Origin of the sequence: Robertmurraya dakarensis (genome assembly GCF_900156875.1) — a bacterium.
GTDB lineage: Bacteria > Bacillota > Bacilli > Bacillales > Cytobacillaceae > Robertmurraya > Robertmurraya dakarensis.
Window position 1 is genome coordinate 268,008 of record NZ_LT707409.1, and the last position, 57,671, is coordinate 325,678.

Genomic DNA, 57,671 nt, shown 5'->3' on the forward strand with positions numbered 1-57,671 from the left:
AAGCCCAGTGGTAATATGTCAAGCACTAAAATTCAATGAATTGGAAATTAATATTGTCTTTCATTGAAAAGTGTTTAAAAAAGAGTATACCTAATAAACCTCACACTATTTTCAATTTTTTACCAATACTTTCAAGTGTGAAGCTGGGTGTTTGAAAGGGTGTGAATGAGAAGTTTTAATCTCTCCTTTCGGGTGGTGTGTACAACTGATTGGTGCGTAGTAGCGAAAACACCAATCGTACCAGTTTTCTTGCGGTTAAGACGAGAGCGCGTTTGTGTTTATGTTTTGGAACTTCATCGTACTTCTTTGTGTAAAAAGCTTTATATTCAGAGTCGTACTTTCGGATCTTATCGGCAGCTTGAATAAGGTAGTAACGCAGGTATTTATTACCTGTCCTCATTCTAGCCGTTTCCTGGGATTCGAATTCGCCTGATTGGTTCTGGTTCCATACCAAACCTGCATATTTCGCTAAGGCATGATGATCTTTAAATCGCTTTATATCGCTAATTTCAGCTATCAACCCTGCCGCATAAACGTCTCCAATTCCTTTTACAGACGTTAGGGTTTGCGGTATGCCTTTCATTAACTTGGCAATTTCTTTATCCAGACGCTTTACCTGTGACTCGATATGTTGAATGGTACTTAAAGTAACAGACATCGAAATATTTACGGGGTCCTGCATAGCCTTATTCAGCCGGTAAGATGATCTAGCCAACTTTTGAAGGTATTTTGCGATTTCCTCTGGCTTTTCAAATCGGTTTTTTCCTTTATCTTGCAGGAACTCGACGAGTTCCTCGAGGCTCATTTCAGCGATCGTTTCGGGCTCTAGTTCCTCCATGACAGCCATACTCGTAGCTCCGAATTTATCTGAAAATGGATTATCCTGTCTCAGTCCACTGAACTTTAAAAAGAGCTGGTTAAGGAAATACGTTTTATTTCGGGCAATCTCCCGCATAAAATGAAACCTTGTTCGCGTTAAGCGCTGAAGAGCTTCATATTGTATGGCATCTTTCATTTGGGCTGGCAGTCGGCCAAAGCGCAAGTGGTCAGCGATGACCCAGGCATCTATGCGATCGTTTTTTACAAGAGAATCATACCCTTTTTTGAAACGAGCGACTTTTCTCGCATTTAGTACGTAGATAGAGGCTTGAAACTTAGGTTCATAGCCTTTCATTTGGTCTTGTAGATAATGGGCAAGGTGCCAACTGTAAAGATCAGTGGCTTCCATCCCAATCTTCAATTGGTTGGCCTGACTTTTTTCCGCAGTTTCTAGCATTCGTTTGATCAGGGTTTCGGCCCCGGTTTGATCATTAGAAACAGAAAAGTCGGCGAGTGTGGACCCGTCCTCCTTCATGAAATGGACATGATGGGACTTCAAGCTTACATCTACACCAACAAGCATTTGTGACATACCAATCACCTCCAGTATGTAAGTTAATCAAGAACGTTCAGACCTGGGTGCCCACGGGAATCATCGATGTCTTCCTCGTCATCAGCACTCAAAGAAAAGAAGTCCATCATGAGCGCTACACTCACTTCTTTTACGGCGGCGCAACCAGTGGTTAGACCTTCAATAATGAACCATGGGTAGCAGGCTTATGAAGCAGTACACCAAAGTGTCCGCAAGGGGGAGAAGCAATATCCTGATACGATCCTGTCGGTTCCATTGTCCCATGAGCAGGTCTATGAACGCTATAAAAAAATGACGGAGTAAAACGCTGGAGCTTCCTCCATTCTCCGCCATTTCTCGATATTCAGTTAAAGGCATTTCAAAGAAGCAGTAGGGAAACTATCCCCCTGCGAAATAAGAACAACACATTAATCTATTATTGATAGTTTGAACTTTACCTCGGCTTCCCCATCAGGTGGGTGAAACAAGGGTAAAACTAAAATATTTAAGATGGGGAAGCCGAAAGGCTAACCTTGATAACCTATAGGAATCTAGAGTGAATTTTAGAGGATCCGGATCAACTGGAAATTCTTCTAGAAAGAGCTCTTACTAGTACTATACGAGGGGGAAAAGGATGAAGATGAAACAATCATTTTTCAAAAAATTAGCATTTTTTGCTACTATGTTGGCTTTACTTATGCTTGCCGCATGCAGCGGTGGAGGAGAAAAAGCGAGTACTGGAGGCAATAATGAAGGAAATGATAAAGAACAAACTTTTAAATTGAGAATGAACTCAACTTATACCCCGCCTATAGAAGGATCTCCGACTTATATTGCTCAAGAAGAGTTTGCGGAGCTGGTGAAAGAAAAGACCAATGGCCGAGTAGAAATCGAGATCTTCTATAGTAACCAATTGGCTGGCCAATCAGAATCCTTAGATGCACTTGCACGTGGTACGTTTGATATACAGGTGACAACGCCGGTTGCTTGGGCTGATAGGATCCCGGAAGGAAACTGGTCAGCGATGCCGTATGCATGGAAATCAGAAGAACATCTTAGGCATTTACTCCGAAATACGGAAGTAGGAGAATTGTACTCGGAAGCATTGGGGGATTATGGTGTCAAGCCGTTACACTATTATTTTAGTGCTTCAACAGGCTTTCTTTCCAAGAAACCAATAACAAAGCCCGAGGATGCCAATGGAATGGTCATCGCTTCTGTAGGTTCGCTTTTGGGAGATTATTATAAAGCGATGGGAGCTGGAACGGCAAATATTCCATTTAGTGATTATTATGAGGCGCTGCTTCGCGGAACAATTGATGCGATTGCCTTTCCTTACTATTCTTTAGAATCGATGAAACTAGCGGAGGTAGTCGATTATATCACGATACCGGGCGGGCAGTCTCCTTCTTTTGGGGTGATCGTGATAAGTCAATTGACATGGGATAAACTCCCAAGTGATCTTCAGGATAGCATTATGGAAGCTTCATTAGAAATTGAAGAGAAAATGATTCCGGCATCAAGAGCGTTTACTGACAGAGGGATCGAGTACGCTAAGGAACAAGGGCTAGAGGTAGTGGAAACGACAGATGAGGTTTATCAGGAATTTGTGGAAATCGCCAAGGAAACATACTGGGCAGGCTTTGCAGATATTAATGAGCGTAGTAAAAGAATGATAGAAGTAATCGAGGAAAATTTAGATTATCAAGAGTAAAAGCAAGTGATGCTGATTGAGATGAGAAGTAAATTACATTTTATTCGAGTCTTTAGGGAAAACCAAGGTTGTGTCCGGTAAATTTCTTTTTGATATAAGGAGTTTCGTGCAACAGACACAGATTTAATAAGGAAAGGAGGAAGGAAAAAAATGAATGATATCACCGTCTATACAACCAATACATGACCTTATTGCGACATGATGAAACAATTCCTTGAGGGTCAAGGATTAACCTACAAAGAAGTAAATGTTCAGTCAGACCAGGAAGCGGCTCAAAAGTTAGTAGAAGAAACAGGGCAGATGGGCGTTCCGCAGACGAAAGTCAATGGCCACTGGGTCCTTGGTTTTGATCCGGAAACGCTGATGACATATGTTAAATAAGTTTATGTAAGGATTTTAGGAGACCAGATCGTTAGTGATTTGGTCTTTTTTTATTTTAATAGAGACAAGAGGAGTCCGCTGCAGGATGCTTTGTTTTTTGATATTAGGGGTTTCCTTTAGTAAAAAAGTATATTATAATTTTTATAATTATCTGTATATTTGAAATAATCAAAATTATTATACAGATATAAATGAAGAGATTTTTATAGACTTAGGAAAGGATGGTTCGAGCAGTTCAAGAGGTGATTCTACAGAGGTTGAAGAAATTTTCCTTGAAAACAACTGTTAGGTGGATTATAGCGCAAGGGCCTTTTAGTAAGTAAGAATTACGTGTGAAAAATGAATAACTTTTTGTTGCAGCATGCATATGAACAATTTTTTTTGCAATCAAAATGGGAAGGTAGTGTAAAAAGTTCTATGAAAACTTAACACTAACCCTTTGATTCCTTCCAGTTTTTATGTGGTAAGGCCACGCAATCGCTCTTGACAAACACGCCAATGGTTTAACAAAAGGCTATCAAGGGCGAAGAGGACAAAAAGAAGGCATACCAAATAAGCCCTTGGTTGTTTCCATTTTAAACCATTGGCAAGTTCGGTTTGTCAAGAGTTCGCTCCGCCGATTGCTGAATAGCTTAAGGGCTCTGCTAAACAAAAAGTTAGGCTACCTGTTGCTCGATAATCCATTGTTGGGCTAACTCTATAAGCTTTGTCCAACGTGCTGGCATGGTGGGAAGCCCTTGTAATTGAGGGTTTACCACAGGCACTTTTCCTTCTAAGGATGCATGAGGCCGTAGAAAATTAAAATAGGCCACAAACAAAGTGACAAAGGATACAGATCCTTTTTCCGAACCAAATCCATGAGTCGAGCGATAGTTGCCTTTAAATGTTCGATTGAGCCTCTCTATAATCTGTTTTAAAGGTCTGTATTCCGTTGAGACTGGGTCTTCATTTGTAAGCCCAATCACTTGCTTCACATCAAAAGAAATATCATGCTGAGCGAAAAAGTGTTGTGCTAAAAGATAGATTGGGTTTCCATCCACTACAAAAGTAAGGTCTTTTGGAATCTCTTTCATCTTTACTAACACTTCATCTATCGCACGAATGGCTGACGCTGTATCTCGATTGGCAGACACCGGGTAAGATAGGATGATCTTTTTCACTGCGTCAAAAAAGAAAAACAAATAATGCCAGCGTCCATTCACTCGAATATAAGTTTCATCACCACAAAATTGATCTGAAAGATCATACGGATAGTGATCGACGTAAGGCTTAAGCAAGAGCGCAACACTATTTTCGTAGTTCAATATCGTCTGATGAGAAATCATAACTCCGTGAACATCCTGCATAATCGCGGCTGTTTTACGGGCCGAAAGGCCATAGTTTACATGATAGGTCAATATAAGTCCTAAGGTATGTGGGGATGCATAAATCCTAGATAAATCCACTCTCGGCAACTCTGGTGAATCTTTGGATAAAGGTTGAAATTCAATATGAAACTGACGAAAAATGTATCTCAGTTTAAATGCCTGAGGGTCCTTTCTAAACCTTTTCTTCTCTTTTGAAGACATTGCGTTTATTTTCTTTTGATAGTAAGAACAATCATTGTTTTTACATTTGTACACATCAAAGTCTTTACGTTCCTTGATTTTTTCTAGAGTCTTCGAACAATGAGGGCACTTCAAAATGGCCTCTTTGGAATAACGGCTTTTATCATTGAAAAGACAGGAACAGACTTTGCATAGATACTGTCCTTTATCTCCATTATTGGCATAAAGGTAATCTGATGGAGCACCACACTTTGGACAGTTCATAGATTTAGGGACTGAAATTTTTGCATTCTTACGCCTTTGAACAGGTTTAAGGGGTTTCCCGTTTTTCTCTAAGTATTCAGTAAGGAGAAGTTGATAATCGAGATTTTCTAGTAGTTCTATGATCGGTAGATCATCTACCTGAAGTTTACGATAGGGTTTATTCACCGGCTGTTCTGTTGGCTTATCAAACATACTTTTACCAATTAATAAGGTAAGTAATGTTCGAATCATTTGTTCTTGATAGTTTATAAAAGTTAATAAATAGGTTATAATTTGAGGGTACAAATTGTCACTTCCATTCTAGGTTGTTGGGTGTGTGGTAACCTCAATTATCCTTAGAATTCAGGGGGTGGCAATTTTTTTGCTTATAAAGCCCTCTATCAAGGTATTTAATAGCCTATTTCTTATAAAAGTTTTGACAATACGAATGGGAAGGTAGTGTAAAAAGTTCTATGAAAACTTAACACTAACCCTTTGATTCCTTCCAGTTTTTATGTGGTAAGGCCACGCAATCGCTCTTGACAAACACGCCAATGGTTTAACAAAAGGCTATCAAGGGCGAAGAGGACAAAAAGAAGGCATACCAAATAAGCCCTTGGTTGTTTCCATTTTAAACCATTGGCAAGTTCGGTTTGTCAAGAGTTCGCTCCGCCGATTGCTGAATAGCTTAAGGGCTCTGCTAAACAAAAAGTTAGGCTACCTGTTGCTCGATAATCCATTGTTGGGCTAACTCTATAAGCTTTGTCCAACGTGCTGGCATGGTGGGAAGCCCTTGTAATTGAGGGTTTACCACAGGCACTTTTCCTTCTAAGGATGCATGAGGCCGTAGAAAATTAAAATAGGCCACAAACAAAGTGACAAAGGATACAGATCCTTTTTCCGAACCAAATCCATGAGTCGAGCGATAGTTGCCTTTAAATGTTCGATTGAGCCTCTCTATAATCTGTTTTAAAGGTCTGTATTCCGTTGAGACTGGGTCTTCATTTGTAAGCCCAATCACTTGCTTCACATCAAAAGAAATATCATGCTGAGCGAAAAAGTGTTGTGCTAAAAGATAGATTGGGTTTCCATCCACTACAAAAGTAAGGTCTTTTGGAATCTCTTTCATCTTTACTAACACTTCATCTATCGCACGAATGGCTGACGCTGTATCTCGATTGGCAGACACCGGGTAAGATAGGATGATCTTTTTCACTGCGTCAAAAAAGAAAAACAAATAATGCCAGCGTCCATTCACTCGAATATAAGTTTCATCACCACAAAATTGATCTGAAAGATCATACGGATAGTGATCGACGTAAGGCTTAAGCAAGAGCGCAACACTATTTTCGTAGTTCAATATCGTCTGATGAGAAATCATAACTCCGTGAACATCCTGCATAATCGCGGCTGTTTTACGGGCCGAAAGGCCATAGTTTACATGATAGGTCAATATAAGTCCTAAGGTATGTGGGGATGCATAAATCCTAGATAAATCCACTCTCGGCAACTCTGGTGAATCTTTGGATAAAGGTTGAAATTCAATATGAAACTGACGAAAAATGTATCTCAGTTTAAATGCCTGAGGGTCCTTTCTAAACCTTTTCTTCTCTTTTGAAGACATTGCGTTTATTTTCTTTTGATAGTAAGAACAATCATTGTTTTTACATTTGTACACATCAAAGTCTTTACGTTCCTTGATTTTTTCTAGAGTCTTCGAACAATGAGGGCACTTCAAAATGGCCTCTTTGGAATAACGGCTTTTATCATTGAAAAGACAGGAACAGACTTTGCATAGATACTGTCCTTTATCTCCATTATTGGCATAAAGGTAATCTGATGGAGCACCACACTTTGGACAGTTCATAGATTTAGGGACTGAAATTTTTGCATTCTTACGCCTTTGAACAGGTTTAAGGGGTTTCCCGTTTTTCTCTAAGTATTCAGTAAGGAGAAGTTGATAATCGAGATTTTCTAGTAGTTCTATGATCGGTAGATCATCTACCTGAAGTTTACGATAGGGTTTATTCACCGGCTGTTCTGTTGGCTTATCAAACATACTTTTACCAATTAATAAGGTAAGTAATGTTCGAATCATTTGTTCTTGATAGTTTATAAAAGTTAATAAATAGGTTATAATTTGAGGGTACAAATTGTCACTTCCATTCTAGGTTGTTGGGTGTGTGGTAACCTCAATTATCCTTAGAATTCAGGGGGTGGCAATTTTTTTGCTTATAAAGCCCTCTATCAAGGTATTTAATAGCCTATTTCTTATAAAAGTTTTGACAATACGAATGGGAAATAGGGGGGAAAAAGATGAAATATCGTATGAACTATTTTAAGAAATTACCAGCTTTAACATTCTTTATGCTGCTGGCTGTGCTGATGCTTGCGGCATGCAGCGGAGGGGGAGAAAAGGCAAATTCTGGTGGAGATGGAGAAGGGGCTGGTGAAGAAGAAACATATAAACTCAGATTTAACTCACAAGTTCCTCCTTCTGTTGAAGGGTCTCCTACTTATATTGCACAAGAGGTTTTTGCTGATATGGTAGAAGAAAGAACAAACGGCCGGGTGGAGATTGAGATCTTCTATAATAACCAGTTGGCCGGTCAAGCGGAATCCTTAGATGCATTAGCACGCGGAACGATTGATTTGCAGTTTTCTCCGCCGATTGCATGGGCCGATAAAATCCCTGAAGGAAACTGGTCTTCGATGCCATATGCATGGAAATCTGAGGAGCATGTACTGCACTTGCTTCGCGAAACGGAATTCGGTGAACTGTATGACCAAGCTTTAGAGGAATATGGTGTGAAAACATTACACTACTATTTTAGTGCCGGAGCTGGTTATCTCTCTAATGCACCAATTGCAAAGCCTGAAGATTTAAAAGGAAAGGTAGTGAACTCTTTAGGTCTAGCAAATGAATTTTATAAGGCAACCGGGTCAGGACTAGCAAGTATTCCTTTTGCTGATTATTACGAAGGTTTGCTTCGCGGAACGATTGATGTGGTCATGTTCCCTTATTATTCCCTAGAGACGATGAAACTTTCAGAAGTAGTAGATTATATTTCCGTACCAGGAGTGAATAATCCTTCTATAGGGATCGTCGCGGTTAGCCTTAAAACTTGGGAAAAACTTCCTAAAGACTTACAAGACATTATTCAGGAAGTATCATTAGAAATAGAACAAATGGGAGTACCCGCCTCAAAAGCATTTACAGAGAGAGGAATTGAATACGGAAAAGAACAAGGTGTCGAGGTTATAGAAATGTCTGACGAAGATTATCAAGAATTCGTAGAGATTTCCAAAGAAACATACTGGGCAAAGTTTGCGGAAATGAGTGACCGCACGAAGAAAATGGTAGAAATAGTCGAGGAAAATTTAGACTGGGAATAGTAATTCCATGATGGTCGCACTGACCCTCGGTATCACTACCGAGGGGTTTGAAGCCTTTATGACAAAATGCATGCTGCAACCAAAGGGTATTCAATAAGAACGAATGAAAAGAGGGATGGTTCTATTGCGATAAAACCGGGCAATAGAAACTGTCCCTTTGTGATTTAAAGCAGCTTTCTTTTGAAAAAAAGACCAATGTCCTTTGAGAATAAAAACCTCAATTTTTATCATAACATGGCGAGTGTAAATTGCTTGACAATGGATTTGAAAAATAAGAGTATTACATATGCAAAAGGTAATTTTTTGATAATCACCGTTATTATGCTTTATAAGTTTACTAACAGGAGAGTTTTTGTTAAGTGCAATTGAAATGATGGAGGTATAAGTAAACGAATTTGTGCATTTACTAAATATTGCCTTGAGCATTTTTTGATTAGTTAGATTAAGCAGGGGGAAAACACATGGATATGAACGCACAGGTGAAGGAACAAGATGGATCAGGAAGTGAGTTAAAGACTGCTCCCATCATCATTTCATTTGTAGTAGCCGGGTTTATAGGTTTGTTTAGTGAAACAGCCTTGAATATGGCATTAAATAATTTAATTACAAGCTTCGGTATACATGAAACGACAGCTCAATGGTTAACCACTGGATATTTGCTGACATTAGGGATACTAGTTCCAGTTTCAGGTTTGATACTGCAATGGTTTACGACGAGACAACTATTTATTGCATCATTAATTGCTTCCATCATAGGAACTTTTATTGCGGCGATTGCGCCAACTTTTAGTGTTCTCATGATTGCGAGAGTGGTTCAGGCGATTGGAACGGCGTTACTCCTCCCGCTTATGTTTAATACCATTCTTATGATTATCCCTCCTTATAAAAGAGGACGTGTGATGGGGGTTATTGGTCTTGTCATCATGTTTGCTCCTGCAGTAGGACCAACGATCTCTGGATTAATTCTGAAAAGTTTATCATGGCATTGGATTTTCTGGATCTCACTTCCTTTACTAATTGGAGCGCTTATTTATGGAATTATTTTCATGGGGAATGTCACAACGCCAACAAAGCCGAAAATTGATATTTTGTCGATCATACTATCAACAATCGGATTTGGTGGAGTCGTATTTGGATTTAGTAATGCAGGTGAAGGCGGCGGCTGGGGAAGCCCAACGGTTATTGCTGCAATGGTGGCAGGTGGTGTTGGATTGCTGTTATTTACGATTCGCCAATTAAAGATGAAGCAGCCAATTTTGGACTTGCGCGCTTTCAAATATCCGATGTTTACAATGGGGTTATTAATGGTCGTAGTTTGTATGATGATCATCTTATCTTCCATGATCTTGTTACCACTTTATCTACAAACTTCATTGGCACTCAGCACATTTGCTGCAGGACTGCTGCTATTGCCTGGAGGGATCATTAACGGATTACTTTCACCGGTAATGGGCGGATTATTTGACCGTTTTGGACCAAAGTGGTTAGTAATTTCTGGAATCGTCGTCGTGACAGCGGCTATGTTCGGCTTTTCCACTATTACAATGGAAACAACAGCGCCATTTATTATCGGACTTCATATTGTGACAATGGTGGGAATATCGATGATTATGATGCCAGCACAGACAAATGGATTAAATCAATTACCACCAGAACTATATCCACATGGCACAGCGATTATGAATACCTTACAGCAAGTAGCAGGAGCAATTGGCACAGCGGTTGCCATTTCAATCTTGTCATCTGGTGCAAACAACTTTATGAGTACAGTAGAAGATAAACAAAACCCTCTAAATCAAGTGCTTGCCTTCACGGCAGGAATTCAAGATGCGTTCGTATTTGCGATCGTCGCATCTTTTGTAGGGCTAATCATTTCGTTCTTTATAAAACGAGTGCAAGTTGAACATCAACTGTAAGGCATGAAGAACAGACCTCTTATTCTCTTTGAGAATTAGGGGTTTTTTTATATGAACAAAGGCTTGCTTTATCACTAATGGAAAGTGAATACCTAATGAATTCGCAATCCTATATTAACTCTTTTGGGCTAGCCTTCTTCTACCTAAAGGCTTGGAACCTCGAAGTCAGATCTTCATGGTTATTTCTCCTATCAAATATCTGAATATAAGATAAGATTTTTAAATATAACAAAATATTAAAAATAATTTATTATTTTTGAAAAAATAAAAAATTCTGAAAAATACATTGACTTATCTGATTAGATAATATTATAATTTTCTTATCATACGGAAAAAGGTCCATATTGTGAAAAAAGGGTGTTGAAAATTATGTCGATTCAATCGCTAGACCGTGCTTTTATGATTATTGAACTTTTTAAACATACGGATCAAGGCTTAACTGTTAAGGAAATACAAGAATTGTCCTGTTTGCCTAAAGGTACTATCTATCGTTTTCTCTCTGAGTTGGAAAAATACGGTTACATTCAGCAAGATAAACGAACAAAGGTTTATTCATTAGGATTGAAACTGCTTGAATTGGGTATGATCGTTTTAGAACAAATCGACATAAGAAAAAAAGCATTCCCCTTTTTAGAGAAACTGAGATTGTATACAAATGAGAATGTTAACTTAGCAATTCTCGATCGCAATGAAGTGATGTATTTGGAAAGGCTTGAAAGTGCAAAAATTCTTCGCTTGAGTGTTCGAATAGGTTCAAGAGTTCCAATTTATTGCTCTTCTACAGGAAAAGTGATATTAGCATTCCAATCAGAAAGTAAAATAATGGATATATTAAATGAGGTTCAATTTGTGCCTTTTACTAGTAGAACAATTTCGGATAAAGGACAGCTAACGGAAGAGTTAAAAATAATAAGGGAAAAAGGTTACGCAATCAGTGATAGAGAGCTGTTTGAAGATGTAGTGACGGTTGCTGTTCCAATTTTTGATCATATGGGAAATGTCGAAATAGCATGTAATATATCAACTCCTTATTTTAGATTCGATAAAAATCACTTTGAATCAAACTTTCTCCCCGTTTTAATAGAGACGGGTAAAGAAATATCAAAAGCAATAGGGTATCGCCAGTAAAGGACTAATTGCCAGATAACATTATTGATAATTCATATGATTTAATTTTATAGGGGTGGAATACAGTGAATCAGATAGGGTATTTGATCGAGAGAAGTTCCAGCTATTACAAAGACGACATCGCTGTAATAGACCATGGAAATGGGGTGGAGTATTCGTTTAGAACGGTTAACGAGTATTCCAATGCGTTAGCACGAAGGTTGAGTAAATTGGGTTTGGAAAAAGGCGACAGAATTGCCATTATGTGTTTTAACAGTATCGAGTTTATTGTATCAGATTTTGCTCTAGCTAAAAGCGGATTAGTAAGGGTACCAATTAATCCTTTTTTAGCCAAAGCAGAAGTCGAGTATATTATAAGAGATTCTGGTGCCCGTTGTGTCATTTTCGACCATCAGTTTACTTCAATTATTAGTGATATCCAAAGGGAGAAAAAGGAAAGTCTACCCTTTTTAATTTCTAATAAAACTAATGAAAATGAATCAATAGTATATTCTTTAAAAGAAATATTAAAAAATGAGTCCGGAGAAAGCTTTTTAGTTGAAACCTCGAATGAGGATATTTATCAAATATTATATACATCTGGAACAACGGGCAAGCCTAAGGGAGCGATAATAAGTTATAAGTCTAGATTAATAACCATTAATAATGTACTAGCTGATGAATTACATATAAAGTCAGGCGACCGGATGTTGCATATGGCTTCACTATCTCATGGGAGCGGTTCCAAGGTTTTGCCGCATTTTGTTAAAGGGGCAACTAATGTCTTATGTAGAAAGTTTTCACCCGAATTATTTTTTCAGGTTGTTGAAAAGTATAAAGTAACAACAACTTTCTTAGTTCCTACTATGATTGGTATGTTATTAGACTATGAAGACAGAACGAAGTATGATTTTAGTTCATTAGAAACAGTATTATATGCAGCTTCACCAATACCTAAAGAAATGTTAAAAAGGGCATTGGATGTATTCGGGCCTATTTTGGTGCAGGTTTATGCTTTAACTGAAGCACCAAATCCAGTATTAGTTCTATCAAAGATTGACCATGAACGTAGCGCAAATAGCGGTAAGATCTTAGAATCTGCAGGAAGAGAAGTAACAAATGTCCGTGTAGATATTTTTGATAATCAAGATAATCCCGTTAATGTAAACGAAATAGGTGAAGTGGTTATTAGCGGAGAACATATAATGAGTGGCTATTGGAATAACACTCTTGCTACCTCTGAAACAATTAAAAAAGGGTGGCTTTATACTGGTGATTTGGGTTACAGAGATGAGAAAGGGTATGTTTTTATTGTAGGCCGAAAAAAAGACATGGTTATTTCTGGTGGCTACAATGTGTATGCTAGAGAAGTCGAAGACATCATCTATAAGATTGAAGGGATACATGAAGTGGCTGTGATCGGAGAACCTGATCATAAATGGGGAGAAAAGGTGGTTGCACATCTTGTTTCCAATAAAGTTACAAGTGAAGAGGAGATTATAAATCATTGTAAAAAATATTTAGCTAGCTATAAGATCCCTAAAAATATCTACTTTCATCAAACTCTTCCGAAGAATGCTAATGGGAAGATAGATAAAAATAAATTAAAAGAAAGACATAAAATTAACAATTAATTTCTGAAGATTCCGTCTTCCTATAAAGTAATCCGTAAGTCTATAATCATTGGTTAAAATTATTTTTTAAAATAATTTTATATATTTTATTTAGAAATTAAAGGGGTGTGCTGTATGAAGAAAATATTTAGTTTTGTGTTTTTACTGATTTTTGCGAGCGTGGCTGGTTGTTCACAAGGCGCAGGAACATCAAATGGATCTTCTGAAGGTAGTAATTCATCAAAAGCAGATGTAATAGAATGGGATTTATCATTATGGGGTGGACCTCGTGAATGGACTACTACTGTTGAAGATTGGGCAGAAGAAATGAATAAAAGAACCGAGGGACGCTGGAAAATTACCATACACTATGGAGAAGCGATTTCAAGTGCAACAGATAATCTACAAGGAATAGAAGATGGACTTTTTGAAGCAGCAGCAGTGGCACCAATGTATACACCCGGTGTTCTGCCGTTAAATGAAGTAATTGGTTTACCATTTTTATCACCATTAGACCATGAACATTTGAGCCTTTTTCAAAAAGCAGCTTGGGAGCATCCTGCTTTACTAGAAGAACTAGAACAACATAATGCGGTTCCGTTGTTACACAGTGTACCATCACAATACAATTACACAGGAAAAGTAAAAATAGAAAAAGTTGAAGATTTTGAAGGGGTACGGATTGCTGGTATGGATGCGTCTCAAGGACGCGTTTTTGAAAAATTTGGAGCTGTTCCTAACCCAATGCCAGCACCAGATTTATACAGTTCATTGGATCGTGGAACAATTGATGGAGTCATCTTTCCCTATACCTATGGTCATGTAGCTTATGGTTTCCATGAAGTATCAAAATATACCACTACAGGCATAGCTGCGGGTACGCCAGCCAGCTTCTATATTGCAAATAAGGCAGCATGGGATGCATTACCAGATGATATTAAAGAGATTCATAATGAATATATGAACGATTGGCATAAAATCTCCTCAGCACCTTATTATGAAGCTGATGAAAAGAATTTACCAATGTTCAAGGAAAACTTAGAGCATACAGAGCTTCCAGAGAGTGAACGCCAAAAGCTATTAGATGCTTCTGAGGAAATTTGGCAGGAATGGGTTGACAAATATGCAGACAGAGGACCTACTCAAGATATTCTTGATTATATGTTAGAAAAACGCAATGAAATAGCAGGATTCTAAACCGTATTCAACATTGAAAATACATATAGCACACGGGCACACATTTGTGGGCCCATGTGCTATAAAGAGTATACTGGTTGTTCATTGATAATAATTGAAGGGAGTTGATTATTTTGAGTAATTCTCCGAAACAATATAAATCTGGGTTTGAAAAATTTTTGACTTTTATAGAGGATCAGCTAATTTTGCTAGGTTGTGTTTTTTTATTTATGATGATGCTACTAGTAACAGCAGATGTAACAGGTCGTTATTTTTTTAATAAACCAATAGCAGGCCAAATAGAGATAACAGAAATGTTTATGGTCTTATCTATATATCTTGGTATGGCTTACACCCAACGTGAGAAAGGGCACGTTGGCATGGATCTTTTTGTAAATAAAGTATTACGAGGCACTGCTAACAGAATATCAAATTTCCTTGTTCTAATTTTATCATTAATAATAAACCTGTTGATTGCCTATTATTCTTTCACAAGAACGATTACGACCTATCAACAAGGTGGAGAAAGTATGTATTTAGGAATCCCTATGTGGCCTCTTCCTCTATTTGTTTCTATCGGTTCCATAGTACTTTGTTTACGGTTGATATACGAAAGTAAAGAAAGTATAACGAAAGACCCCACAGTGGAGACTTACGATCAAAGTATTTATGAGCAAAGTAATAAGAAAATGTAAATTACGTATTTAATCTAATATAAGCGCTTCTTGTGAGTAAGGATGTTAACTATTAATGGAGGTGAACAATTTGACAGATTTTCAGATAGGTTTAATGGGAATGGTTTTGTTAGTTATCTTAATACTTCTCTCCATGAGAATTGCATACGCAGTTGCAATTGTTGGTTTATTAGGACTCGTGTTACTTCAAGGGTGGGCACCAGGCACATCCATGCTTGGAACCGTCCCGGTTTCAGTAGTGGGAACGTATGCCTACAGTTCGATTCCTTTGTTCGTTCTAATGGGTTATTTCGCTTATTATTCGGGTGTAACAGATGATCTCTTTGACGTTGCAAAGACTTGGTTTCAACATATCCGTGGAGGTCTACCTATTGCGACAGTATTAGCTAGTGCAGGTTTTGCAGCTGTTTCTGGTTCGAGTAGTGCGGCTACTAGTGTACTTGGTAAAGTTTCAATACCACAAATGGATCAATCCGGTGTAGATAATAAATTGTCCACGGGAGTAATCGCAATGGGTGGTTGTTTAGCAGCATTAATTCCGCCTAGTACTATCATGATCATTTACGGTATTATTACGGAGAAGTCAATAGCGGCGATGTTAATTGCCGGAATTATACCAGGTATTTTAACAGTTATTATTTATATTTTGATGATCTATATTCGAGTACGTATCAACCCTAATTTAGCACCGATTGCCCCAAAAATGCCTTGGAAGGAACGTATTTTATCGCTTCGGAAGACATATGGAATGATTTTACTAGTGATATTAGTAATCGGAGGAATTTATTTAGGGATCTTTACCCCTACAGAAGCAGCTGGTGTTGGTGCGTTTGGTGCACTAGTACTAGGATTAATTTTAAGAAAAATCAAACTTAAAGAGATTAAAATCTCTTTAATCGAAACTATCAAAACTAGTGCAATGATATTTGCGATCATGATCGGGATATCGATGTTTATTCGCTTCTTAGCTCTATCAGGATTAGCATCATTCTTAAAAGATACAGTAACGAATTTGCCTGTTGCACCAATTTACATTTTAATCGTTATGCTATTAATATATTTAATTTTGGGAATGTTTATGGATGCAGTCAGTATGATGATGTTAACTCTGCCAATTTTTTTCCCAATTGTTGATGCTCTAGGTTTTCATGCAATATGGTTCGGGATTATTGTTGTAAAAATGGCAGAGATCGGATTGGTTACCCCACCTGTTGGACTCAACTGTTTTATTGTAAAAGGAGTAGCTCCAAAGGTTCCACTTGGTGAAATATTCAAAGGTGTTGTGCCTTTTATTGCAGCAGAATTTGTCGTGGTCGCAATTCTAATCGCTTTCCCAGAAATAGTCACATTTTTACCAGATCTACTGAAAAACTAAAGCTATTAATCTTTAAAAGTATAAATTGAACATAACGTAATTCCATATTATTTCAAAGAAAGAAAGGTGATTTTAATGAAGGAGGAAATTCGTTCAATTTTGACATTTAGAGGCTTAAATATTCCTAAAAAGGATTATGATACTTTGTCAGAACGGTGGCAGTATATACTTTCTTTAAGAGGAGAGGTAAAAGACGACAGTCCAAATCCTGCTAATATAGCTTTACGTTATATGGTAGAAAGAGGAACTTCAAATGAATAGTGAATTAGCATCAAAATCAATTACAGATTTAGCCCCTCTTATTAAAGGAAAAGAAGTATCACCTGTAGAATTAACAGAAGCTGTTTTAACTCAAGCAGAGGTAAATAACGGAAATATAAATGCGTACATTAAAATTACCTCAGACGAGGCAAGGCAAGCTGCCAAGAAAGCAGAAGACGAAATTGTAAAGGGAAATTATCGAGGGTCATTACACGGTATTCCGATGGCTTTAAAAGATATTTTCTATTTTAAAGATGAAATCGTAACTGTTGGTTCAAAAATCAGTAAGGATTTTGTACCAGATTTCGATGCAACTGTCGTTTCAAAATTGAAAAAGGCAGGAGTCATCTTCACGGGGAAACTTAATTTACATGAGTACGCATGGGGAACAACAACGAATAATCCTCATTACGGGGCTTGTCGAAACCCTTGGAATTTCGAAAGGATACCAGGGGGATCCAGTGGTGGATCAGGAGCAGCAGTTGCTGCAAATATGACGACCGCATCTTTAGGGACAGATACTGGAGGGTCGGTACGTATTCCTGCTTCAGCTTGCGGTATTATCGGACTTAAACCGACATACGGACGAGTTAGTAAGTACGGTTGTTTCCCTTTGGCATCATCACTTGATCATATTGGTCCGATGACAAAAACTGTCCACGACGCTAGCATTCTCCTTGAGTTGATTGCTGGTTTTGATAAAAAAGATACTACAACAATTGATACGCCAACGGAGAAGTATTCAAGCGATTTGTCCGATGGAGTTAAAGATATCGTTATTGGAATAGAAGAGGATTATTTTTTTAAAGATGTAGACTCTGAAGTTGAGAAACTGACAAAAAGCGCGATTCATTCATTAGAAAGAATGGGGGCAAGGATAGAAAGAGTTTCTGTTCCCTCATTATTAGAATTAGAATATGCACAAATGATAACGGTTGCAGCAGAAGCTGGCAGTGTACATCGTCAAAATCTCCAAATATGCTCTGAGCAGTTTGGAGAGGATGTTAGAGTGTCAGCGGAATTTGGACAATTAGTCTCAGCAGTTGAGTATTTAAGGGCGCAACAAATCCGTTATAAGATAAGCTCAGATTTTAAAGAACTATTTAACAAAATAGATGTATTAATCAGTCCAACTTTACCATTCATTCCTCCTGCTATCGGGTCTAGCAAAGCTCTGTTAAATGGGGAAGAGGTGAATTTATCGGACATCATGCGCTTAACAAGACCGGCTAACTTAACTGGCTTACCGGCAATAAGTATCCCATGTGGCTTAAGTGAGGGGTTACCAATAGGAATGCAAATTATCGGTGCTCCCTTTAAGGAAAGTATCATATTAAGAGTAGCAAAAGCATTTGAAAATACTTATTCATTGAGAGGATTAACAGTATCATAAAAATAGAAGTAAGATGGCCCATTGATACACCGTTTTAAGCAGAACAAGATTCTTTATGTCAAATGTCCACTTTTAAAAATTGGTTATTTTTGTGAGGAGTATGATCATGACAAAATTGGCAAAAAAAACGATTAGAGAAATATCGGATCTGATAAAAACAAAACAGATATCGCCAGTAGAAATTACCGAGGATACCCTTAAACAAATAGACTCTTATAATGAGAAAATAAATGCTTACATTAAAATATCGGCAGACGAGGCTAGATTAGCGGCTAAAAAAGCAGAAGAAGAAATTTCACATGGTAATTATCGAGGAACTTTACATGGAATTCCAATGGCACTAAAAGATATTTTTTATTTCAAAGATGAGATCGTTACTATAGGATCAAAAATTCATGGGGAATTCGTACCGAGCTTTGATGGGACTGTCATTTCAAAACTCAAAGAGGCAGGCGCCATTTTTACAGGTAAACTTAATTTACATGAGTACGCCTGGGGGGCTACTACCAATAACCCTCATTACGGTGCCTGTCGAAATCCGTGGAATGTAGACAATGTTCCGGGTGGATCAAGTGGCGGTTCAGGGGCTGCTGTAGCAGGTGATATGACGATTGCCTCCTTAGGAACCGATACAGGCGGGTCAATTCGTATACCTGCGGCGCTATGTGGAATTGTTGGATTGAAACCTACCTATGGCCGAGTAAGTAAACATGGATGTTTTCCGCTTTGCTGGACATTGGACCATATCGGGCCTATGACTAAAACGGTAGAGGATGCTGCCATTTTATTAGAGTATATTGCTGGATATGACATAAATGACAGTACATCAATTAATACACCAGTAGAAACATATACAGAGCATGTATCCGCAGGGGTCAAGAATATCGTAATCGGTATTGAAGAAGACTACTTCTTTAAGAATATTGATTCTGAGGTGAATCGTCTTGTTAGAAAAGCTATTTCTAGTCTGGAAGAAATGGGGGCTAAAGTAGAGATTATCTCAATCCCTTCGATGAATAAATTACTATATGCTCAATCAATTACAATGTTGACAGAAGCTAGTGCTGTGCATCATCAAAATTTACGATTAAGACCACAAGATTTTGGGGAAGACGTTAGGATGGTACTTGAGTTAGGGGAAATTCCATCAGCTGTAGATTATTTAGAGGCACAGGAATTACGTACTCAATTTCAATTAGAGTTTAAGAAAGTATTTGAAAAGATTGATGTATTAATCAGTCCGACTTTACCTTTCGTATCTTCTAGGATTGATTCAGGTCACGTTATCATTAACGGCAGAGAGGAGAAGTTTTCAGAAAATGTGAGCCGATTAACTCGGCCCGGTAACTTTCTTGGGTATCCGGCAATTAGTATTCCATGTGGACTTAGCAATGGGCTTCCTGTTGGAATGCAAATAATGGGCGCACCATTTAAAGAATCGACCATATTGAGAGTGGCGGGAGCATTAGAAAAAACGAATCCTTTAATGGGCTTAAGACCGAACTTATAATCAATACAACATGATTTATAGAAATACCAGGGTTACAACCTATCAGTCTTTTAATGGATATAAATCAAATACTTTTTTGCAACCCCTCACACTAAAGCTTCATTTATGAGTTCTATTTTTTAGGTATTAAAAATTTATATTAGTTGTCGTGTATAGGAGGGAACCATGGAAAAAATAAAGATAGATTTTATGAATGTAGGTTTTATGTTAAAGAGGAATGCGCGGCACTATCCCGACAAGCTTGCCATTATTGTAGGGGATACAAGATTGACCTATAAAGATTTTAATGATCGAGTAAATCAAACTGCAGATGTCCTTACAAAGTTTGGGGTTAATAAAGGCGACAGGGTTGCAATGCTTCTATCAAACTCAATTGAAATGCTTGAGCTTTTTTGGGCTACAGCAAAAATAGGAGCAGTTATAGTTCCATTAAATCCTATGGTAAAAGGGAAAGACAATTCCTTTATCATTAATAATTGTCAACCTAAATTACTAATAGCTGGAGAGAGCTATTGGGATGAAGTCATTGCTATTAAGGATGATTTGGTATCAATTTCAACCTTTATGTACGTTGGGAATAAGGCTATGGCTGGTACAATTAATTATAGAATTGAGAGAGAGCAAGCAGCAAAAACAGAACCTGATGTTGAGGTCTTTGAAGATGACGATTACAACATCATGTATTCTTCAGGGACAACAGGTCTACCAAAGGGGATAGTGCATACTCATAGAACAAGAATTATGTACGCTTTTCTTCGATGTGTTGAGCATAGCGTGTCATATGATAGTAAAGTTCTTGGAGCGGGAAGTTTAGTGTTTAATGGATCTCTTGCTTTTATGTTTCCTGCAATTTGCGCAGGGGCTACATATGTATTAATGACAAAATTTAATAGTGAAAAAGCATTAAAATTGCTGGAAAAAGAAGGTATTACACATACCACGCTTGTACCTACTCAAATCATCTCTATACTAGATTCACCAAATTTTGCGGAGGAAAAACTATCAAACTTAAAAGTATTATTAACACTAGGTGCACCACTCCCACTCAGTCGTAAAAAAGAAGTTTGTGAAAAACTTCCTGGCCGTTTATTTGAATTATATGGACTGACAGAAGGATTTTCAACATCACTTCGACCAGAGTATGTACTAAAAAAAGCTGGATCTGTAGGCCCTCCTATGGTCTTTAGTGAAAATAAAATTGTGGATGAAAATGGGGAAGTTTTGCCTGTAGGGGCAGTTGGCGAAATAGTGGGTCGTGGGCCTACAGTAATGGCTGGATATTATAATAATGATGAAACAACCAAAAACACAATAGTGGACAAAAATTGGGTTAAAACAGGTGATCTTGGATATTGTGATGAAGAAGGATTCTTATATATTATTGATCGTAAGAAAGATATGATTATCTCAGGAGGAGTGAATATTTATCCTCGAGATATAGAAGAAGTGATAAGTAGTCATCCAGATGTTTCAGAATGTGCTGTATTTGGTGTCCCACATGAAAAATGGGGTGAGACTCCAATTTCACATGTAATTATTAAGGATGGAGCCACAATTACAGAAAAGGAACTATTAGCTTGGGTTAACGAACGGGTGTCCGCGCGCTATCATAAAATAAATAGCTTAAAAATTGTGAAAGACTTTCCGAGAAGTGCATCCGGAAAAATTCTCAAGCGAAACATGAAGAAAGTTTATATTTGAATCATGGATTTTTGGATAATTAATGCTCAGTGGTACATATTCACTGAGCATTGTTTATTTAATTGTTGCTAGAATTTTCTAAATTAGAGTCTCTTATTTTACCAACACATTTATAGCTGATGTTCTTAGACTAGTTTGTCAAGGTGTTTTGAAATTTGGTAATATATTATTATTAGTTAAATAATTGTGTGTAGAATGGGGGGGATTCGTTGAAGATATTTCAGCGTGTGTACGAAGGATTGATGCTGATCCTCGTATTATTCACGATTATTTCCCTCTGGAATGACGATCCGTATTATTCCACTATTAATCTCGTAGTATGGTTCGTGTTTGTTATTGATTTCTTTGTACGTCTTTTTCATTCCGAAAATAAATGGGAGTTTCTTAAAAAGAACCCTTTATTAGTGATTGCCATTATTCCGTTTGATCAATTTTTCCAGGTAGCTCGCATCGTTCGAGTCATTTATTTATTTCGGATTAAGACGATCACCAAATACTACATCCAGCCTTTCATCGAGAAATTAAGCTATCAATCAAAGGTACTCATCTTTCTAACTTTATTCGGATTGCTTTCATTAGAAGCTGCTTTAATTTACTTCCTGGAAGAAAGCGCAGGCTCATTATGGCAATCCTTTTATTATGTGTTCGGTCATATGATGTTCTTTGGACATGAACTATTTGTTATTGAACATACTGTAACAATTTGGTTATTATCATTCACGTCGATTATTGGGATTGCTTTGCATGGTCTTGCTATTCAGTGGATTTTCACGAGTGTAGAAACCTTTTTCAAAAAATAAGTAAATTGTAGAGCATTACTAAAAAGCAGGAGCCTCGTGTATCGAGGCTGCCTGTTCAAGTCTTTTAAACAATTAGGATTGATGGCCCGTTAATTCTAGTATTTTATTGTAGGAATTTGTATAATGTTCCGGCTTAGGATCTTCTCCTTGTATCTTTGGTACATCAAAGTCAGAGAGAACAAAATGATGTTCGGGTGTCACATCATGCCGGGCTAAGCAGCTTTTCGTACAGGCAAGAACACAGCCATCGATGGCAATAATCGGGCGGCCAGATTTGGCCGTTCTTACAAGAGGCTTTACATCTCCGCCGACACCAGCAATACAGGACATTTCAGCAATTTTTTCGCGATCCATTTTGATGGCAATCATATTGGCTGTTTGTGCAGCCGACGAACATCCAGAACATGAATAAACGAGCGGTAAATCATTCTTCCTCAACATCTACACCTCCATAACTATGACTATATTTCTAACATCAATTTACTTAAGTTCGATCGCATGACATCGTTATTACCAAAATGAATCGTTAATGAACGTGCGTCTCGATAGAGTTTTTCAAGTGGGAGATCTCTTGAATAGCCATACATTCCATGTAATTGAATAGCACTGTCGATGATTTTTAACGCCTTTTCAGTAGTATTAATTTTTGCCTGGAAGATAGTTGGGATTGGACCTGGTTTGCTATTTTCTTTATCGTAAGCAGCCTGATATAGTAGACTTCTAGCAGCTTGAGCTTCAATCATCATATCAGCAAACCGAAGTTGAACAGCACCAATTTCACCTAATTTTTGTCCAAGAATCGTTCTTTCACGGAGATGTGTTTTGGTCATATCTGCCGCTGTTTGTGCTAACCCAAGCGCAATGGCTCCTGCACCAAGACCAGCTAATCCGCCGACTGCACCCATTACTTGTAATCCTCCGCCAATTGGACCAAGCAGTGAGTCTGCTGGGACCCGGCATTCATTAAATAGTAATTCACCTGTGGGAAGTTCTTGCATGCCTAACTTTTCCTCAAGCTTGCCAAAAGTAAATCCAGGAGTATCTTTTTCTATTAAAAACATACTTAAACCGGTCTTTCCTGGTTCTAGTTCAGTTTTAGCCATCACGAGGTATAAGTCTGCAAACCCAGCACCGCTAATAAAGGTCTTCGTTCCGTTAAGTATGTAGGAGCCATTCTCCTTGCGGGCTGTTGTTTGAATGGCAAATGGGCTGCTTCCTCCGCTTGCTTCAGTCCCGGCTAAAGCGCAAATTAAGTTTCCCTTTGCTAACTGTGGTAAGTATTCACTTTTTTGAAGACTGTTTCCAAATGCTAGAATAGCAAAAGAGGATGCAAGATGAGTGTTATAAAGGAATGCAGCAGGCGGACATTCTTTTGCAATTTCCTCCATTGTAATTAGAAAACTATAAGTATCCACATTGGTTCCTTTGAAAGACTCCGGCAGCATTAGTCCCATTAAACCTTGTTTGGAAAGTAATTCGAAAACTTCTTTCAACTCTTCCGCTTCTTGTTCCAATCTTTGAGAGATAGACGCCACTTTCTCTTTAGAAAAATCCCTTACCATTTTCTGGAGCTTATAGTGTTCTTCGGTAAATAAGATATTCATTTTTTAACTCCTTTCAAACGTAATTACTATCTAAATATTTAGTACAATCTTATTGGAAATCGGAATATTTTTCCGTGAAATTTGTCACGAAATAGACAAATCTTTGATATTTTTGAAAAAGATCATGTAACCTAAGAGGGAGACTTAGGTAAATGGTTTTCTCTACCTAAAACAACAGCAAGTATGTTAATATATTCCATATTAAAAGGTGAGGTGAGCAAATTGAGTAGTATTAGTTTATTAAAGAAGAATGTTGGTGTTATTTTAGAAAAGAAGAATTTGAACAATGTGGTGGCGAGAGTGGGGCTAGTGCTCGATATTTCAGGTTCAATGAGAAAGCTCTATAAAAATGGAACTGTCCAAAAAGTAGTGGAGAGAATTCTTGCTGTTGCCAGTAGATTTGATGATGATGGACAATTGGATGTCTGGGTGTATGATAATGAATTCTCGCGCCTAAAACCAGTGTCAGAGATCGATTTTGAAAACTATGTGGAAGAGTATATTTTAAACAATGATTTAATTCATAAGTTCGGGCGTAATGATGAGCCGCCTGTGATGGAGGATGTGATTGCCAAATATACTGTTGAAGATCCTAGCAATCACCCGACGTTTATTGTTTTCATCAATGATGGCGGCTGCAAGAAAACAATTAAAAAACCGGTCGTCCAATCGTCCGATAAACCAATATTTTGGCAGTTTGTAGGGATCGGCGATGCTAACTTTGAAACATTGCAGAAGTTAGATGAAATGGAAGGGCGCTTTATCGATAACGCGAACTTCTTTCACATTCAAGATGTTGAAAAAATCAGCGACGAAGAACTTTACAACCAGCTATTAAATGAATTTCCAAGCTGGTTAAAGGAAGCAAAGGAAAAGGGAGTATTGTCTTAAGTTTCACTTAGAAGATTTCGCAGCTATAATGAATGTGAGATGGGAGGTTTAGATGTTGAAATTACATAAACGAAGCATTTTTTATCTTTTGATGATCACCTTGTTGGCTGTATTTTTAACAGGCTGTGGCGGTACGCAGGAGAAAAATGCTGAAGATACAACGGAGAATAAACCTAGTGAAAACAATGAAAATACTGCGTATCCCAGTGATGTGGAGGAACGTCCTGTTGTGACGATGACGATGGAAGGTGGTCAGGAGATTCTAATCGAGTTGTATCCGGAAGCTGCTCCTAATACAGTGGCAAACTTTATTTCGTTAGTTGAGGACGGCTATTATGACGGACTTATTTTCCACCGCGTGATCCCTGATTTCATGATTCAAGGTGGAGACCCGGATGGAAATGGCACGGGCGGTCCTGGATATTCTATTGCAGGTGAGTTCATGTCAAATGGATTTGAAGCAAATACAGTGAAACATGAACGTGGAGTTCTCTCTATGGCGCGAACAGGCGAACCAAATTCAGCTGGATCGCAGTTTTTCATCATGGTGAAGGATTCACCTCATTTGGATGGTGATTATGCAGGATTCGGAAAGGTTATTGAAGGAATGGAAGTCGTTGACAGCATTGTTGCCGTTGAAAGAGATGGGATGGACAAGCCCCTAGAGGATCAAAAGATAGAATCCATCACGGTAGACACGAAAGGGTATGACTATCCCGAGCCAGAAGTTCAATAAAATGAATGAAATCCACCCTATCGAGATGGGGTGGATTCTTCGTTATGCATTCTCTGTTCATAGGATACCCCTTCGATGTCTAAATTAAATAGATTGAACTTTTCAGCTTCAATGAGTTCCTCGCCATACTGAATGATGTCCTTTCTACGGGCTTGAAACATTCTTTTTCCATGCATTTTCCCGCCAAACCAGCCTTTTTTTACACCTCTGAGGATAAATGTATAATGATTTTGCTCTTCCTGATTATAGATGCCTAGCATTTTTTTCACGATGTTCGCTGCCTCGGGGATCGTCACATAGCCAGGATCCAAGTGATAACGTCTCGGCATAGAATCCCTCCATCTATTAATTTCCTTACTATTTTTTATGCTGATGATAGAGAAATATGACTAAAAACGATCAATTAATCTTGTAGGATGCTAAAACAGAGTGTAAGTTTACCACAAGCGGATTTCGTTGATTGGTGATGAATTTTATTGTTGAAATTGAAGAAAATACGTAGGTGTGTTTGATTGTTGGGAGAAGTGGAAAACAAGTTATAGATGGAGGTTTTTATATGAATTCAAAATACGCACCATTGTTTGAACCGTATGATTTTCGAAGTGGTGTTCAGGTGAAAAATCGTGTGGTGATGGCACCGATGACGAATTTTTCATCTAATCAGGATGGAACAGTGTCCGATGCAGAGGTGCAATATTATGCAAGACGATCTGGCGGAGTGGGGATGGTTATAACAGCATGTACATATGTCACGCCTAACGGCAAAGGGTTTCATGGCGAATTTGCAGGAGATCGTGATGAAATGATTCCTAGCCTCAAAAAACTGGCAGATGCGATAAAAGAACAGGGTGCTATAGCAATTCTGCAGATTTTTCATGGCGGCAGACAGGTTCCGCCTGAATTGGTCAATGGAGATGTCGTGAGTGCAAGTGCTGTGCCATCAGAAGGAGATGGAAAGCCGGTGCCGCGGGAATTAAGTCATGAAGAAGTGGAATCCATTATACGTGATTTTGGCGAAACAACTCGGAGAGCCATTGAAGCCGGATATGATGGTGTTGAAATTCATGGTGCAAACGGCTATCTGATCCAGCAATTCTTCTCCCCTCATTCTAACCGGCGTGAAGACGAGTGGGGTGGAAGCTTCGATAAGCGCTTTGCCTTTCCTTTTGCAGTAGTGGATGAAGTGAAAAAAGTGGTGGCGGAACATGCGAAGTCTTCATTTATGGTGGGCTATCGGTTTTCACCGGAAGAGGCAGAGACGCCAGGAATTACGATGGCGGATACACTAGAGTTAATTGATAAACTGGCTGATAAAGACCTTGATTATCTCCATGTGTCTCTGCAGGATTTCTGGTCGGTCGCGAGAAGGGGAGTGGACGATTCACGCCCGCGCATTGCTTTAATTCAAGAAAAAGTCGGTGATCGTGTGCCGGTAATCGGTGTTGGGTCCATTCATACTGCAGATGATGCCTTGAAGGCCATCGAAACAGGAGTGCAATTGATTGCATTAGGACGCGAAATCATCATCGACCCTGATTGGGTTCAAAAAGTGAAAGAAGGAAAAGAATCAGAAATCGTCACCAAAATCGATAAAAGTAAGCAAAAAGAGCTCGTAGTTCCAGATCCGCTTTGGAACGCGATCATTCATACACCTGGATGGTTCCCGGGGATAGATTAATGGGACGGATATGGCGATGAAGGCCGGAATTCGATAGGAGATACTGGAAAAAAGTCATCATTAAGGGGATGAAGACTGTAGCAGGAGTAGTAGCTGATGGAAGTGGTCATCATCAAGGAGATGAAGACCGCAACTCCGGTGGAAGCGCTGAAAAAAGGTCATCATCAAGGGGATGAAGACCAATCCATTGGAAGAAGCGCAGGCAAACGGTCATCACCAAGCGGATGAAGACCAATCCATGGGAAGGAGCTTGGGGAAACGGTCATCATCAAGGGGATGAAGACCAATCCATTGGAAGAAGCGCAGGCAAACGGTCATCACCAAGCGGATGAAGACCAATCCATGGGAAGGAGCTTGGGGAAACGGTCATCATCAAGGGGATGAAGACCAATCCATTGGAAGAAGCGCAGGCAAACGGTCATCACCAAGCGGATGAAGACCAATCCATGGGAAGGAGCTTGGGGAAACGGTCATCATCAAGGGGATGAAGACCAATCCATTGGAAGAAGCGCAGGCAAACGGTCATCACCAAGCGGATGAAGACCAATCCATGGGAAGGAGCTTGGGGAAACGGTCATCATCAAGGGGATGAAGACCAATCCATTGGAAGAAGCGCAGGCAAACGGTCATCACCAAGCGGATGAAGACCAATCCATGGGAAGGAGCTTGGGGAAACGGTCATCATCAAGGGGATGAAGACCAATCCATTGGAAGAAGCGCAGGCAAACGGTCATCACCAAGCGGATGAAGACCAATCCATGGGAAGGAGCTTGGGGAAACGGTCATCATCAAGGGGATGAAGACCAATCCATTGGAAGAAGCGCAGGCAAACGGTCATCACCAAGCGGATGAAGACCAATCCATGGGAAGGAGCTTGGGGAAACGGTCATCATCAAGGGGATGAAGACCAATCCATTGGAAGAAGCGCAGGCAAACGGTCATCACCAAGCGGATGAAGACCAATCCATGGGAAGGAGCTTGGGGAAACGGTCATCATCAAGGGGATGAAGACCAATCCATTGGAAGAAGCGCAGGCAAACGGTCATCACCAAGCGGATGAAGACCAATCCATGGGAAGGAGCTTGGGGAAACGGTCATCATCAAGGGGATGAAGACCAATCCATTGGAAGAAGCGCAGGCAAACGGTCATCACCAAGCGGATGAAGACCAATCCATGGGAAGGAGCTTGGGGAAACGGTCATCATCAAGGGGATGAAGACCAATCCATTGGAAGAAGCGCAGGCAAACGGTCATCACCAAGCGGATGAAGACCAATCCATGGGAAGGAGCTTGGGGAAACGGTCATCATCAAGGGGATGAAGACCAATCCATTGGAAGAAGCGCAGGCAAACGGTCATCACCAAGCGGATGAAGACCAATCCATGGGAAGGAGCTTGGGGAAACGGTCATCATCAAGGGGATGAAGACCAATCCATTGGAAGAAGCGCAGGCAAACGGTCATCACCAAGCGGATGAAGACCAATCCATGGGAAGGAGCTTGGGGAAACGGTCATCATCAAGGGGATGAAGACCAATCCATTGGAAGAAGCGCAGGCAAACGGTCATCACCAAGCGGATGAAGACCAATCCATGGGAAGGAGCTTGGGGAAACGGTCATCATCAAGGGGATGAAGACCAATCCATTGGAAGAAGCGCAGGCAAACGGTCATCACCAAGCGGATGAAGACCAATCCATGGGAAGGAGCTTGGGGAAACGGTCATCATCAAGGGGATGAAGACCAATCCATTGGAAGAAGCGCAGGCAAACGGTCATCACCAAGCGGATGAAGACCAATCCATGGGAAGGAGCTTGGGGAAACGGTCATCATCAAGGGGATGAAGACCAATCCATTGGAAGAAGCGCAGGCAAACGGTCATCACCAAGCGGATGAAGACCAATCCATGGGAAGGAGCTTGGGGAAACGGTCATCATCAAGGGGATGAAGACCAATCCATTGGAAGAAGCGCAGGCAAACGGTCATCACCAAGCGGATGAAGACCAATCCATGGGAAGGAGCTTGGGGAAACGGTCATCATCAAGGGGATGAAGACCAATCCATTGGAAGAAGCGCAGGCAAACGGTCATCACCAAGCGGATGAAGACCAATCCATGGGAAGGAGCTTGGGGAAACGGTCATCATCAAGGGGATGAAGACCAATCCATTGGAAGAAGCGCAAGCAAACGGTCATCACCAAGCGGATGAAGACCAATCCATAGAAAGGAGCTTGGGGAAACGGTCATCATTAAGGGGATGAAGACCGTAGCAGGAGTAGTATCTGATGGAAGTGGTCATCATCAAGGCAATGAAGACCGCAACTCCGGTGGAAGCGCTGAAAAAAGGTCATCATCAAGCGGATGAAGACCAATCCATAGAAAGGAGCTTGGGGAAACGGTCATCATCAAGGAGATGAAGACCAATCCATGGGAAGGAGCGCAGGCAAACGGTCATCATCAAGCGGATGAAGCCCAATCCATAGAAAGGAGCTTGGGAAAACGGTCATCATCAAGGGGATGAAGACCAATCCATGGGAAGGAGCTTGGGGAAACGGTCATCATCAAGGAAATGAGGACCGAATCTTGGCTGGAAGCACTGTAAAAAGGTCTTCATCACTCCTAAAAATCAGAAAAAAGCGAATGAGCAGCCTCATTCGCTTTTTTCATTGTTGGGAGAATAGATAGTGATTTGATTGCGGCCGTTTCTTTTAGATTGATAAAGTGATTGATCTGCTTGCCCAATTACTTTTTTTAGACTAGTGTCGCCAATCATTTCGGAAACGCCAATGGAAATGGTTAGTTTAATGGGGGTCATACCTTCCGTATTAAAGGTCATGGCTTGAACTTTTTCACGCATGGCCTCCACTAATTCTACTAGTTCATACTCCGCGTTTACCGCAATATAAAGGATAAACTCTTCTCCGCCGTATCTTCCGATCATACACTTGATATTTTTATGCTTGGAAGTTTCCGTTGTAATGACAGTTGAAACATTTTTTAAGATACAATCACCGCTTAAATGTCCGTATGTATCGTTAATCACTTTAAAGTGATCAATGTCGATCATGACAATATACGATTTAGTGTAAGAATGCTTAATCGTTTCAACTTTCTCTTTGAAGTAACGAATATTATATAAGCCAGTTAAGGGATCTCGTTCGGCGAGATACTCTAGTTTTTTCTTCAAGTCAATTTCTCTTTCCGTATTTCTAATAAACACATACAACATGAAAGCAGTCAAATTAAATGAAGAAAACCGGATCAGTGCAATTTTTTCAAAAATAGCCCAGCCATCAGGTAAAATAAATATGATCGGTATATCAGATAGCAGCCAGGCTGTACTGATTATGATGAAAAAGCTGGAGTATCCATTTGAAAATCTCATATTTCTAAAAAGAAGAGCTGTGCAAACGGGTAAAATCATTCCGAAAATTACACCGGGTACGGCACCTTCACCCCCGATGCCAAGTCTCCATAAGCTGGTAATAAGCAGGGCTGATAGTCCATTCTTCCACCCCCACTTAAATGCAAAAATGGCTAGCGGAATCAGCCGCAAATCAAACTGATAGCCCCCAAAAGTAATCGGTAAATAAAAGATGAGGATAACCGTAATGGAAACAACGGAAATCATCGCATATGAAAACAAAAAACGAGTGAACTTTTCTTTATTTATGACAATGGCATCAAGGCATAAGTGCATAAATAGTATTAAAGCAATATTTGAGAGGATGGATTGAATCATCTCTTGCATGCGGGGTACCTCCAATAAGATACACATAGGTTGGACTAGCAATCAATTATTTAATAGAAATCATAGATTTTCAAAAATGTTGGTTCAATTCACTATTTTACTACACTAGCACCGTAACATTTCATATTGAATGTGTACTATTTTTAAAACTTGTATATGGTAAAATAATGTAAATAGAAAGAGGTGAAAAGATGGAGTGGGAGACACTTCCGAGTTGGTTTTGGGCTATGTATTATCTGTTTTTGCTTGTAACATTAGGGCTTGCGATCGTGAATACTATAAAAAAGAAATTCTATCGTTTGTCGGTTATGGCAATCATGCTATGTATTATGGTTCCAGTTGTGAGTATGATGAATAGTGTTGACAGAGCGAAGGGGATGAATGAAATGGACCACTTGGCTGCGCAGCTGCAGCAAGGTTCAATCTGGTCTATATTTGCAGCGGCTGGTTTTACATACCTTTGTGGATATTGGGTTTATTTTATCATGAAGAGAAAAGTGAAAGCTAAAGTATACTAATAGATGAAAGCAATGCTGATATAACAGCGTTGCTTTTTCATGTTTTTACTAAAATAAACGCGCAAAATGCATGTATTAATTGGAAATGAGAATCCTAATTTACAGTGCTGTGAACTCTAGAAAGTGGATGGGGGAATTAACAGAAAGGAAGGTTAAACAATGGCTGGCTTATGATAGATGACCGGCATGCCGGGCATCAATGTGCCTCCAATTCTGTATATTAATTCCAAGAAAGGGAACAAGATAAAGGTAATAATTTTATAGGAGGTTTTTATCTTGGCAGAAAATAATGATAAAAATGCGTCAAACAGTCAAGACGTAGAACGTGAAACGTTGACAACGCGCCAGGGCCATCCTGTGTCGGATAACCAAAATATCCGCACGATAGGAAATCGCGGTCCAGCCACTCTTGAGAACTATCATTTTATTGAAAAAATTTCCCACTTTGATCGTGAAGAGGTGCCTGAACGTGTCGTTCATGCTCGAGGGTCCGGAGCTTTTGGTTATTTTGAAACGTATGGAAAAGTCGGGGATGAACCGGTCGAGAAGTATACGCGTGCAAAAGTATTTTCGGGCGCAGGGAAGAAAACGCCATTAATGGTTCGTTTTTCTACTGTGGCAGGGGCAAAGGATTCCCCGGAAACGGCTCGAGATCCGCGCGGCTTTGCGGTTAAAATGTATACGGAGGATGGTAACTGGGACCTGGTTGGGAACAACTTGAAGATTTTCTTTATTCGTGATGCGATGAAGTTCCCTGATATGATACACGCATTTAAGCCTGATCCGGCGTCAAATGTTCCGCATCCACAGAGAATGTTTGATTTTGTATCCCGTACACCTGAGGCTACCCATATGATTACATTCCTATTCTCTCCATGGGGAATTCCGGCTACATACCGTCATATGCAGGGTTCTGGTGTTAATACTTATAAGTGGGTCAATGCCAAAGGTGAGGCTGTGCTGGTGAAGTATCATTGGGAGCCAAAGCAGGGGATCCGCAATTTAACGCAGGAAGAGGCAGATTCCATTCAGGCAAAGAATGTAGGTCATGCAACTCAAGATTTGTATGAGGCAATTGAACGCGGAGATTATCCGGAATGGGAGCTTTTTGTGCAAATCATGGAGGATGATTATCATCCAGAACTTGATTTTGATCCGCTTGATGATACAAAGCTTTGGCCAGAAGACAAATTTCCGTGGCTGCCGGTGGGACGTATGGTGTTGGATCGTAACCCAGTCGATTTCCATGCGGAGATTGAACAAGCTGCGTTTGGGACGGGAGTTCTTGTCGATGGAATGGACTTTTCAGATGATAAAATGCTGCAAGGTCGTACGTTTTCTTACTCTGATACACAGCGCTACCGCGTAGGAGGTAATTACCTGCAGCTGCCTGTGAATAGACCAAAAACACCTGTCCGCACCAATCAGCGCCGCGGTCAAATGGATGTTCGTGACCCGAACGAAGCGGGCGAACCGCATATCAACTATGAGCCATCTATGCTCGGCGGCTTGAAGGAAGCGGACACTGAAGGGCGAGCACCGCATCAGCCGACGTACAATGGAGCTGCCATGAGTGCACCGATTGATCGTCCGAATAACTACGGACAAGCAGGGCACACGTATCGGAGTTTTGAGGATTGGGAGCGCGACGAATTAATCAAAAACCTTTCCGAAGCGCTTGCAGTATGCGATAAAAAAATTCAGGATGCGATGATCGAGCACTTCACCCAGGCTGATGAAGACTATGGCCGTCGAGTGAAGGAAGGCATCGCAATGAAGACGAAGGAACTTGAAGGCATGAACAAGGAAAATAAAGTTCCAGGCCGTGAAGCAGGAAAAACCAAATACGGTCAAGGATCAATAGCAGCGAACGAAGCAGCTAAAGACGCTGTTAAGAAAGGCCACGAAGCGGATCCATATTAATGTTGATTTAAGAATAGTAGAGGTTGTCAGATGAGTTGGTAAGAAACTAACTTTCGGGCAGCCTTTTTATTTTGTGCCTGACTTGTATGAATTTTTTGGGCAATTTTCAACAAACCTAAAGCCGGGGATTATAAGGAAATCCCAAAAAAACATTGCTTTAGAATATTTTGACAGGAAATAAGGGACTTTATAAACATAATAGGAAATAAAAGGGAGGACATCGGGATGATTCAGATCAGAAGGAGTCCTTTAAAGAAAACTGCAAAAAAGAAACCAGAGGATAAACAGACTTCTTCAGAGGATATTCCTTTATCCAAACAATTGAACGAGAGTCTTGATTTTTTCAAATCACTATACAAGGACAGTTCTGATGTTATGTTCCGATCGTTCCTTATTGGGGATCGTGACGCTTCGATTATTTATATCGAGGGCTTAAGTGATGTAGAAAAGCTAGATGAATTCGTACTCAATAAACTGATGAATAAAAATGAGATTGATATGACCAACTTGGTGTCCTCCTTAAAGAATTCTTTGCCCATTTCGAATTTGAGAAACATTACTACGTACAAGCAATGTATAGAGGATATTGCAAATGGCAACCCGGTCCTGCTGATTGATGGATATGAAGCGGCTTATTCATTAGGCTTGGTGAAATTTGAAAAGCGTGCGATAGAAGAGCCTGCTGCGGAGTCAGGCATTCGCGGACCGAGAGAGGGTTTTACCGAATCATTAGGTGTCAATACAGCATTGGTGCGGAGGATTATAAAGGACCCGGCTCTTAAAATGAAACCGCTTCATGTTGGTACCTATACGAAAACGAAAGTAGTGGTCTCGTATATTGAAGGTCTGGTCGACTCAACATTACTTGAGGAAATTGAAAACCGCATAAATCGGATTGAGATTGATGGGATTCTAGAAAGTGGTTACATTGAAGAATTTATCGAAGATCATCCCTATTCGCCTTTTCCACAGGTGTTATATTCGGAACGTCCGGATGTGGTCAGTGCGAATCTGTTGGAGGGAAGAACCATCATCATGATTGATGGTACGCCTTTTGCATTGATTGCTCCTGTTAGTTTCTTTAGTTTATTTCAATCACAAGAAGATTATTATGAAAGGTTTTGGATCGGAACCTTTATACGAATGCTGCGCTTTCTGTTTTTGGCGGTGTCTCTCTTTTTACCATCAATTTATGTGGCCATTACCACGTTTCATCAGGAAATGATCCCAACCGATCTTTTGCTCAGTATTGCTTCTTCGAGAGAAGGCGTGCCGTTTCCAGCGATTGTGGAGGCGATTATGATGGAGTTTGCTTTTGAGGCTCTGCGCGAGGCGGGGGTGAGGCTGCCGAAACAAATTGGGTCGGCTGTTAGTATTGTCGGTGCCCTTGTGATTGGACAAGCAGCGGTGGAAGCAGGGATCGTATCGGCCCCAATGGTCATTGTGGTCAGCATAACTGGGATTGCTTCGTTCTTAATTCCGCGTTACTCCATTGGTCTTGCGATTCGATTGCTCCGGTTCCCAATTATTATATTAGCAGGATTTTTAGGGTTAATCGGAGTGATGTTGGCGTTTATCATTCTCCTTATTCATTTAGCGAATCTAAAATCATTTGGGCTGCCGTACTTAAGTCCAATTTCTACTACTCAAAAAAATGCTCTAAGAGATACAATCATCCGTTCTCCATTATGGAAGATGGATGTGCGGCCGCAATTGACAGGAAATGTGGATCTTACTAGGCAGGGAAGTCATTTGAAACCGAATGTTGACCAAGGGCCTGGTGAGGGTGGATCGTAATTTTTCTGCGTAATGTGGTATGGAGGTGATATTAAAGTGCTGGAAAAAGGCAGAATATCCACGCTTCAAATGGAGTTTATCATAGTCCCAGCGGTTCTTGCTACATCTATTCTATCTATACCTGCTATCACAGGGAGACTCGCCCGGCACGATATGTGGATGACTCCAATCATAGGATCCATAACCGGTTTTTTAATCGTATTCATTATATGGAAACTGCATCAATTCTATCCGAAAATGACGCCGGTTCAATATATGGAGGAAATTATTGGTAAGATTGCTGGAAGAGCATTTGGCTTTTCCTTAATTCTTGTATTCTTGCACCGAACAGGCATTTCAGTCCGAGATTATTCGGATTTCTTAACTTCAAACGTGATGTTACATACACCCGAGCTTGTCTTTACCATCTCGATGATCTTTGTATGTGCATTGGCGGCTCGCGGCGGGATTGAAGTCATCGCTAGAACTGCAGTAATTTGCACTGCCTTATTTATGGGTACCGCTATTGTTTTGCTTTTACTTATTAAAGATATTGACATCACTTATATGCTGCCTATTTTTGAAAATGGAGTACTTCCTGTATTAAAAGGGGGATTTATAAACCATTCGTGGTTTACTGATTTTTTTTTCTTGGGCTTTATTTTCCCTTTTCTAAATAACCAGGAAAAGGGGTTAAAGGCAGGGATGCGCTCCTCCTTTGTTGTCATGTTCATCTTTGTTTATTTGAATTTTTTTGTACTAACATTAATAGGTATTTCTTGCATCAATCAATTTTATCCTGTATATGCCATTGTTCGTGCCATTAGCGTATTTGAATTCTTTGAAAATTTTGAAGTGCTCGTTACCGCTTCGTGGGTACTAGGGAATTTTGTAAAGTTTTCCTTTTTTCTCTATGTAATCAGCTTAAGTTTGGGGCAGTTATTCAGGTTGTCTGATTTCAGAATTCTCGTTTTTCCTATGGGATTACTGTTGATGTTTTTTGGTTATTGGGATTTACCAAATCTTGTTGCATCCAGAAAGTATTTAGCCCAAATCCATCCGTTTGTAATGACATTCTTTCAATTCTTGCTTCCTCTTTTCCTTTTAATGATTGCGATATTCCGCAAAAAATGGAGGGAAAAGCGCAGATGAGGAAGATTCTTTTAGTCATTATTCTTTGCACTCCACTCCTCTCAAGCTGCTGGGATCGAACGGAGATGCAGGATTTATCCATCATAACAGCGGCTGCTATTGATGTAATTAAAGATGAAAAAATAAGAATATCCGTCCAGATTTTTATTCCTCGTTCCATCGCTAGCGGTACGACTGGAGAAGATCCTAGTCTAGGTTATACGTTTGTAAGGGAGGGAGAGGGAGATAGTCTGGGCGAAGCCATTGGTATGTTACAAATGAATGTACCTAGAGAACTATTTTGGGGGCAATGTAAAATTTATATTTTTGGCCGAAAGATGGCTGAAAGTGGCATTCGTGAGGGAATTGATTATCTTGCCCGACATCCCGGACCAAGAGGGGGCTCATACTTGTATGTAAGTGAAGGGGACGGAAAGGAGCTCTTGATGTTAGTACCACCGTTAGAAAGATTTTCTGGTGAGGCTTTAAGAAAGTTAACAAAAGACGAGATAGGCATGATTACGAATGTGAGAGATGTGGATATGGACTTGATGGAAGAAGGTGAAAGTACATCTATGCCATTAATAAAGGTGTTGAAATCGAAGGAGAACGCGAGAAAATCTCATGAGACAATACCAGTTATAAATGGAACGGCAATATTTAAGAAAGATAAGATGGTGGATTCCTAAACTATCCAGGAAACATTGGGGCTAATTTGGTTAAAGAAAAGTGTAAAAAACAGTACATTCTCCGTTAAGCCAGAGGGGGAAGATGGGAAAATCACGATGACACCAACATTGGGGAGTGTGAAAATGCGGCCTGAAATTGAGAATGGCCAATGGATCATGAACTTGAAAGTCGTCGTGGAGGGTTCAAAATGAGACACATTTAAATTTAATGGATGAAGATGTGATTAAAAAAATAGAAGAGGATTATCAGGAAGTGATTAAAGATAGATTAACAAAAACGATAGACAAACTACAGCTGCAATCTAAGACAGATATTATTGGATTTGGCAGGCGTTTTCATCAGAGGTATCCTCAAGAATGGAAAAAGGTGCAATCTAACTGGGATGAAAAGTATTCAGAGGTAAAAGTGAACATTGATGTGGAGGCGACGATCAGAAGACCAGGGTTTATTGGTCCGCCCGCAGCTCTTCCACAGGATGAGGTGAAGGAATCATGAACTGGACGATGATGATTTTAGTTCAAATTTCCGTATGGGCGATTGTCTTTTTTGATTGGAAGAAATTGAAACAGAGCACTAAAAAGGAAAAAATCGTGATTGCTTCTATTCTAGGAATATCGATTGTGCTTTCCTTATTTAATTTGGAACATATACCAGGGCTTGTCACGGTATTTGAGACCATTTTTAAACCTTTAGGGAAAATGTTGGAAGTTTGACCAATATGTAACTAAAAAAGCTGCCAATAGAGGCAGCTTTTACAATTATATACGCCGGCTGTGTTTGCGGAGGTATTTCTCCACGTCATTATAGAGACCGCCTTGGTTTGCGTATTTAACATAGTTCTTCGCCGTCCGCAACCATTCCAATGTGGAGGGCTGTTGGCTCTGCAGTGCTAGAAGTAAATCCTCATTGTTGAGCGGCCGTTCAACTCCTGTGCTCAAAATTTCTTCTATTAAATTCTCTGAGGCAAGTTCGACGACATTTTCAATATCAGCACCTGAGAAAAACTCTGTCTGTGCCGCAAGTGTTGCGGTATTAATTTCTTCCGCAAATCTTCCATGTAACTTCAGTTTGAAAATTTCTTCCCGTGCATTTTCGTCTGGCGGAGCAACAAAAATTAAACGATCAAATCGTCCCGGCCTTTTCAGGGCATGATCGACATCCCATGGCGTATTGGTAGCAGCCATAACCAGTACTTCGTCCGTACTTGTATCGATTCCTTCCATCTCCGATAAAAAAGTGTCAATAACTCCCCGTGTGTTTGAAGACGATTTGGAACGGCTAAAACCAATCGTATCGACTTCATCAAAAAAGAGGATGCTGGGTTTTTGAAAACGCGCTTTATCAAAAATCTCCTTTAAATTCCGTTCACTTACGCCAATATATGGATCTAGTATATCGGTGATTCGTACAGGGTAGAAGCGGGCGTTACATTCACCTGCCGTGGCTCTTGCGATAAAGGTCTTCCCGCACCCCGGAGGGCCGTAAAGAAGGACACCGCCGCCCACTTTTTTTCGGAACTTGGCAAACAGCCCTTTGTTGAAAAAGGGACTGATAATGCGGAGGTGAATAGTCTTTTTAAGGTCATCCAGACCTGCGACATCGGAAAAGGTCACTTCGCGAATCTCTTCTTGTTCAAACTTGTTGCCGCCATTGCCTCTAATGACTTTGAGCATGGGTTTGATTTTAGTTTGAAGTTCATTCACGAGGGGAGTCGTTGGTCCTTTAGGGATGTTAACTTCCGCATCATCCTTAGCCGCTTCAGCAGTTTCCACACTTTTCTCTTGTTGAACTTGCACACTTACTTTCGTCAATTCCTTAATCATGTCCATTTTTAAATCATCGTCCGGGCAAGTGGCAATTGCGGTAGAGAGTGACTGAATTGCTTCCATATAGCGGCCGTTATCAGCCAATTCTTTTCCAAGCCAATAGCGGGCCTGATGATCATTTGGATCTTTTTCCACCATTTGTTGCAGCCAATTTATTTTGTCCATAGGTTTCACCTCCTAATTTTCCTAATCAACCTTACAATCGGCAACGAAATCCATGTATAAATTACGAATAGCATATAAACTAACAACCAGATGGCAGCCAGCGTCGGGAATCCAACTGCCTGGAGCAGAAACATGACCCCAAGCCCAATTACCCAAAAAACAAGAGGACCGCCAAACTTCATAATGAGTCTATTAGGTGCTGACAGGGGATGGTTCTGTATGTCCATTTCTTCTAAAATAGCTAAAAGCTTTTTGTCTTCCGGGTTTAGTAGAAAGGCTTGGCGAAAGTGTTCTTTCGCCTCTGCGACTCTATCCTGAAGGGAGGCCAGTACTCCCAGTTGTATCAGTTTCGCTAGTTCACTATCAGATGAATTCATGTATTGCTCCAATGCCGTCATTTGTTGTTTGCCTTTACTAGTTAACCCTTCTAGGCGCAAATAATAGCGAAGAACATGGGCATCTTCCGGGTCCAACTCTAATGCCTTATATATCAGTGCTTTTGCTTTTTTTCGCTGCCCAGCTTTTGCCATTAAAAAAGCATAGCTTGCATGCGTTCTTACATCAGTTGGGTTTAAGCGAAGGGTTTCTAGAAACGCTTCCTCTGCCTTTTGAAATCTTTCTGTTTCGAGATATAAATGGCCTAGGATAGGGAAAACTACTGCTCGGTTCATTCCTAATCTCATCGATTCAATCAGCTGCTCTTCTGCAACATCATAGTCATTTAATTGATAATGGCTGAAGCCTAACATATACCAAAGACGACCATTTTCGATTTGCTCATTCATGGCTTCTTTTATTAATTTGATGGTGTGTTCGTAACGCTGTATTTGAAAATAGTACTCGATGGTTTCCATGGACAGGCTTTTTTCTTCCATCCCTTATGTACACCTACCATTCATAGAATTCACGCCATCATTTGGATAAGGATGACTTCAATAACAACGGAAATGAGAACCCAGAGGAGCCCTTGTTTATAGAGAACTTCTGTGTTGCCGCCAACTGCAAGGTGCTCTTTAAACGGTTTTTTGAGCATAAAATAATAGAAAATAAAACAAAGTACGCCGAAGGCTTTTACAATATTGTCGACATTAGAGTCAGCGATGTTCAACATCCCAGTGCTTATTGCGTAAACGACGAATGTCTTGCAAATGAACAGGATGACACTAATAGCGACTAGCAGCTGAATGAGTTTTTTCTCAAGACGAAGCCACTGCGCATTGCGGATTCCCAGCACCGTTACGCCAATAATGCCGCCAAAAAAAGCAACTAAAAATAGACCGCTAATATTATAGCTTTTGGTTTTCGTAACGGCATGATCTTGCAAACTCGGTGAATATAAATCCCCTTGCATCTTCTAACCCCCTTATTCGATGATGGCAGCAGGAAAATTATGTATCTTCACATTCATTCATTATATTATAAAAAGGGTAAATAATAACGGATGATGAGAGGGTTTCAAGGAAAATGGGAATGAATTCCTAATAAAGGTATAGTAAAAATGTGATTGAGGACCCTTGAAAATAGGGAGATATAGGAAAAAGTTGATTGACTAGATTATGTCCTGTAATAATAAGAGATTTCTTTTAGAATAGCAGCAACTGTAGAATTTCTCGTTATAGACGAAGTCTACCATAATATAGTACGATGGAAGTCTGACTAACGGAGAGTTGTTATGATAAAGAAATGTCTTCTTTGGGAAGAATAATGACTAGGGACAGGTTTATGAGATGCCATAAAGCCTCCGTTCGAGTAAAAATATGGGGTGTAAAAGAATGAATAAACGATGGACAATTGATAAAATCAAAGAATTTGTTGAGAAGAATTCAAATAGTAAGCTGTTAACGACAGAATATCACGGTTTTTCTCAAAAATTGCAATTTGAATGTGCGTGCGGAAGCACTTTTGAAAAAACATTTACGAAATTTAAAAATAATAATCAACGCAAATGTGATGTTTGCCAGCCGCCGAAAGCTTCACGGTAAAGTTGACGATATACTAATTGATTAAACGAGCGGCATACAGGTGCAGACTAGTAAATTGCAATGTAAATAGGGTGAGAAAGTGTTGATTTTTTCACCTTATTTTGCACGAGGTAAATGTGTTTGAAAAATAAAGGGACAAATTCCTTTTAAATTGGGAAATACCCATATTTCCTAAACATTAAAGGGAGTTTTTCCCGTTATATGATCGGAATCCTTGGATTTTGCCTTTATTAGAGTGGATAAGCGGAAATTCTCCTCTTATTTATCCTTCTCAGGCTTCTTCTGTATACATTAGCGGGAAATTCTCCGCCTAAATAAAGCATGGCAAAATTCATTGCCATGCTTTTTATCAGTTATTTAACCTGTTATACCTCTTATAAATAATCTCTTCTTAATTCTTCTGCAGATTTCGGTGAAATATAGCTTGGTGCGATATCAAATGCTGTTTTTGCACCGTATTGTTTTTCCTGGCTTAGACGGTAGGCCGCGCGTGCATAGGCCACTAGCACACTTGCTGTAAATTCAGGATTGCTTTCTAATTTTAAAGAAAACTCATAAATTTGCTTGTTGTCTTCTCCTGTATTACCACCGCGAATCACAAATCCGCCGTGCGGTGCTTTTGAGTGGTCACGAGCTAATTCTTCTTCTGAGATAAAATTCACTTCTGTATCATAGTCAGCGAAATAGTTTGGCATCGTCTTAATTTCATTTTCGATCGCTGCTTTATCTGCGCCTTCTTCAGCAACAATATAGCAAACACGGCGATGCTTTTCAGCTGTTGTTAAAACAGGACTTACACCGCTGCGTACTCTTTCCATTGCATCATCCGATGGAATCGTGTATTGTACACCATTTTTCACTCCATTCACACGTCTTACTGCATCTGAATGTCCTTGGCTTAGGCCTTTTCCCCAGAATGTATAGTTTTCACCATTCGGTAAAACAGCTTCAGCTAATACACGGTTAAGAGAGAATAAGCCTGGATCCCAGCCTACTGAGATAATCGCTGTTGTGTTATGCTTGCTCGCCACTTCATTCACAGATTGATAGAATTCAGGAATTTTCGCGTGCGTATCAAAGCTATCGACTGTGTTGAACATGCTTGCGAATTGAGGAGTTTGTTCTGGCAGGTCTGTGGCAGAGCCTCCGCAAAGCAGCATAACATCAATCTTATCTTTAAAATCACTTGCATTTGAAATATGTACAGCTTGGACGCTTGCATCATCAAGTTGCAGATTTTCTGGATCTCTTCTCGTAAAAACGGCAACTAACTCCATGTCTGGATTTTGTTTGATCGCTTTAACGGCACCTTTTCCAAGATTTCCGTAACCAACGATTCCTAATTTGATTTTTGTAGTCATAGTCAAGTCTCCTTTTTGTCGAATTGATATTTCTTTTATATTCTAAGAATGTAGAATAATAAGAGAATCACTCTAAATCTATCGAAGATTTCCTTCATTATAATATGGGAATAATCATTTTTGAAAGTATTTCATCATTTTTCTGAAAATAATAGAATCATTGTCATCCTATGAATATAAAAAAGTCCGAACTGAATGTCCGGACAGTTGGCAGCTAATCGCGATTAACGACTTTTGAACCTTTATAAAAAACGGATTTAATTTTATCGATTTCGGTCATTTCTAATCCTGGAATTCCCTCGGCCGCTAAGAAGTTCGCATCCATTCCAGGTGCCAGCATACCAAACTGTTTCTCTTTTCCTAAGAGTTTGGCAGGGTGATAGGTGAGAAGGGCAAGAATGTCATTTTCGTCAAATCTGTCCTTCAGCAGCTGCATGGATGGGTGAGAGATGAGCATTAGTGATTCTGGTCCACGCAAGGAACGATCCTTAAATGGGAGCCATTGAACATGTTCGTAAGGCGGCAAATAGGCATCAGTTGAAATCGAGACAGGTATCTTTTTTTCTACTAACTCGGCAATCTCATCAGGTGAATTTGGACGTAAATGCGTTCCGCCCATCGGTGTCGCGACAATAGGAATGCCTTTGATCGCAGCGTATTCTATTTGTTCCTTAGTCATACCGTGAGCATGATGCAGCACATCAAAACCAGCTTCCAGTGCCAACTCTATTCCTTTTTCTCCGGCTACATGGCAGCCAATTTTCTTTCCTAATCCATGATAAATGTTGACGATTTCTTTTAACTCATTCAGTGTGTAAATGATTTCTCCTGCTTTTGGTACGTCTTCAGGTGTGAAATTGGCAGGAGTAGCATTGATAAAGACATTTTCACCAGGATAATCGCTGTTTTCTGCTATCTTTCTGACCAAGCTAGGGGACGTTAAATCTGACTGTGGCACTTCTTTTGAACTTGTCACAGACGTGAAGTGAGCCATTTCCTCAAAACCGACAGAGATGCTGGTTGCAGCAAAAGAAATATCGATAGGAAAATCTTTAACAATTTTTCGATAATCAGCGATTGTGAAATCGCATAAAGGATGCCCGCAAATTTGCTCCCCTAAAGCGGTGATTCCTGAAGCTAATGCTTGAAAAAGAATTCCTTTTCCAGCAATAAAATGTGTTTCCGGTGTAACTGGATATAGAGAGGCAGGGGCGAATTCCAGTAAATGTGTATGACAATCGACGAGCCCAGGGGTGATGACATAGTTTGAATAATCGAGTACATCTATGCCTGTGGAATGGGCCCGCAATTTATCCCAAGCGTCTACTTTGGAAATCTTTCCATTTTCGATCAGCATGGCCCCGTTTTGAATGCTTCCCATGGAGCTGACAGTCACAAGTTTTTTACCGCGAATCAAATATTTCATTATTCATCACACCAACAATGGAGTCAGCCAATAGCCTAATATGACGGCCGTTATGATACGAAGAATCAAGCCGATAATCGCTGCCCCCAACACTTCTCTTTCTGTCAAACCGGAGGATTCAGCCCAAGTGACGGGTACTTGACCGAAGATGACCGATAATGGCAATCCAGAATTCGCTAGAACAAATGAACCGACAATCAATCTTGGATCGATGGTCGCCGCGAGTTCGGCTAGTTGAGCAACCGCTAAAGTTGGAGCCGCCAGTATGGAAACAATTCCGGTCGTTGGTTCAATACTTAAGAATGTCAGACTGGAGGACAGGCCGCTTTCAATAAATCCCCAAATGCCAGCAAATTTCAGACCACCAATGAATAAAAATACGGCAGCCACGGCAGGGATGATCGTTAGAAAAAGGAGTTCCGCTCCTTCTTTTGCTGATGAGAAAATGGTTTGTAGGAATCTAGTATTCGGTGTGAAGCGGGGAAGCTCGATTAACTCTACTTTTCGAGTATCCCGATAAATTGTTTTTGAAAGAATGAACGGAACGACAATCATCGGTACAAAAATCGATAAAATAACTAATGGAAAAGCGCTGATGTTAAAGGCAGCAAGCGCGATAAGCCCGAGTACAAAGGTGGCAAAGGATTGCGGAGATTGAATCATCGTCGCCACGGCCATTTTCTGTTCCGCTTTTGTAGCATTTGCTTTTACTAAAATGGGGCCGGCAATTTTCCCTGCGGCATTAATGTCGCCAAGAATGTTGTAGACGCTCGGTACAACAACAGATGGATTGATGTTCATCCATTTCATAAAGGGCGTGAAAATTCGTATGAGTCCGTCTGTGAACCCAAGCCTTTCTAATATTCTTCCGGTGATAACGCTTACAATGATAGCTACTCCAATTTCACTCGTTAGAAAAATATCAACCACAACCGGTTTGACTTCCTGCAACATGATGTTGAACAGCTGAGATAAGGAATTAGGAGCAAATAACAGCAGAAGGAAGGACCCAAACACTAAAAGAACCCCAATGACCTCCCACATATGCCATTTGGTCCGAGATCCCGTCACCATAGACTGCGGAGATTGATCCTTTTTCATAGAAAACACCTCCAAACTTTATTACTGATTATCATATTCTTGTAGGTGAATGTGGTGCTTGTGAAAAGGGGAGAGGACCGAAGTTGTTTAAGGTGTGCTAGTATTTGAATTCAGCATGAAATTAAATAAAAAAGCACCAAATCCTGTGATGGATTTGGTGCTATGGTTAATGAAGATCATTTCGAACTGCTAATGTACGTTTCAAGTGCAGGGTGGAATTCCTTTTGGAAATGTTGATCTGGACATGCTTTTATGATGATTCCTTTAACGATATTGGATTGATTTGTTTCTAACGTTTTATGGCAATGCGGGCATTTTTCACTAAAAAGGCGTTTAAATAGATTCATAGGTAGCCCTCCTTATTCCTTTAATTCCTATATATTTAATATGAATTATAATGGGAAGTCCGAAAAATTTCAATAAGCAATTCGAAGTGCAGCGAATATCCTTGTTATTTTATGAATCTAGTAAAGTTTGGTGAAAGACATTCTAGTAATGTTGGCCTTCATGTATATTTGCCAATTTTCGAATTCAGTAGTATAGTTATATTCATAATTTTCTAAATTTACATTTTTAATAGAAATCAAGGGAGGGGTAACATTGATCTATTCGCTAAAAGGGAAATCTCCGCAAATACATTCTTCCGTGTATTTGGCTCCGGGGAGTCATGTATTGGGAGATATTATTTTAGAAGAAAATGTGACGGTGTTATTTAATGCTGTGATTCGGGCAGAGGCTGCTCAAATCAGGATCGGAAAAGGGTCCAATATTCAAGATAATTCGACTGTTCATGTGGATAGTGGATATCCGGTGAATGTTGGGGAAAACTGTGTTGTTGGGCATAATGTCATTTTGCATGGCTGTACGGTTGAAGATGGATGTTTGATTGGGATGGGAGCTACGGTCATGAATGGCGCTGTGATTGGCACAGGATCAATTGTTGCTGCGGGTGCATTAGTGCCTGAAGGAAAAATCATCGAGCCTGGGGTGCTGGTAGCGGGTGTCCCTGCAAAAGTGGTTCGCAAACTCTCAAAAGAAGAAATCAAAGGAATTGGAAAAGGTGCGGACGCCTACAAAAACATCGGGCGCATGTATACAGAAGAAGGAATCTTTGATAAGTAGCCACTCACCTTTTCTAATAGACTGATAATCTCATGATTAATACATTTTGGGTCTGAAGGATGGTTCTAAAGGCCGCTTGAGCTTGGTTTTATCGTATACCCGGCCATTAGAAAATTCTAAAGGCCCCCCTGACCCTTTTTTACCGCTTTTGCGGACATTAGAAAATTCTAATGGCCACTGGGGCCTTATTTTTTCAATATAAGGGCCATGAGAACACTCCAAATAACTCTTCTATGTCATCCACTGCCTACTCCCCAACATTCCAAGGCGTTAACCGTTTCTTTTGTGACTGCGATTCCAGCATCTTAAGCAAGATATTTTGAATCATTTTTGTTTCGGCTGTGGCATACCTGGGGTGTGCTAAATTTTTCTCCTCCAGCGGGTCGAAGGACAAATTGTATAATTCGTATTGTTCCGGAACGGGTTCATTTTTCGTCGTCTTCACTTCAACCGCTGCCTCACGATGATCTGAAAGAGCAAAGGACCCTTTTGTGATCACAACTTCGTCTTCCACATTCGGATTGCTCCAAAATTGCGGGTTATCGTAGTAACGCGAAAGCTTCCAGATCTCTTCCCGTTGATTTCCCCCGGTCTTTAATTTCGTAATCACCGTTTCCAAGTGATTGGGCTGCGAAACCGATTCATAAGGTTCACCCAGCAGTGTTTCTTGATGCAGCCCTTTAGAAAATTCATCATCTGTCATAAAATACAGAGGCTCATTGGCACGTGGAAATTCCTCATTTCCATAAAGCAGCGGAGTAAGATCACGCCCAACAAGGGGCTGTACCTCTGAATGATCCTCACGTAGTTTATCCTGAACTTCTTGTATCGAAATGCCAGCAAGGCTCAATAATGTCGGAATCACGTCGACATGGCTTGTAAGCATCTTGGTTTCCTTTTTACCAGAGAAAAGTTTAGGGCTGTGAATGATAAACGGGACATGAATGGATTCTTCATAGGCATTATGCCATTTCTGGAACAATCCTCCATGGGCCCCGAGTAAATCACCATGATCGGATGTAAAGACGACAATCGTATTTTCTCTAAAAATGGACTGTTGTAGAGCTTGATACACCTTGAACATTTCATGATCTGCTTCTTTTTGCAGTGAGTAATAAAGTCTTCTGAAAAAGAGGCTATCCCTCGTCGGCTGCAGGGCTTTTTGATACGTATCACGATAGGAGGCATGGGCTGTTGGCTTAGTATCTAGTGATTCTGCCGCTGTCGGAGCTGGTGGAATTGGAGGAACAGTGGGGTCTATTTTAAAATCAAAGGTAGGAAGTAATCTTGTAAATAAGCCATTTAGCGTAATATCATGCGGGTTAATAAAAGACGACACAATGAGCCACGGCTCAGAATCCTTGGAATGGCCTTCTTCCAGCTCTTTCAGCAGCGTTACGACTTCTTCTGCGTATACACTATCCCGCCCGCGGATTCCAGTTGAAGCTGATGAACCTGAATTTCTCGGGTCCGTGCCATGTGGTTCAGGACCTATCCAGTCTGAAAAACCATACTCATTAAGGCGGTCTGCCTGTTCATAAATTTGTTCATTCTTGAGATTCCGTTCTCCTGTACTAGGATCATAGCTTGGCAGGGCGTCCTTTGTACCAGGGATGATAATGTCTTCGTTTGAGATATGCCATTTTCCTTTCCAAAAAGTACGATAGCCGGCAGCGCGGAAGTAATCTCCAAGAGTTGGTACACTGTTAGGGTCCAGCCAAAACTGGTCGGCATCAAACGATCCTTTGGCGGCACCAGGGGTTTGGGTTACGCCATGAAGTGATGGATACTGTCCTGTAAAAAGCGTTGTCCTGCTGGGGGAACAAGCGGTACTTCCAATATAGTGATTTAAGAAGCTCATACTATTTTCTTCTAATAGACGGTGGGTTTTTAAATGGGTTCTGCGCCATTTCTTTAATTCTTCATTTTCATATACCGTTGGAAAACGTTCTTCATCGACCATTATAAAAAGGAAATTTGGCATGATGCCAGGTTTTTTCTTTGTCACAGTAAATCCCTCCCAATAAAGCATTCATGCCATATAGTATGTAGATGACCAAATTTCTGATTACTAAAAAAGATATTGAGCTGCATTCTGTACCGCACTCAACGAAAGTATCCTCCATATGATATTGGGAAGTATGACATGGGGGAGAATCACTATGAACAATAACAGAATAGAGAGGGTTTTGTTTCCGGTTTCTATTAAAACGATAGGTGGACAAAAATGGGGCTATATCGATCAAAGCGGACAGTTTCAAATTTATCCGCAATTTACAGAAGCAGATGGTTTTCAGGATAATGGACTTGCCATTGTCTGGGTTGATCAGCAGGCCGGGGTCATCGACAAAACGGGGAAGTTTGTGATTCCTCCAATTTATGAATGGATACAGCCGTTTTCTGAGGGACTTGCTGTTGCTTTATTAGAAGGAAAAGGGAATTTGGTAGTGGATGAAAAAGGGCAGGTAGTGACTGCTAAGCATTATCCATATATAAGCAATTACAAAGAGGGTCGTGCCTATTTTCAAGATGGAAACCTTTCTGGTTATCTTGATGAAAAAGGAAGAGAAGTTATTCCGCCAAGATATGAATATGCCAATGATTTTCATGATGGTAAGGCACTTGTTAAAATAAAGGAACAGAATTATGCTCTGATCAACAAAAATGGGGAAGTGCTGCAACCTTATTTTTACGAAATGATGGGGGATTATGGAGAAGGTTTCATTTCTTTCAGGAAAAAGTACGATAGCAAGTCAGGATATGTGAATGAAGCTGGTAAAGTCGTGATCCCGCCTCGTTTTACAAGTGCCATGCCGTTTGAAAAGGGCAGGGCGATTGTTAATCTTTCGGAGAACAGCAAGTATCAATACGGGCTGATTGCTAAGAATGGATCCTATGTCATTCCCCCGTTTTATCATGATATTAATATAATAGGAGAAACTCGTGTTTCCCTTGGAAAAGCGATTGACCCAGAATATCCGTCTATAGGTTCTGTCTTTGCCGTCGCTGATAGTAAAACAGGGCGGTTGCTTACTGACTTTCTCTACGACACTGTCCATGATTATGATGGAGAATTCAGTTCGGTGATACAAGGCACAGAGTCCTTTTTTATAAATAAAATGGGGCAGAAAGTGCCGTACCTTCCTGTTATAGATGGCATCGGCCATCTTAGTATAGAGGGGGGAGTGATCAAAGCGTTTGTTGATGAACGAATCTCTTATTATGATTTAAAAGGCAGCTTGATTTGGACGCAAAACCAGACCATTCCTCTGACTAAAAAGATCAGTATAATAGAAGAAAAATACAGACCTAATAAAAATTATCTCGTTTATTATCCGCAGATCATCGGAGTGGCTTCACAAAACAATGTTAATCAAAAATTGAAGGAGCTATCACAAGTAAAGCCTATCCCAGCTCACGAGCCATTATATTATAGTTATTCCGGGGATTTTACCGTGGTCTTATTTCAAAAGTACTTGCTTGAATTGGAGCTTACAGGATATGAGTATCCTTTTGGGGCCGCGCATGGCATGCCGACCCTAACGCATGTGAACCTTGATTTGCGGACTGGCCGAATGTATCGCCTCCAAGATTTATTTAAAAGAGGAAGAGATTATATCAATGTCATTAGTGACATCATTAATAAGAAAATAAATGAACAGCCTGAGTATTATTTTTCACAGGATGAGCCGGCTGTGATTAAAGAAGACCAGCCGTTTTATGTCACAAATGAACAACTGGTCATCTACTTTGCTCCCTATGAAATTGCGTCTTTTGCTGTCGGGTTTCCGGAATTTGAAATTCCTTATAGAGAAATTCGTTCAATCATCGATAAAAATGGAGCTTTTTGGAGATCGTTTCATTAACCCTGATATAAGAAGGGGCACTCACGTTAAAATGAGTGCCCCTTCTTCATTTTTTCGAATATAAGTCCCGCTGAAATAGAATCCATGTTCAATTCTTTAAGCGCTTTCATTTGGCTGGTAAAAACAAAAATACTTAGCATCTGTTTTTAAAATAATGTTCGATTTTTTCCGGTTAAAACTTTAAATAAATATGAGGTGAGAAAGTTTTTTTATGGAGAGCTAAATAACTAGTTTTCTATTAAATGAAGTTAGACTATTAAAGCATGTGATTAACTACTACTTTAAAGCCTCTTCGTATTGACGTACTAAAGAAACTACACTAATATAGAATAAACCACAGAAGATTTATATTTTTTCAACAATAAGGAGGTGGCTGCCTTGAGCAAGGAAATGGAATTAGTAGAGAAAGTTGATAGTGAGTTTCGTGTTCGTACATACATAGGTAAAACTGCAAAGGCTGTGACTGGACTAGCAGTGCTTTGGTCGGTTTTTCAAATATTTGCTGCAGGTTCAGGTGTTTTTGATGCGATCTCCTTAAGAGCATGGCATATGATGTTTCTTCTCGTTGTTACATTCTTACTTTATCCTGCTACAAAAAAAGGCAAACGGGAGCTTAAGTTCCCTTCAGTATTCGATATTATTCTTATCTTATTAAGTATAGCGTCAACCGGGTATTTACTAGCTTCCTATAAAACGATTGTGCTAAGAGGAGGCTTTCTGCTGCTGCCAGATTACATATTTGGTGCGATCGGCATTTTGATGATTTTTGAAGCGGCACGCAGGGTGGTTGGAAATCTAGCAATCTTAGCTTTAATATTTTTCCTATATAATTTCTTCGGTCCGATGGTCCCTGGTATTTTTGGACATGGCGGTTTTAGCATCAAGCGGATCATTGATTATTTGTTCTACGGAAGCGAAGGGGTTTTTGGAATCGCAATCGGTGTTTCCGCAACCTTTGTGTTCTTGTTTATCTTATTTGGTGCTTTTTTAAGCAGAAGCGGATTCAGTCAATTTATTAATGATTTCGCATTAACGATTGCAGGGCGTTCTCCAGGAGGACCGGCAAAAGTGGCAGTCATTGCCAGCAGTTTAATGGGTATGATCAATGGCAGTGCCCTGGCCAATGTGGCAACAACGGGGACACTGACCATTCCTCTTATGAAAAAAAATGGCTATAAGGCCAGATTTGCTGCCGCTGTTGAAGCGGTTGCCTCAACAGGCGGTCAATTTGCTCCGCCGATCATGGGGGCAGCAGGATTTGTGATGGCAGAGTATTTAGGTGTTTCTTATACAGTAGTCATGATTGCCGCGATTATTCCGGCGTTTCTCTATTATTTAACCTTGATCATGGTGGTTCATTTTGAAGCGAAACGTCTTGGGTTAAAAGGTCTTTCGAAGGATAATATTCCGAAAGCAATGGATGTGCTGAAGAAACAAGGACATCTGTCTCTTCCATTAATTGTATTAATGGGAATGCTATTTATGGGGTACACCCCGCTGTACGCAGCAGTGTTTTCAATTGTCGCCTGTGTAGTCGCAAGCTGGCTGCGCAAGGAAACGAGAATGGGTCTAAAAGACATCATCTTAGCGCTTGAAGAAGGGGCGAAAGGTGCAGTGGGCGTTGCCGTTGCCTGTGCCGTTATTGGTGTCATCATTGGAACAGTGTCACTAACAGGTCTCGGTCTGAACTTTGGTTATGCGGTGATGAATTATACGAATGATAGCTTGCTCATCGCCGGGCTGCTCGTGATGATTATGAGCATCATTTTGGGAATGGGCGTACCTGGTGTGGCAGCGTATGTCATTGTTGCAACAGTTGGTGCTCCTGTATTAATTAATCTTGGTGTTTCACCGCTTGCTGCTCATATGTTTGTGTTAATTTACGCTTGTTTATCCAATATCACACCGCCAGTGGCACTTGCTTCTTATGTGGCGGCAGGGATTGCAGGGACCAATCAAAATCAGGTGTCCTTAACTGCCGTAAAGCTTGGATTAACCGGGTTTATCCTGCCATTCTTCTTTATTTTTAATCCGGCGCTGCTCCTTGGAGCAAATCCGTATTCTGAGAGTATTATCCCTGCGATTACTGCGATTATTGGATGTATTTCACTTGCAGCAGGGCTTCAGGGCTGGCTGCTGACGAAAGCGAATGTGGTTCAGAGGGTTATTTTTGCAGCAGTTGGTATTTTAATGATTACACCAGGTAGTTTAACGGACTATATTGGGATTGGTTTATTAATAATAGTTATAGCTTGGCAGTGGGCTGCAAAAAGAAAAGTGGCCCAAATCAGTCAGACTATTAACTAATTATGTATATATAAAAAGGGGAGGTCTACAAAATGTTAAGAAAGAAAAAAGGCTTTCTAGTATCAATGATGCTAGGTGCAGCCCTTGTGTTAGGTGCATGCGGCGGCGGAGATTCTTCAAGTCAAGAAGGTGGCAGCAGTGAAGAAGGAGCTAAACAGCAAAATTTAAATTTCCCTACAGCAGGAACAACGGGTACCATCTATCCGCTAGGTTCAGCGATGGCAAATCTTTGGGGTACTGAAATTGAAGGGTTACGTGTCAATGCTCAAGCTTCTAATGGCGGAGTTGACAACTTGAACCAAATGAAAGAAGGAGAAGCGCATATTTCATTCGCTACTTCCGGGATCATTTGGGAAGCTTATAATGGTGAAAGAGGATTTAAAGATCGTAAATACGAAGATGTTCGTATTGTAGCTGGTCTTTACTACAATCCTAATCAGTTTGTTGTTCGAGAAGGTTCAGACATTGAATCTGTTGGTGATTTAAAAGGAAAGAAATTTGCACCAGGTTCAACAGGAAGCACACCGGAAGTTGAATCAAGCATTATTTTACCAGCGTATGGAATTAACTATCCAGATGATATCAATGCTAACTTTGTTGGATTCACAGAAGCGATTGATTTAATGAGAAACAAGCAAATTGACGGTGCTTTAATCCAAGCAGGTCTTCCAACTGCGGCAGTTACAGAAATGACTTCAACTGCTGATGGAAAATTAATCGGCATTGAGCCAGAAATCCGTAAACAATTAATGGAAGAATATCCATGGTACTCTGAAATGACAATCCCAGCTGGTACATATGAAAACCAGGAAGAGGATGTTGACACACTTGCGATTAAAATGATGTTAATGGCTGATGCATCTGTTGATGAAGAAACCATCTACCAAATGACAAAAGTATTCTGGGAAAACCTAGACCAGCTTGAGTCTACACATGCGATCGTCAAGCAAATGGAAATCGAAAATGCAGTAACAGAGCTTGCAGGTATTCCATTGCATGATGGTGCGAAGCGTTATTATGAAGAGCAAGGTTTATTAGAAGAATAGAGGGTTTTGGGAGAGTCAGGACAATTTTGTTCTGGCTCTTTATTTTCGATTCAATCGTACAAAAAATGCCCTCTCCAAATGTAATGCATGGAGAAGGCATTTTTATCGTGTAGAGCTTGATAGGTCACTTCCGTATTCCAATCACTCTACCAGCCTGTTTAGGCTTCGGAAGATCTTGCTGCGAGTTACCTAAGTTTTCAATGGCAGCTTGGATAGAAGAAGGGAAGGGAGATGGCCGTCCTTCCTTCATATCCATGCCCATGAGCATTTGCTCACTTGTTGCAAGGGGTGCGCCGTCAGCGTTAAACATTGTGAAAAAGGCATGCATTCTTTTAGAATCGTAATCTAATAGTTGAATATCCACGTGCAGTTCCTCATCTTTATGTGCTTCCTGTAAATAACATAGATGAGTTTCCAAAGTATAAATTGAATACTGATGTTCTTCACGAAAGGCTTCATCAATCCCTAAATCTACCATCAGTTTATCAACAGCCAAACTGAATACAAGGGCATAAGCGTGGTCTGTCATATGACCGTTATAATCAATCCAATCATGGCGTACATAATCTTGTAAAAGAGGATTTTGAATAGAACTCATATAAGATTCCTCCTAACTATAGTGATCGCAGAAGTGTACTTCTGCGCCATCTGAATTTCTTTTAAAAAATTATATTTTCCCATTCAAGTTTGCCCCAGGCCAATATTTTGAAAGCAGCTGCTGCAATTCGATTAAGAAATCGTCGCGTCTTTGTTCCAATTCAGAGATCGTGGTTCCGGCCGTTTGCTGTTCACAGCCATTAATGACTTGATTGCTTAACTCCTCCGTTAATTCTGGTGCGACTAATTTTGTCCAAGGCAGCTTCAGCGCAGGACCGAATTGTTCCAGCATATGTCTCATCCCTTGTTCTCCGCCGGCAAGATGAAGCGTTAAGAAGGGGCCCATTAATGCCCAGCGCAGACCAGGCCCATAGATAATCGCAGCATCGACTTCTTCTGTTGTTGCAATTCCGTCGTTCACGAGATGAAGGGCTTCACGCCAAATGGCTTCCATTAAGCGGTCGGCGACATGACCTTCGATTTCAGCATTGATGACTAGCGGCTTCATTTCAATAGATGAATAGAATTGTTCAGCAGTTTCTACCACTTCAGGTGCAGTCTTTTTCCCGCCGACTAATTCTACTAAAGGAATTAAATAAACAGGGTTGAATGGATGTGCAACAATGATACGTTCAGGACGTTCACAATCTGCCTGAAGGGTTGATGGCATCAGCCCAGAGGTGCTGGATGCAATGATAGCATCAGGTTTTGCAAAAGAGTCGATTTGAGCAAGCAGCCCTCGCTTTAATTCTTCACGTTCAGGAGCATTTTCCTGGATCAAATCTGCATGAGCAACCGCCTTTGCGAGGTCGGGTTCAAAGGTAAGCCGATCTTTTGAGGCCCCTTCGGCAAGTCCTTGTTTTTCAAGAGCTGGCCAAGCTTGTTCAACTGCGGCACGCATACGTGCTTCAGCATTCGGTGCAGGGTCTGTTGCAATGACATCATAGCCTTGTGATAAAAAGCGGCCAATCCATCCGTTTCCGATTACACCTGTTCCAACTACGGTTACGTTTTTAATAGATTGTGAGTTCATATTTATTCAGCCTTTCCGTGCGGGTTTTTTAATCCTAAAAATGTTCGTGCTTCAGCAGGTGTCATCGGACTAGCGCCTAGACCAGCCATAATGGAAGCTGCTTTTTCTACCAATTGTGCATTGGTTGCGAATACGCCCTTATCGAGATAAAGATTGTCTTCCAAACCAACACGTACATTTCCGCCTAGAAGCATTGATTGAATTGCCATTGGCATTTGCATTCTGCCGATTCCAAAAGCAGACCAGTGTGCATTTTCAGGAAGCTTATCACGCATATACAACATGGTTTCCGCGTCTGCGTCTGCTCCCCATGGAATGCCGAGACAGAATTGGAACATTGGATCGCCATCAATTAGGCCTTCATCGATTAATTGCTTCGCAAAACGAAGATGTCCGGTGTCAAAGCATTCTAATTCTGGCTTTACACCGCTTTTTTGAATAAGACTTGCTTGTTTGCGAAGCCAATCAGTTGTGCTTATGTACAACTGATCCCCGAAATTGACACTTCCACAATCAAGGGTGCACAACTCTGGCAGCAAGGCACCAACCGGCTCATGCCGTTCTTCAGGTGTTTGCATATCAGTTCCAGGACCGCCAACGGCAGGGTTTTCTTCACTTGGAATCCAGTCACCTCCACCTCCAGACGTTAAATTTAAGATCACATCTGTATCGGATTCACGTACTCTTTCCACGACCTCGCGAAACAAATTTGTATCGTGGCTGATTCCGCCAGTTTTTGGATCACGAACATGGATATGGGCAATCGTTGCACCAGCCTTTGCAGCATCAATGGCCGATTTCGCAATTTCATCTGGTGTAACGGGTACATGTGGGCTTTTGTGTGCAGTATCTCCAGCACCTGTGACGGCACAAGTTAAAATGACATTTTTACGCATATGAATTCCTCCTCATATAAAATAAAAAAAGAAAATGGTTTCTCTTCCCATTTTCTTTTTTGGACATCAAAGTAGTGTAACTTACGGTTTTGGAACATGCTTAAAGATTTCTCCGCTTTGGAAAAACTCGACAAGATTGGCAATCCATTGATAATAATTGAGCCATTCCTTTGTTTCTAACAGCAGCTCATTAATCCTTTGTTCCGTATCTTCATTGATCTTTCCGCTGTCCAAGACAGCATTCAGCTCAGCTGACAACTTCTTTTCAAACATCTTGTTTTTCTGAATAGCTTTTTGCCAGTTGGAGGTGAATAGCGAGATGAAGGTTTGATAATAATCTTGTTCTACATTATAAAGGTCTTTTCGAACACCTTTTTCAAACACTTTTTCTGCTATATTTAGGTCAACCATCTCACGGACGACCTGACTCATTCGCGTTTTACTCATACCTGTTGCAGTTGACAGTTCATCAAGTGTCATCGGCTTTCTATTGATATAAATAATCCCAAGAACACGGCCAACAGTAGTAGATACTCCGAATGTGTGCATATTGTCCGCGATTTTATCAACGAACTGTTCTTCTAAATGTTTAAGTTTATCTCCTGGTTGTTCATTCAAATGAATCACCCTTCCACTATCCATCTACAATGCCACTTTAACATAACTTACAGGAATTCCTAAAATTAGCATTAGAGAGTATTAAAGAGTATTTAGGAGAATTTATAAGCAAAGTATACATTAAACTTTGTACAATAAAAAGTTTACGTGAATATTGTGTAATTTGTACAGTTTATAAACTTTATATTTTACAAACTTTACTTTATACTGAGTACATTGCTGAGTGTTGACGAATGCTATTCGCGATTCACAAGTTAATTAATAGAAAAAACATGGAGGTGGCTTACCTTTGTTGAAATTTGATAATGTTTCGAAGGTATATAAAGGTGGAAAAAAAGCGGTTCAGAATTTAACCTTAGAATTTGAAAAAGGTGAATTCATTTGTTTTATCGGTCCGAGTGGATGCGGGAAGACAACAACAATGAAAATGATTAATCGCTTAATCGAACCAACTGGAGGAAGTATTTCTATAAATGGTGTAAACATTATGGATAAGGACCCGGTTCAACTAAGAAGAGAAATTGGCTATGTGATCCAGCAGATCGGGTTATTTCCTCATATGACCATTCAAGAAAATATCTCTCTAGTATTGAAACTATTAAAATGGCCGGAGGAAAAGCGCCGTGAACGGGCAAAAGAATTATTGACGCTTGTTGATATGACACCAGATTATTTGGAAAAGTATCCTCATGAATTGAGTGGAGGGCAGCAGCAGCGTATTGGAGTTCTACGTGCATTAGCCGCTGATCAGCCGCTTATTTTAATGGATGAACCATTTGGTGCGCTAGATCCAATCACAAGAGATTCTTTGCAGGAAGAATTCAAAAAGCTGCAAAAGAAGCTTGATAAAACGATCGTCTTCGTTACCCATGATATGGACGAGGCGATTAAATTAGCCGATCGAATTGTGATCATGCGTGATGGCCAATTAGTGCAATGCGACACTCCTGATGAGATTTTACGAAATCCTGCTGATGAATTTGTTGAAGAGTTCATTGGGAAAGATCGTCTTGTACAAGCAAGACCGAATATTCAAACAGTCGAGCAAATTATGAATCCAAATCCTAGTACGATTACAGGAGATGGCACTTTATCAGAAGCGATTCAATTAATGAAGCAAAATCGAGTGGATTCTTTACTTGTAGTCGATGAAAACAAGGTGTTACAAGGCTTTATTGATGTTGAAATCATTGATCAAAAACGGAAAAAAGCAACCCGCGTTTCCGATGTAGTCGAGTCTGAGCTATTTACGGTTGAAAAAGGAACACTCGTTCGTGATACGATTCGTAAAATTCTAAAAAGAGGGATGAAGTACGTACCGGTAATCGATGAAGAAAAACGTCTAATTGGAATTGTGACAAGAGCTAGCTTAGTAGATATTGTCTATGATTCTATCTGGGGCGAGGACGAAATT

At 40.2% G+C, this 57,671-nt stretch carries 51 protein-coding genes and 1 pseudogene (1 of these 52 only partly in view); 33 read left to right on the forward strand and 19 right to left on the reverse strand.

Features of this window, described 5'->3' with window-relative positions; translation table 11 throughout:
- Positions 1 to 175: 175 nt before the first annotated feature.
- Positions 176 to 1,411 (reverse strand): IS110 family RNA-guided transposase, encoded by a 1,236-nt coding sequence (locus CZ487_RS10545; protein ID WP_077210804.1) that lies wholly within the window; start codon positions 1,409 to 1,411, stop codon positions 176 to 178.
- 613 nt (positions 1,412 to 2,024) lie between these two features.
- On the opposite strand from CZ487_RS10545, the gene CZ487_RS10550 reads away from it, so the two are divergent.
- A complete protein-coding gene (locus CZ487_RS10550; protein ID WP_077212144.1) occupies positions 2,025 to 3,104 on the forward strand; it encodes a TRAP transporter substrate-binding protein in 1,080 nt (359 codons plus the stop codon).
- A gap of 150 nt (positions 3,105 to 3,254) precedes the next feature.
- Positions 3,255 to 3,485, forward strand: coding sequence for a glutaredoxin family protein (locus CZ487_RS10555; protein ID WP_084783209.1), 231 nt, complete (start codon positions 3,255 to 3,257; stop codon positions 3,483 to 3,485).
- A 656-nt stretch (positions 3,486 to 4,141) separates the two neighbouring features.
- Here CZ487_RS10555 and CZ487_RS10560 read toward each other — a convergent pair.
- Together CZ487_RS10560 and CZ487_RS10565 are read right to left on the reverse strand one after the other, a co-directional pair.
- Positions 4,142 to 5,581: a DDE-type integrase/transposase/recombinase gene (locus CZ487_RS10560; protein WP_077211710.1), complete on the reverse strand. Its 1,440-nt coding sequence runs from the start codon at positions 5,579 to 5,581 to the stop codon at positions 4,142 to 4,144.
- Between the two features lie 406 nt (positions 5,582 to 5,987).
- The gene (locus CZ487_RS10565) at positions 5,988 to 7,427 is read right to left on the reverse strand and encodes a DDE-type integrase/transposase/recombinase (RefSeq protein WP_077211710.1); all 1,440 of its coding nucleotides are present in this window, start codon (positions 7,425 to 7,427) and stop codon (positions 5,988 to 5,990) included.
- A gap of 164 nt (positions 7,428 to 7,591) precedes the next feature.
- On the opposite strand from CZ487_RS10565, the gene CZ487_RS10570 reads away from it, so the two are divergent.
- From CZ487_RS10570 to CZ487_RS10625, 12 genes are all read left to right on the forward strand, one after another.
- Positions 7,592 to 8,671: a TRAP transporter substrate-binding protein gene (locus tag CZ487_RS10570; protein WP_077212145.1), complete on the forward strand. Its 1,080-nt coding sequence runs from the start codon at positions 7,592 to 7,594 to the stop codon at positions 8,669 to 8,671.
- Between the two features lie 467 nt (positions 8,672 to 9,138).
- Entirely contained in the window at positions 9,139 to 10,587 is a 1,449-nt protein-coding gene (locus CZ487_RS10575; protein ID WP_237562952.1) for a DHA2 family efflux MFS transporter permease subunit, read from the forward strand.
- Between the two features lie 357 nt (positions 10,588 to 10,944).
- Positions 10,945 to 11,715: an IclR family transcriptional regulator gene (locus CZ487_RS10580; protein ID WP_139339556.1), complete on the forward strand. Its 771-nt coding sequence runs from the start codon at positions 10,945 to 10,947 to the stop codon at positions 11,713 to 11,715.
- A 65-nt stretch (positions 11,716 to 11,780) separates the two neighbouring features.
- Entirely contained in the window at positions 11,781 to 13,328 is a 1,548-nt protein-coding gene (locus CZ487_RS10585; RefSeq protein ID WP_084783210.1) for a class I adenylate-forming enzyme family protein, read from the forward strand.
- A gap of 114 nt (positions 13,329 to 13,442) precedes the next feature.
- The gene (gene dctP / locus CZ487_RS10590; protein WP_077212148.1) at positions 13,443 to 14,504 is read left to right on the forward strand and encodes a TRAP transporter substrate-binding protein DctP; all 1,062 of its coding nucleotides are present in this window, start codon (positions 13,443 to 13,445) and stop codon (positions 14,502 to 14,504) included.
- 113 nt (positions 14,505 to 14,617) lie between these two features.
- On the forward strand, positions 14,618 to 15,178 hold the full coding sequence (locus CZ487_RS10595) for a TRAP transporter small permease (RefSeq protein WP_077212149.1): 561 nt from the start codon (positions 14,618 to 14,620) through the stop codon (positions 15,176 to 15,178).
- A 70-nt stretch (positions 15,179 to 15,248) separates the two neighbouring features.
- Positions 15,249 to 16,553, forward strand: coding sequence for a TRAP transporter large permease (locus CZ487_RS10600; RefSeq protein WP_161949622.1), 1,305 nt, complete (start codon positions 15,249 to 15,251; stop codon positions 16,551 to 16,553).
- A gap of 75 nt (positions 16,554 to 16,628) precedes the next feature.
- Complete coding sequence (locus CZ487_RS10605; protein ID WP_077212151.1) at positions 16,629 to 16,814, forward strand: hypothetical protein; 186 nt, start codon at positions 16,629 to 16,631, stop codon at positions 16,812 to 16,814.
- The gene (locus tag CZ487_RS10610) at positions 16,807 to 18,207 is read left to right on the forward strand and encodes an amidase (RefSeq protein WP_077212152.1); all 1,401 of its coding nucleotides are present in this window, start codon (positions 16,807 to 16,809) and stop codon (positions 18,205 to 18,207) included. The genes CZ487_RS10605 and CZ487_RS10610 overlap by 8 nt, the downstream gene beginning before the upstream one ends.
- A 103-nt stretch (positions 18,208 to 18,310) precedes the next feature.
- On the forward strand, positions 18,311 to 19,717 hold the full coding sequence (locus CZ487_RS10615) for an amidase (RefSeq protein WP_139339628.1): 1,407 nt from the start codon (positions 18,311 to 18,313) through the stop codon (positions 19,715 to 19,717).
- A 165-nt stretch (positions 19,718 to 19,882) separates the two neighbouring features.
- Positions 19,883 to 21,418: a class I adenylate-forming enzyme family protein gene (locus tag CZ487_RS10620; RefSeq protein WP_084783211.1), complete on the forward strand. Its 1,536-nt coding sequence runs from the start codon at positions 19,883 to 19,885 to the stop codon at positions 21,416 to 21,418.
- A gap of 209 nt (positions 21,419 to 21,627) precedes the next feature.
- Positions 21,628 to 22,218, forward strand: coding sequence for a transporter (locus CZ487_RS10625; protein WP_237562853.1), 591 nt, complete (start codon positions 21,628 to 21,630; stop codon positions 22,216 to 22,218).
- 72 nt (positions 22,219 to 22,290) lie between these two features.
- On the opposite strand, the gene CZ487_RS10630 is transcribed toward CZ487_RS10625, so the two are convergent.
- Together CZ487_RS10630 and CZ487_RS10635 are read right to left on the reverse strand one after the other, a co-directional pair.
- On the reverse strand, positions 22,291 to 22,656 hold the full coding sequence (locus CZ487_RS10630; protein ID WP_077215271.1) for a putative zinc-binding protein: 366 nt from the start codon (positions 22,654 to 22,656) through the stop codon (positions 22,291 to 22,293).
- 23 nt (positions 22,657 to 22,679) lie between these two features.
- Positions 22,680 to 23,822, reverse strand: a complete 1,143-nt coding sequence (locus tag CZ487_RS10635) for an acyl-CoA dehydrogenase family protein (protein ID WP_077212154.1) — start codon at positions 23,820 to 23,822, stop codon at positions 22,680 to 22,682.
- Positions 23,823 to 24,005: 183 nt separating this feature from the next.
- On the opposite strand from CZ487_RS10635, the gene CZ487_RS10640 reads away from it, so the two are divergent.
- On the forward strand, positions 24,006 to 24,713 hold the full coding sequence (locus CZ487_RS10640; protein ID WP_419865714.1) for a vWA domain-containing protein: 708 nt from the start codon (positions 24,006 to 24,008) through the stop codon (positions 24,711 to 24,713).
- A gap of 52 nt (positions 24,714 to 24,765) precedes the next feature.
- The gene (locus CZ487_RS10645; RefSeq protein ID WP_077212156.1) at positions 24,766 to 25,449 is read left to right on the forward strand and encodes a peptidylprolyl isomerase; all 684 of its coding nucleotides are present in this window, start codon (positions 24,766 to 24,768) and stop codon (positions 25,447 to 25,449) included.
- Between the two features lie 17 nt (positions 25,450 to 25,466).
- On the opposite strand, the gene CZ487_RS10650 is transcribed toward CZ487_RS10645, so the two are convergent.
- Complete coding sequence (locus CZ487_RS10650; RefSeq protein WP_077212157.1) at positions 25,467 to 25,778, reverse strand: hypothetical protein; 312 nt, start codon at positions 25,776 to 25,778, stop codon at positions 25,467 to 25,469.
- Between the two features lie 227 nt (positions 25,779 to 26,005).
- On the opposite strand from CZ487_RS10650, the gene CZ487_RS10655 reads away from it, so the two are divergent.
- From CZ487_RS10655 to CZ487_RS27700, 3 genes are all read left to right on the forward strand, one after another.
- Positions 26,006 to 27,127: an NADH-dependent flavin oxidoreductase gene (locus CZ487_RS10655; RefSeq protein ID WP_077212158.1), complete on the forward strand. Its 1,122-nt coding sequence runs from the start codon at positions 26,006 to 26,008 to the stop codon at positions 27,125 to 27,127.
- Positions 27,128 to 27,223: 96 nt separating this feature from the next.
- On the forward strand, positions 27,224 to 27,355 hold the full coding sequence (locus tag CZ487_RS27695; RefSeq protein WP_272914199.1) for a hypothetical protein: 132 nt from the start codon (positions 27,224 to 27,226) through the stop codon (positions 27,353 to 27,355).
- 2,052 nt (positions 27,356 to 29,407) lie between these two features.
- Positions 29,408 to 29,539, forward strand: coding sequence for a hypothetical protein (locus tag CZ487_RS27700; RefSeq protein WP_272914200.1), 132 nt, complete (start codon positions 29,408 to 29,410; stop codon positions 29,537 to 29,539).
- 233 nt (positions 29,540 to 29,772) lie between these two features.
- Here the strand turns inward: CZ487_RS27700 and CZ487_RS10660 are convergent, their stop codons facing one another.
- Positions 29,773 to 30,873: a GGDEF domain-containing protein gene (locus CZ487_RS10660; protein ID WP_077212159.1), complete on the reverse strand. Its 1,101-nt coding sequence runs from the start codon at positions 30,871 to 30,873 to the stop codon at positions 29,773 to 29,775.
- Between the two features lie 191 nt (positions 30,874 to 31,064).
- On the opposite strand from CZ487_RS10660, the gene CZ487_RS10665 reads away from it, so the two are divergent.
- The 8 genes and pseudogenes from CZ487_RS10665 (at position 31,065) to CZ487_RS10695 (ending at position 37,624) form a co-directional block, all read left to right on the forward strand.
- A complete protein-coding gene (locus CZ487_RS10665) occupies positions 31,065 to 31,391 on the forward strand; it encodes a hypothetical protein (protein ID WP_077212160.1) in 327 nt (108 codons plus the stop codon).
- Positions 31,392 to 31,667: 276 nt separating this feature from the next.
- Entirely contained in the window at positions 31,668 to 33,314 is a 1,647-nt protein-coding gene (locus CZ487_RS10670; RefSeq protein ID WP_077212161.1) for a catalase, read from the forward strand.
- A 225-nt stretch (positions 33,315 to 33,539) separates the two neighbouring features.
- Entirely contained in the window at positions 33,540 to 35,111 is a 1,572-nt protein-coding gene (locus CZ487_RS10675) for a spore germination protein (RefSeq protein ID WP_077212162.1), read from the forward strand.
- Positions 35,112 to 35,147: 36 nt separating this feature from the next.
- Entirely contained in the window at positions 35,148 to 36,242 is a 1,095-nt protein-coding gene (locus tag CZ487_RS10680; protein WP_237562855.1) for a GerAB/ArcD/ProY family transporter, read from the forward strand.
- On the forward strand, positions 36,239 to 36,910 hold the full coding sequence (locus tag CZ487_RS10685) for a Ger(x)C family spore germination protein (protein ID WP_077212163.1): 672 nt from the start codon (positions 36,239 to 36,241) through the stop codon (positions 36,908 to 36,910). Before CZ487_RS10680 ends, CZ487_RS10685 begins: the two co-directional genes overlap by 4 nt.
- Positions 36,911 to 36,925: 15 nt before the next feature.
- The gene (locus tag CZ487_RS27705; protein WP_154676024.1) at positions 36,926 to 37,102 is read left to right on the forward strand and encodes a Ger(x)C family spore germination C-terminal domain-containing protein; all 177 of its coding nucleotides are present in this window, start codon (positions 36,926 to 36,928) and stop codon (positions 37,100 to 37,102) included.
- Between the two features lie 10 nt (positions 37,103 to 37,112).
- Positions 37,113 to 37,406, forward strand: a pseudogene (locus CZ487_RS27710) (Ger(x)C family spore germination C-terminal domain-containing protein); the annotation flags it as partial.
- The gene (locus CZ487_RS10695; RefSeq protein WP_077212165.1) at positions 37,403 to 37,624 is read left to right on the forward strand and encodes a hypothetical protein; all 222 of its coding nucleotides are present in this window, start codon (positions 37,403 to 37,405) and stop codon (positions 37,622 to 37,624) included. The pseudogene CZ487_RS27710 and the gene CZ487_RS10695, both read left to right, overlap by 4 nt.
- 45 nt (positions 37,625 to 37,669) lie before the next feature.
- Here the strand turns inward: CZ487_RS10695 and CZ487_RS10700 are convergent, their stop codons facing one another.
- From CZ487_RS10700 to CZ487_RS10710, 3 genes are read right to left on the reverse strand one after another with little or no spacing between them, the layout of a single operon-like run.
- A complete protein-coding gene (locus tag CZ487_RS10700; RefSeq protein WP_077212166.1) occupies positions 37,670 to 38,902 on the reverse strand; it encodes an AAA family ATPase in 1,233 nt (410 codons plus the stop codon).
- Between the two features lie 5 nt (positions 38,903 to 38,907).
- Positions 38,908 to 39,777 carry a tetratricopeptide repeat protein gene (locus CZ487_RS10705; protein ID WP_077212167.1) on the reverse strand — a complete coding sequence of 290 codons (870 nt, stop codon included), beginning with the start codon at positions 39,775 to 39,777 and terminating at the stop codon, positions 38,908 to 38,910.
- Between the two features lie 29 nt (positions 39,778 to 39,806).
- Positions 39,807 to 40,253, reverse strand: a complete 447-nt coding sequence (locus tag CZ487_RS10710; protein WP_077212168.1) for a hypothetical protein — start codon at positions 40,251 to 40,253, stop codon at positions 39,807 to 39,809.
- A 421-nt stretch (positions 40,254 to 40,674) separates the two neighbouring features.
- Here CZ487_RS10710 and CZ487_RS10715 point away from each other — a divergent pair, with 421 nt between their 5' ends.
- Positions 40,675 to 40,884, forward strand: coding sequence for a hypothetical protein (locus CZ487_RS10715; RefSeq protein WP_077212169.1), 210 nt, complete (start codon positions 40,675 to 40,677; stop codon positions 40,882 to 40,884).
- A gap of 374 nt (positions 40,885 to 41,258) precedes the next feature.
- Here the strand turns inward: CZ487_RS10715 and CZ487_RS10720 are convergent, their stop codons facing one another.
- From CZ487_RS10720 to CZ487_RS27130, 4 genes are all read right to left on the reverse strand, one after another.
- Positions 41,259 to 42,245 carry a diaminopimelate dehydrogenase gene (locus CZ487_RS10720; protein ID WP_077212170.1) on the reverse strand — a complete coding sequence of 329 codons (987 nt, stop codon included), beginning with the start codon at positions 42,243 to 42,245 and terminating at the stop codon, positions 41,259 to 41,261.
- Between the two features lie 214 nt (positions 42,246 to 42,459).
- Entirely contained in the window at positions 42,460 to 43,671 is a 1,212-nt protein-coding gene (locus CZ487_RS10725; protein WP_077212171.1) for an amidohydrolase family protein, read from the reverse strand.
- Positions 43,672 to 43,677: 6 nt separating this feature from the next.
- Positions 43,678 to 44,772, reverse strand: a complete 1,095-nt coding sequence (locus CZ487_RS10730; protein ID WP_077212172.1) for a hypothetical protein — start codon at positions 44,770 to 44,772, stop codon at positions 43,678 to 43,680.
- Between the two features lie 176 nt (positions 44,773 to 44,948).
- Positions 44,949 to 45,119 (reverse strand): hypothetical protein, encoded by a 171-nt coding sequence (locus CZ487_RS27130; RefSeq protein ID WP_202617823.1) that lies wholly within the window; start codon positions 45,117 to 45,119, stop codon positions 44,949 to 44,951.
- Positions 45,120 to 45,372: 253 nt separating this feature from the next.
- Here CZ487_RS27130 and CZ487_RS10735 point away from each other — a divergent pair, with 253 nt between their 5' ends.
- Positions 45,373 to 45,894, forward strand: a complete 522-nt coding sequence (locus CZ487_RS10735; RefSeq protein WP_084783214.1) for a gamma carbonic anhydrase family protein — start codon at positions 45,373 to 45,375, stop codon at positions 45,892 to 45,894.
- 247 nt (positions 45,895 to 46,141) lie between these two features.
- Here the strand turns inward: CZ487_RS10735 and CZ487_RS10740 are convergent, their stop codons facing one another.
- A complete protein-coding gene (locus CZ487_RS10740; RefSeq protein ID WP_337189737.1) occupies positions 46,142 to 47,902 on the reverse strand; it encodes a sulfatase family protein in 1,761 nt (586 codons plus the stop codon).
- A 154-nt stretch (positions 47,903 to 48,056) separates the two neighbouring features.
- Here CZ487_RS10740 and CZ487_RS10745 point away from each other — a divergent pair, with 154 nt between their 5' ends.
- From CZ487_RS10745 to CZ487_RS10755, 3 genes are all read left to right on the forward strand, one after another.
- Positions 48,057 to 49,760: a WG repeat-containing protein gene (locus CZ487_RS10745; protein ID WP_077212174.1), complete on the forward strand. Its 1,704-nt coding sequence runs from the start codon at positions 48,057 to 48,059 to the stop codon at positions 49,758 to 49,760.
- A gap of 369 nt (positions 49,761 to 50,129) precedes the next feature.
- A complete protein-coding gene (locus CZ487_RS10750; RefSeq protein ID WP_419865715.1) occupies positions 50,130 to 52,067 on the forward strand; it encodes a TRAP transporter permease in 1,938 nt (645 codons plus the stop codon).
- A 32-nt stretch (positions 52,068 to 52,099) separates the two neighbouring features.
- Positions 52,100 to 53,113, forward strand: coding sequence for a TAXI family TRAP transporter solute-binding subunit (locus CZ487_RS10755; protein WP_077212175.1), 1,014 nt, complete (start codon positions 52,100 to 52,102; stop codon positions 53,111 to 53,113).
- Positions 53,114 to 53,237: 124 nt separating this feature from the next.
- On the opposite strand, the gene CZ487_RS10760 is transcribed toward CZ487_RS10755, so the two are convergent.
- From CZ487_RS10760 to CZ487_RS10775, 4 genes are all read right to left on the reverse strand, one after another.
- On the reverse strand, positions 53,238 to 53,711 hold the full coding sequence (locus tag CZ487_RS10760) for a thioesterase family protein (protein ID WP_077212176.1): 474 nt from the start codon (positions 53,709 to 53,711) through the stop codon (positions 53,238 to 53,240).
- A 69-nt stretch (positions 53,712 to 53,780) separates the two neighbouring features.
- Positions 53,781 to 54,743, reverse strand: a complete 963-nt coding sequence (locus CZ487_RS10765) for an L-carnitine dehydrogenase (protein ID WP_202617824.1) — start codon at positions 54,741 to 54,743, stop codon at positions 53,781 to 53,783.
- Between the two features lie 2 nt (positions 54,744 to 54,745).
- A complete protein-coding gene (locus CZ487_RS10770) occupies positions 54,746 to 55,639 on the reverse strand; it encodes a beta-keto acid cleavage family enzyme (protein ID WP_077212178.1) in 894 nt (297 codons plus the stop codon).
- An 81-nt stretch (positions 55,640 to 55,720) separates the two neighbouring features.
- Positions 55,721 to 56,281 carry a GbsR/MarR family transcriptional regulator gene (locus CZ487_RS10775; protein WP_077212179.1) on the reverse strand — a complete coding sequence of 187 codons (561 nt, stop codon included), beginning with the start codon at positions 56,279 to 56,281 and terminating at the stop codon, positions 55,721 to 55,723.
- 265 nt (positions 56,282 to 56,546) lie between these two features.
- Here CZ487_RS10775 and CZ487_RS10780 point away from each other — a divergent pair, with 265 nt between their 5' ends.
- Positions 56,547 to 57,671 carry the 5' portion of a betaine/proline/choline family ABC transporter ATP-binding protein gene (locus CZ487_RS10780; RefSeq protein ID WP_077212180.1) on the forward strand. It continues 15 nt past the right edge of the window, so only the first 1,125 of its 1,140 coding nucleotides appear in the window; its start codon is at positions 56,547 to 56,549; its stop codon lies off the right edge, out of view.

Coding starts and splice junctions, on each gene's coding strand:
- CZ487_RS10620 (WP_084783211.1), top strand. CDS start 19,883: ATGGAAAAAATAAAGATAGATTTTATGAATGTAGGTTTTATGTTAAAG.
- CZ487_RS10765 (WP_202617824.1), bottom strand. CDS start 54,743: ATGAACTCACAATCTATTAAAAACGTAACCGTAGTTGGAACAGGTGTA.
- CZ487_RS10720 (WP_077212170.1), bottom strand. CDS start 42,245: ATGACTACAAAAATCAAATTAGGAATCGTTGGTTACGGAAATCTTGGA.
- CZ487_RS10700 (WP_077212166.1), bottom strand. CDS start 38,902: ATGGACAAAATAAATTGGCTGCAACAAATGGTGGAAAAAGATCCAAAT.
- CZ487_RS10770 (WP_077212178.1), bottom strand. CDS start 55,639: ATGCGTAAAAATGTCATTTTAACTTGTGCCGTCACAGGTGCTGGAGAT.
- CZ487_RS27130 (WP_202617823.1), bottom strand. CDS start 45,119: ATGAATCTATTTAAACGCCTTTTTAGTGAAAAATGCCCGCATTGCCAT.
- CZ487_RS10570 (WP_077212145.1), top strand. CDS start 7,592: ATGAAATATCGTATGAACTATTTTAAGAAATTACCAGCTTTAACATTC.
- CZ487_RS27695 (WP_272914199.1), top strand. CDS start 27,224: ATGGAAGTGGTCATCATCAAGGAGATGAAGACCGCAACTCCGGTGGAA.
- CZ487_RS10760 (WP_077212176.1), bottom strand. CDS start 53,711: ATGAGTTCTATTCAAAATCCTCTTTTACAAGATTATGTACGCCATGAT.
- CZ487_RS10655 (WP_077212158.1), top strand. CDS start 26,006: ATGAATTCAAAATACGCACCATTGTTTGAACCGTATGATTTTCGAAGT.
- CZ487_RS10605 (WP_077212151.1), top strand. CDS start 16,629: ATGAAGGAGGAAATTCGTTCAATTTTGACATTTAGAGGCTTAAATATT.
- CZ487_RS10545 (WP_077210804.1), bottom strand. CDS start 1,411: ATGTCACAAATGCTTGTTGGTGTAGATGTAAGCTTGAAGTCCCATCAT.
- CZ487_RS10685 (WP_077212163.1), top strand. CDS start 36,239: ATGAGGAAGATTCTTTTAGTCATTATTCTTTGCACTCCACTCCTCTCA.
- CZ487_RS10695 (WP_077212165.1), top strand. CDS start 37,403: ATGAACTGGACGATGATGATTTTAGTTCAAATTTCCGTATGGGCGATT.
- CZ487_RS10710 (WP_077212168.1), bottom strand. CDS start 40,253: ATGCAAGGGGATTTATATTCACCGAGTTTGCAAGATCATGCCGTTACG.
- CZ487_RS10725 (WP_077212171.1), bottom strand. CDS start 43,671: ATGAAATATTTGATTCGCGGTAAAAAACTTGTGACTGTCAGCTCCATG.
- CZ487_RS10715 (WP_077212169.1), top strand. CDS start 40,675: ATGAATAAACGATGGACAATTGATAAAATCAAAGAATTTGTTGAGAAG.
- dctP (WP_077212148.1), top strand. CDS start 13,443: ATGAAGAAAATATTTAGTTTTGTGTTTTTACTGATTTTTGCGAGCGTG.
- CZ487_RS27700 (WP_272914200.1), top strand. CDS start 29,408: ATGGAAGTGGTCATCATCAAGGCAATGAAGACCGCAACTCCGGTGGAA.
- CZ487_RS10660 (WP_077212159.1), bottom strand. CDS start 30,873: ATGCAAGAGATGATTCAATCCATCCTCTCAAATATTGCTTTAATACTA.
- CZ487_RS10665 (WP_077212160.1), top strand. CDS start 31,065: ATGGAGTGGGAGACACTTCCGAGTTGGTTTTGGGCTATGTATTATCTG.
- CZ487_RS10635 (WP_077212154.1), bottom strand. CDS start 23,822: ATGAATATCTTATTTACCGAAGAACACTATAAGCTCCAGAAAATGGTA.
- CZ487_RS10575 (WP_237562952.1), top strand. CDS start 9,139: ATGAACGCACAGGTGAAGGAACAAGATGGATCAGGAAGTGAGTTAAAG.
- CZ487_RS10755 (WP_077212175.1), top strand. CDS start 52,100: ATGTTAAGAAAGAAAAAAGGCTTTCTAGTATCAATGATGCTAGGTGCA.
- CZ487_RS10745 (WP_077212174.1), top strand. CDS start 48,057: ATGAACAATAACAGAATAGAGAGGGTTTTGTTTCCGGTTTCTATTAAA.
- CZ487_RS10730 (WP_077212172.1), bottom strand. CDS start 44,772: ATGAAAAAGGATCAATCTCCGCAGTCTATGGTGACGGGATCTCGGACC.
- CZ487_RS10775 (WP_077212179.1), bottom strand. CDS start 56,281: ATGGATAGTGGAAGGGTGATTCATTTGAATGAACAACCAGGAGATAAA.
- CZ487_RS10645 (WP_077212156.1), top strand. CDS start 24,766: ATGTTGAAATTACATAAACGAAGCATTTTTTATCTTTTGATGATCACC.
- CZ487_RS10705 (WP_077212167.1), bottom strand. CDS start 39,777: ATGGAAGAAAAAAGCCTGTCCATGGAAACCATCGAGTACTATTTTCAA.
- CZ487_RS10640 (WP_419865714.1), top strand. CDS start 24,006: ATGTTAATATATTCCATATTAAAAGGTGAGGTGAGCAAATTGAGTAGT.
- CZ487_RS10675 (WP_077212162.1), top strand. CDS start 33,540: ATGATTCAGATCAGAAGGAGTCCTTTAAAGAAAACTGCAAAAAAGAAA.
- CZ487_RS10650 (WP_077212157.1), bottom strand. CDS start 25,778: ATGCCGAGACGTTATCACTTGGATCCTGGCTATGTGACGATCCCCGAG.
- CZ487_RS10550 (WP_077212144.1), top strand. CDS start 2,025: ATGAAGATGAAACAATCATTTTTCAAAAAATTAGCATTTTTTGCTACT.
- CZ487_RS10610 (WP_077212152.1), top strand. CDS start 16,807: ATGAATAGTGAATTAGCATCAAAATCAATTACAGATTTAGCCCCTCTT.